Genomic DNA, 53,980 nt, shown 5'->3' with positions numbered 1-53,980 from the left:
CCGATCTTCGAATATTCGGCCGCGAACAGCTGGCCGGCGGTGGTGGCCGGGGGCGAATAGCCCTTGATTTCCCAGATGCTGCGATCGGTCGCGACCGGCCAAATGTTGAAGGTGAAGAAGAGGCCGTCGAGCAGTCCGATAAAGAAATTGGGGAAGATGTGCCAGAAATCGAAGGAGCCGCGGAATTGATAGCCGTCGGCGCCCGTGTCTGCCTTCGACCCGAAGGCCTGCACCGTGCCCGTCCCGAACTGGCTGGCGAGCGCCGCCGTGGGCGGCGGCGTAAAACTGTCCGGCGGCGGTGAGCCGAGGACGCCGTGCAGGCCATGGAGCTCAATTGCGGCGTGGCGATACTGGCGTCCGTCGATCTTGACCGCGCGCGCCAGAGTCTTTTCATGCAGATAGGGAAGGTGCCAGCCTTCGAGCTGCGCTTCCTGCAGCGTCTTCCAGTTCACATTCTCGTCAATCCGGTAGGAAAAGGCGGGAACGAAACCTCCGAAATCGAAGCGCCCGATATGCTCGGAGACGGGCGCGAGATGTTCCGCCAAAGTCTCTTCAGGCTCGGCGGCGAGATTGATGAAGATGAAGCCGTTCCAGACATCGCAATGGATCTTTGCAAGACCGTTTTCGGCGGCGTCGACGCTGGGGAAATTCTCGGCGTCGCTGACATGGACCAGCTTGCCCGTCGTGTCATAGACCCAGCCGTGGAAGCGGCAGGTGAGGAAGCCGCGGCAATGCCCTTTCGCGTCCCAGGCCAGCGGCACGCCGCGGTGCGAGCACATATTGTGGAAGGCGCGAACGACGCCATCCTTGCCGCGCACCACGAGGACGCCGGTGTCGGCGACCTGCAGTTGCACGACGAAATAGTCGCCGTTGCGGGGCGCCTGGAGCTCGTGCCCTATGTTCAGCCATTTGCGGCGGAAGACCGAGCTCTTCTCCTGCTCAAAATAGGCGTCGCTGGTATAGCGTTCGACCGGGATCGGGCCGGTTCCCTCGTCGGGATAGAGCGCGGTGAAGCGCCCTGCCGTGTCGGTCGCGCTCATGTCGCAGCTCCTGCCGTCTGACCGGGATAACCGAGCACCCAGCTGTCGTGGAGCGGGACGAACCGCTCGATGGGAAAGACATATTTGGGTTGGGGCTCGCCATACATCTCGATGGTGATCGCCACCTCGGTAAGCGCGAGGCAAAGATGGAGGAGCGTCTTTTGCTGCTCGTCGAGCGCGGTGAGCGGAAACTGGTCGAGGTAGCTCAGCGCGTCGCCGCACCGCGCCTGCATAATGTCGTAAAAGGCCTGGCTCTCTTCCATCGTGGCCGCCCAGCGCTTCTGGTTGCGCAGGAGTTCGGTCGGCTGCGCCCAGTCGATCCAGGGTTCAAGGTCGGCAAAATCGCCGGGCAACGATGAAGGCATTTCGGTCTCCCAACAAGCTGTCTGCAAGTGTCGCGGGGAAGCGTGCGGCGAGCTAGCCCGTGGCCGCAGCCGCTGCTCCGAAACGGCGGGATTCGCAGTGGCGCCGAGAGGAGGTGCGATCGGGGATTTCCATACTCGGCAGGTATGAAGTGCGAGAGAATCGGTATTTGACTCCGGTCCTCCGGGAGCGTCATCCTTGCGTATCGCTAGGGGTGTGGCGTCTTGCCGGACGGTTTGCGGCACACCCCTGTCATCCCTGCGGAGTATCGTAATGGCCCGACGGATCAAGATGATCATACCTGTACCGGTTCCCCCGGCAGCGCTGGACAGCTTCGCCGCCCAGTTCCCGGCACGCCTGTTACGGTCTGATTTGTCGATCGAATTCTGCTGCGCGGCCCGCGGCGGCAAGGCGCTGGACTCGCTCTACGAAGGCACGATGGCAGACGCCTTCTGCCTCGACGCCGGGCTGCGCGCCGAAGAAGAGGGATTCGACGCCGTCTGCGTCAATTCGATGAGCGACTCGGGCGTCGCGGCGCTCCGGTCGCGGCTCTCCATTCCCGTCCTCGGCACGGCCGCGCCCACCTATCATCTCGCGAGCCAGCTTGGACGCCGTTTTTCGATCATCAGCATGTGGGACCGCTGGAGCTGGCTCTATGACAAGATCCTCGGTGAGACCGGCCTCGGACACCGGCTCGCCTCGGTACGCTCGATCGGCGTCGCGCCAGACACCGCCGAGCTTCTGGCTGGCAAGGAAGACAGTGTCTTTCCGCAGCTTCTCGAAGCGGCGCGCGCCGCGATCGAGGTCGACGGCGCGGACGTGCTGATCCTTGGCTCGACGACCATGCATCAGTCGCACCTGTACCTGCAGGAGCGGCTCGACGTCCCCGTCCTCAATCCGGGCTTGATCGCGTTCAAGACTTGCGAGACCATCCTCGATCTGGGGCTGAGCCACAGCAAGCGGGCCTATCAGTCGCCGCGTGCCTTCAGCGATGCCGTGTTCCGGTTCGAGGAAGCCGCGCCTGCCCCGAGACAGAAGGAGTGCCTGTCATGATGACCCGGAGTCCGTGGCCGATGCCCAGTCAGGATGCGTGGAACGGTACGGCGCTCCCGCTTTCGAGCTGTTCCAAATTGCAGACGAACGATATCGGCGCCGTGCACGAACATATGAGCGCAATGTTTTGCCAGCATGATCTGCACATCGAGGGCGGCGTGCCGCCGATCGCCTTTCGCCACAACCAGGCGCCGCTGCGGTCGCTGACCTTCAACGCGACCGACTATGGCAATCCCTACGGCCGGGTGATCGTTGCGATCCCGCCGATGGAACAGCTCTATCTGGTGCAATTCTCGCTCGCCGGCCGGGCCGAGATCAGTCAGGGCGACGACAGCTTCATCCTCGAGCAGGGCGAAATGTGCGTGCTGGGATCCGATTCACGCATCCGTCAGGTGTTCGACGAGGGCTATAAGCATTTCACGGTCAAGATCCCCAAAAGCGACCTCGAAAATGTCCTTGTGCAGGAACTGGGGTTCCGGCCCGGCGAACTGCATTTTTCACCGCGGCCGGTTCGCCTCGAGGGTGCTGCGGCGTCCTTTGCCCATCTGGTGCGGACAATCTGCGACGACATCGATCTCGGCCTGCCGGGCTACAGTCATCCGCGCACCTGCGGGTCGATCGAGGACAGCCTCAAGACCTTGTTGCTGGCCGCGGTGCCGCACAATCACAGCGAACTGTTCAACGGGTCGGTGTCGGGGCCTGCACCTTATTATGTCCGGCGCGCAGAGGATTATGTCCGCGCCCATTCGGACGAGCCGATCGGCCTCTCCGAACTCATCGAGGTATCGGGCGTCAGCGCCCGTTCGCTCCATGCCGGCTTTCGCCGCTTTCGCGATTCGACCCCAATGGGGTATCTCAAAAACTACCGGCTGGCGCGGGCGCGCACCGCGCTTCAGGCAGGCGCGGCGAGCGGCGTCTCGGTGACCGAGGTCGCGCTCTCCTGCGGCTTTACCCATCTGAGCAAGTTCGCGCGCGATTATTTCGAGCGCTATGGCGAACGGCCATCGGAAACCTTGCGCGCCATGTGACCGGACTGGCCGCCCGGCGCGCCGGCGGACTGCGACGACCCCGCGCGGAGCATGGCCCTGCCGCTGCTTATGAAGTGAGAAGGACTGCGCCATCCTGTTCGGTCACGCGATAGGTGCGGATCGCAATCGAGCAGGGCGCGCCGGTCGGCTCACCCGTCCTTATGTCGAACGTACCCAGATGATAGGGGCAGACGATCTGCCCATTCTCGATCTCGCCGTCGGCCAGCGATGCATCGCCGTGCGAGCAGCCGTCGTCGGTCGCGAACACCTCGCCGTCGAGGCGATAGACCGCGAGTACACGTCCTTCACCAAGATCGACTTGAAGGACTTCGCCCTCGGCGAGGTCGGCAGAGGCGCACAAATGCTCCATCACGCGCCCGCCGGCTTCTTGAAGGAGAGCGCGGGGACAATGTCCCCCTGCGCCCGAATGTCCAATATCACCGTTTGAAATTTCCATCCTTGTTCCGTTCTTTTCACGGTGGCGTCGTACCAGCCCCCAAGCCACTGATCCTCTGGTCCTTCGTCACGGTGCATCGTGCAGAGTTCCCAGAGATACCATTGGCATGTCCCGGAGTGCAGGTCGTCGGCGAGGGTGACGAGGGGGGCGACCATGAAGTGAATCGACCAGAGGATCCGCCCTGCCGCGATGTCGGCGAGGCCGGCGGCGATCGCATCGCGTCCCACCAGCGCCGCAAAGCCCTCGGCCGACCAGGATGCATCCGCCGCGAACAGCGGCCCCAGGATCGCGGGATCGTTCCGGCGGTCCGCGCCAAGCGCATAGCGGGCCACAAGATCGCCAATCGCGGCGCGCGCCTCGAGCGCGTGCAGTCGTTGCTCCAGAGACATCGCCATGGCGCCCGCGCTGCTGTCAGGCCGCCGCGGCCGGGGCCAGGCCCAGGGCGGTGTCCTGCCCGCCGTGGACGGCGATGAAGCGCGTTTCCTCGAACGCATAGGGGACGCCCGGCGCGCCGCCGTAAAGTTCGATGTGCGGCGCGACTTCGGCAAGCGACAGCGCGAGCTGGTAGAGCGGGTGCAGCTCCTGCGGCAAGCCGCCCAGTGGATACGCGTCCACGCGCGCCAGGATCATCTCGATCCGCGGCAGCATCGCATCGTAAAACGCTCTCAGTTCCTCGCGGCTCGCGGTCCGGCGCCGGGTCTGGCGCTCGTCGGCGCCGGGCAGGGCCCAATCGAGGAAGGGAGAGAGATCGGCGAAGTCCGCCGGCAAGCTGGTGTTGGTCATGGCTGCGCCCTCTTCACGCGTTGACGAACTGATCGACCACCACGGTCGAGTGACGGATCAGGATTTCATCGTCCTGCAGATGCTGTTCGCGCTTCGCCCGCGACTGCATCGCGCGCTGCGTGTCTTCCATCGTCGCGGTGTCCTCGAGCCAGGCGTTGCGCTGCAGAACCATCGCATGTTCGGTCGCCCAGCGTTCGGCATTGGTCAGCGGCGCCTTCACATAATAGCGGCCTTCCCAGAGCGTCTTGTTGTAAGCTGTCGGCCAGAACTGGTGCGTGAACCAGATTCCTTCCGACACATGGATCAGCGTGTTCGGGAACAGGACGCTGAGCTCGAACGCGAAGTCGTCGCGCTTGTCGGGGTTGATAGTGGGGGGCAGCATCGACTCGCCGCGCTGGGATACCAGCGAGGCGCCGGCCAGCGCGTTGGCGATGCCGGCGACCGGCGTCGGCTTGGCGTTCAGTGTCAGGCACACCGCGCAGGTGCGGTGCGGGCCCATCAGCTTCACATTCTGGAGGCCCGTCGAGAAGACGTTCGGGAACGACCCCGCGTGGATGGTGTCGACATGATAAGCCTCGGCAAAGGCATCGTGCGCGACCTTCCAGTTGCAATCCAGATGGGTGTAATAGGTGAAGCCATATTCGAGTTCGTGGAACGGATAGCCCGCGAAATGCGTGGCATAGTCGCCAAGATACTCGGTGAGACTGTTCTCGGGCGTTTCGGCGACGTTGATGAACAGGAAGCCTTCCCAGATATCCAGGTGGACCGGCGTCAGGCCGTTCTGGTCTTTCGAGAAGCAGTTGTAGAAGCGCTGCTCGCTTGGGACCTGCTTCAGATTGCCTTCGGCATCATACACCCATCCGTGGAATCGGCAGGTGACAATGGCGGCCTTGCTGCGGCCGAAAGTCTCTTCCCCGGTCTCGTTGACGACGGTGTTGCCGCGGTGCGCGCAGGCGTTGTGAAATGCGCGGACCTTGTTGTCCTTGCCGCGGATCAGGATGACCGACGTATCGGCAGCGGCAACCCGCTTAACCTTATAGTCGCCGACCTTGGGGATCTCGCTCGCGCGGCCGACGCACAGCCACACCTTGCGAAAGATTTTCTCCTTTTCGAGGTCGTACCATTCGGGCGAAATATAAGGCTCGGTGGAGATCGGGCCGGAGCCGAGCTCCGGATATTGCTCCATCCAGCGATGCGCGCTCTCGGACATGTCGGCTCCCTTCACTGTTGATTTTCGCGCCGGGGACAGATGCCCGGCGATTCCTTAAACTGGCGTCATCTTGCGGTTGGCGCGCGGGAGCCGCTAGCCCACCCCTGAGGGTGTTAGCCTGCCCGCGCAGCAAAGCGGCCGCGCCCGAAGAAGCGGGATTCCGACGCCTGCATTTTCTGCACAGTCTTCCGCAGCGAGGGGATGAAGGCAGCGGGATTAGGCTAGCGAAAAGATCCGGCCCGGCGTCTCTTATGTGCAACGGTGGGGCGTTCGATGATCCCGCCGATGCAGAAGGAACGGACTTCGGCCGGCGTCATGTCCAACGAGGCAGGGTCGCCAGTCTGATCTGAAATCAAGGGGACAGGCATTATGCGTTGCATTGAGACCAACACGCGGCCCGGGGCCGGACGTCACTGGCGGCAGGGACTGCTGGCCGGCGTATCACTCGCCGGGCTGTTCATCGCGGCTCCTGCCGCCATCGCACAGGATGCGCAAGCGCCGGCTGCGGCCGAAGCCGCAGCGGCACCGGACGGCGGGATCGAGGACATCGTCGTCACCGCGCGCCGCCGCGAAGAATCGCTGCAGGATACGCCGATCGCCATCTCGGCGGTCTCGGGCGATGCGATCGCCGCGCGCGGCCTCGACAATGTTACGCAGATCGGCGACTTCACCCCGAATGTGAAATTCAACAGCTCGGTCCCGGTGTCGGCCAGCAATGCGACCGCCGCGATCTTCATCCGCGGCATCGGCCAGAACGACTATCAGTTGTCCGCCGATCCCGGCGTCGGCCTGTATCTCGACGGCGTCTATATCTCGCGCGGTGTGGGCAATGTCCTCGACGTGCTCAACGTCGAGCGCATCGAAGTACTCCGCGGGCCGCAGGGCACCCTGTTCGGACGCAACACCATCGGCGGCGCGGTCAGCGTCACGACGAAGAAGCCCGGCGACATACTCGCAGGCAGCATCGACCTGACCACGGGCAGCTTCGAGCGGGCGCAGGTCAAGGCGTCGATCGACATCCCGCTGGCCGAGGGCGTCTACACCAGCTTCTCGGGATTTTACCATCGCCGCGACGGCTATGTGAAGGGCGTGGTGCCCGGTGCACCGGATCTCGGCAACACCAACCAGCTCGCGGGACGGTTTGCACTCCGCCTCGAGCCCACGAGCGATGTTACCATCGATATCGCGGTCGACGGGACGCGGGCCCGCGAGGAATCGGCACCCAATGTCCTCATCGCGCAGGACGAGACCGCACCGGCCGCCGCGACCTGGAACGCGCTCTATTCGGGCGCGCCAGGCATCTGCACCGACATGACCAACCCGGCGCGCCTGTCCGACCAGCGCTGCTACAACAGCCAGTGGGCGCTCGCGCCTTACCGGCACGGCGGCACCTTCACCACGGTGTCCGACGTGTTCAACAATAGCAGCCGCAAGCCGTATCAATCGGCGTCGAACCTCAACATCTGGGGCGTCTCGGGCGTGTTGAGCTGGAACCTGACCGATGCCGTGACGTTCAAGTCGATCACCGCCTATCGCAAGGTGACGGGCTTCTGGACCCGCGATTCCGACCACAGCCCGGCGAGCATCGTCCAGACGAACAGCGACTGGAAACAGGACCAGTTCAGTCAGGAGCTGCAGCTCGGCGGCGAAGCCTTCGACAAGCGCCTCAACTGGCTGCTCGGCGCCTATTATTCGAACGAGAGCGGCAACCACCGCGATCTCGTCAACATCGTTGATGCGGTGTTCCTGAGCGGCGCGGTGCTCGACGGCAAAAGCTATGCCGTCTTCGGTCAGGCAACCTACGAGATCGTCCCCGACCTCAACCTGACCGCGGGCGTGCGCTGGACCGAAGACCAGAAGACCTTCAACAACGCCAACCAATATGTCGTCGAGGCGGGCTTCCTGACCGGCGCGCCCTTCAACCCCGACGGCTCGGGACTGCAGGACGGCGATCCGTTGATGGGCCCGCTCGGGCAAAGCTCGACGATCAAGGACCGCGCCTGGACCCCGATGGCCAGCCTGTCCTATCGCTGGAGTTCCGAAGTCCTGACCTATGCCTCCTATTCGAAGGGCTTCAAGGGCGGCGGCTTCACCCAGCGCGTCTTCCCGCCGTTCGCCAACATTCCCTCGTTCAAGCCCGAGACCAGCGAAACCTACGAGATTGGCGTGAAGACCGATTTGCTCGACCGCAAGGTCCGCCTCAATGCGGCGGCGTTCGTCAACAACTACGACAATCTGCAAATCACCGTGAACGATCCGACGCTGGGGTTCGCGCCGATCATCCAGAATGCGGCGAAGGCCCGCATCAAGGGGATCGAACTCGAACTCCAGGCGCGTCCCACCGACGCGCTGCGGATCGACGCCGGGCTCGGCTATCTCGATGCCAAATATCGCCAGGTCGATATCCGGGCGCTCAACGCGGGCGTCAGCACCGATACCCATCTGCAAAACGCGCCCAAATGGACGCTCAGCGCTGGTGCTTCCTACGCCTTCGAACTCGGCGGCTCGGGGAAGCTGACCCCGCGGGTCGACTGGTCCTATCGCTCGCGCGTCTACAATGACGCCGTCAACACGCCGCTGCTGGTGCAGGATGGCTATCACCTGCTCAATGCGTCGATCGGCTATACCGATGCCGGAGAGCGCTGGTCAGTGAACCTCGGCGTGAAGAACCTCACGAAGGAAGTCTATCTCGGCTCGGGCTATGCCGACAGCTTCGGCGGCATTTTCGAGGGTGTCTATGGGCGTCCGCGCGAATGGTATCTGAGCGCAGGCTACAAATTTTAGGAAGAGGGGGGCAGCGGGCGGTCCCTTTGTGGGGGCCGCCCGCTGCGAAGGGTTGTTTTGCCATGACTATGCACGCCGACCTGGCATTGCGTATCACCCGGCTCGAGGCGAACAGGGATATCGAGCGGTTGATCGCCGATCTCGGGGCAGCGTTCGACGGCGGGCCTTCGGCTGAGGCGCTCCGTCCGCTGTTTGCCGCCGACGCAACATTCGAGATCGACGGATATGACACGCTCCGCGGCGCGGATGCCATCGCCAGCGGCGTGGCGGGAAATGCCGACCGCGGCTTTCGCTGGACCCTCCATTTCCTCGTCTCGCCGCGGATAGACCTCGCGGCGGACGGTCGCACGGCATCGCTGTCCTTCATGCTCTGGGAAGCGGCGACGGCGGTGAGCGGCCGGGCCTACTGGATCGGCGGCAGCTATGCGGCGCAAGTGACCTTGGACGGGGAGCGGTGGTGCTTTCGGCACTTGCGGTTGAGCGCCGACCTCATCTCGCATTATCCCGAGGGCTGGCACGCCAAGCCCGCAGCCTTGGATCAGGCCTGACAAAAGGCCGTTTTGTTGAAACTGGAGTAGCCGAAAATGCAACAGGATGCCCCGACGCTGGACCATATTCAGCGCACCATTCCGCAGATCCGCGAAGAGCTCGGGATTGCGCCGGTATCGGTCCGCCCGATCCGCGATGCAGCGATCTATGCCCTCGAAAAGGAAAAAATCTTCAAGAAGGTGTGGCTGAAAGTCGCGACCGCCTGGGAACTTCCGCAGCCCGGCGATTACAAGGTGAAGGAGATGCCGGTCGCCGATACCTCGGTGCTGATCGTGCGCGGCAAGGACGGCCGCATCCGCGCCTTTCACAATGTCTGCACCCATCGCGGCAACAAGGTGGTGCCGAACAAGGGGTTCGAAACCTTCGGCCGCTCGCGTGCCGGCGTCGTCACCTGCCGCTTCCACGGCTGGGTGTTCGGAACCGACGGACCGCTGAAATCGGTGCCGATGCAGGAAGGCTTTGGCCAGCTCGACAAAAGCTGCCTCGGGCTCAAGGAAATCGCGTGCGACGAGTGGGAAGGCTTTGTCTTCATCAACTTCGACCCCGAGCCCGCCCAGTCGCTGGCCGAATATCTCGGCGACTTTGCGGCGCTGTTCGGCGGCTATCCCTATCATGAATCGACGACCGCATTTCGCTACTCGACGATCCTCAAATGCAATTGGAAGGTCGCGCATTACGCCTTTTCGGAAGGCTATCACGTGCCCACCATCCATGCCGGATCGCTGCCCGGGTTCCGCGGCATCGAACATACCGACTTCAAGCTGATGGGGCCGCATGCGTCCTCGACCATCTATGGCGCCGGCATGGACGCCGCGCCGACGACGCAGACCTTTGCGGGTGTGTTGCATGGCTCGGAGAGGCATCAGCCCCGTCCGGACCAGTTGCCTGCCAACATCAATCCGGCGCGCCGGGACGATTTCCAGTTCGAGATCCCCAATATCTTTCCGAACCTGCTCATCCATCTGGCATCGGGTTGCGGCTATCCCGGCATGTCCTACTTCACGCACCAGTTCTGGCCGATCGATCATGGAACGACCCTGTGGGAAGGGATCAATTATTTCCGTCCCGCGCAGAACGCGGCGGAGCGGGCGGCGCAGATGCACGTCAACGCCCTGCACCGGAACGCCTGGCTTGAGGACACCGCCACGATGGAAGACACATTCTCGGGTATCATGTCGGGCGTGATCGACGAGATGCAGCTGATGGACCAGGAATTTCTGATCCGCCACGCGGCGCTCAATCTTGATGACTATCTTGCCAGGGAAGACGCATGATGACCACCGATTTGCCGATGATGCCCGCCGGGTTTGAGGATCTGGCGCCGCTTGCCGCCCGCTGGGGCCGCGCGACCGAGAATGAGCGCAACAGCCTCCGCCTGGCCGCGACCGCCGACGAATTTTCTGCATTCGATACTGCCATGGCGCCGCGCCTCGATGCGCTGCTGACCTATTTGCGCGATTGTCCGGCCGCGCCCGAGGAGCCCGGTCAGCGCAATGCCTTGATGCTCGCTTGTGCCTTCGCCGAAGCGGCACCCCATCATGAGCTTTATGGCGGCAGCGCCGAGGTGCCGTTCAGCTTCGACGCGCGGCGCTTCGTTCCCGATCATGGCGACGATCCGCTGTAGGAGCGGTCGTTCCGGACGGGATCTCGTCGCGATCAGTCGGCGAGGAAAGTGAGGACGGCCGCCGTAAACGCCGCCGGTTGTTCGACATTCGAGAGATGCGCCGCGTCGAGCATGGCGAGCCGCGCGCCCGCGATGGTGCTGGCGAGTGCCTCGCTATGCGAAGGCGGCGTGGCTGGATCGCGCGTGCCGCCGACGACCAGGACCGGAGCGTCGATCAGCGGTGCGATGCGGCGCATGTCCATATCGCGGATCGCCGCACAGCAGCCGGCATATCCGGTCGGATCGGTGGCCTCGAGCATCTGACGGATCGGGGCGATATCCATGGGTGACCTGGCCGCGAATTCGGGGGTGAACCAGCGCTCGACCGACGGCTCCGCGAGAAAGGCCATCCCCTCTTTCAGCACCGCGGCAATGCGCACATCCCAATTGGCCGGCGGCCCCATGTACGACGAGGTGTTCGCAAGGACGAGGCGGCGCACCCGGCTTGCGGCGCGAATGCCGAGCCATTGTCCGGTCATGCCGCCGAGCGACAGCCCGCAAAAGTCCACGGCGTCGACCTCGACGCTGTCCAGCAGTTCGACGACATCGCGGCCGAGCCGGTCCATCGAATAGCCGCCCGCGGGGGCGCCGGACCGGCCGTGACCGCGCTGGTCGTAGCGAAGCACGCGAAACCGGCTTGTCCAGGCGTCCATCTGCGGCGCCCACATCGCCATGTCAGTGCCGAGCGAGTTGGAGAGGAGCAGGACCGGAGCGCCCGCCGGGCCGTCGAAGCGATAGGCGATCGGGCATCCATCGCCCGTGGTGATGAAGGAGGGCGCCATCACACCCGCTCCACCGCGACTGCAAGGCCTTGCCCGACGCCGATACACAGCGTTGCAAGGCCGAACCTGCCGTTGGATATCTGCAACTGGTGCACCAGCGTCATGAGGATGCGTGCACCGGACATTCCGAGCGGGTGACCGAGCGCGATCGCGCCGCCGTTCGCATTGACCCTCGGGTCGTCGTCGGCGATGCCGAGGCCGCGAAGCACAGCAAGGCCTTGCGAGGCGAAGGCTTCGTTGAGTTCGATCGCATCGAAACTGTCGGCGGTCAGACCAAGCCGTGTCATCAGCTTCTCACAGGCAGGGACGGGCCCGATGCCCATGATGCGCGGCGATACCCCGGCCGCCGCCATCCCCAGGATGCGGGCACGCGGGGTCAGGCCATGATCGCGGACCGCGGACTCGCTGGCGACGATCATCGCCGCTGCGCCATCGTTGACGCCCGATGCGTTCCCGGCGGTCACCGTTCCTTCGGGGTGAACGACGGGCTTCAAACCGGCCAACATCTCCAGGGTCGTATCCGGACGGGGGTGTTCATCGGTATCGACGACCGTGTCGCCGTCCTTGCGGCGGGCAATGAGGACCGGCGTAATCTCGTCCGCCAGATAGCCCGAGGCCTGTGCGGCGGCCGCCTTCATCTGGCTGCGCATCGCAAACGCATCCTGGTCGGCCCGGCTGATCCCGAAATCCCTCGCAACATTCTCGCCCGTCTCGGGCATGGAATCGACGCCGTAGCGGCTCTTCAACGCGGGATTGACGAAGCGCCAGCCGATCGTTGTGTCGAAGAGGGCATTGGCGCGCGAAAAAGCGCGCTCGGCCTTGGGCATGACGAAAGGAGCCCTGGACATGCTTTCGGCCCCACCAGCAATCATGAGATCGGCATCGCCTGCCCGGATCGCGCGCGCGGCAGTGCCGACGGCATCGAGGCCTGATGCGCACAGGCGGTTCACGGTAGAACCGCCGACGGTCTCGGGCAGCCCCGCGAGCAGCGCCGCCATGCGCGCGACGTTGCGATTGTCTTCACCGGCCTGGTTGGCACCGCCGAGAATGACATCGTCGATGACGGCGGGGTCGATGCCGCTGCCCGCGACGAGCGCCCGGATCGGGATCGCGGCCAGGTCGTCGGCGCGCACTTCCGCCAATGCGCCGCCGTAGCGGCCGATCGGCGTGCGGATCGCATCGCAAATCAAGGCGTCCATCATGCCGCCGGCGCGCCAACGGCCAGGGGCGCACCGGTGCGGGCCACAACCTCGTCGATGCCAATGCCCGGTGCGGTCTCGACCAGCGTGAGACCGCCGGCCTTGCGATCGACGGCGATCACGGCAAGGTCGGTGACGATGAGGTCGACGACCGCCTTTCCGGTCAGCGGCAGGGTGCAGCGTTCCAGGATCTTCGGGCTACCGTCCTTGGCGACATGGTCCATCACCACGACGATGCGCTTGACGCCCGCGACGAGGTCCATCGCGCCGCCCATGCCTTTCACCATTTTGCCGGGGATCGTCCAGTTGGCGAGGTCGCCATTGGCCGCGACTTCCATCGCCCCCAGGACCGCCATGTCGATATGACCGCCGCGGATCATTGCGAAACTGTCGGCGGAGGAGAAGAAGCTCGAGGTCGGAAGGGCGGTTATCGTCTGCTTGCCGGCGTTGATCAGGTCGGGATCGGCGTCGCCCTCATAGGGAAAGGGACCGATGCCGAGCATGCCGTTCTCGCTTTGTAGCGTCACATGGACGCCTTTGGGGACATGATTCGCCACCAGCGTCGGAATTCCAATGCCAAGATTGACATAATAGCCGTCCCGCAGCTCCTTCGCGGCGCGCGCCGCCATCTCGTCGCGAGTCCAGCTCATGCCGCAGTTTCCCGCGGCCGCGTCGTCAGCTTCTCGATCCGCTTTTCGTTGATCGTCGAGAGGATGATGCGATCGACATAGATGCCCGGCGTGTGGACGCAGTCGGGATCGAAGCTGCCTTCTGGTACGATTTCCTCGACTTCCGCGACGGTCGCCCGGCCGGCGGTCGCCATGTTGGGATTGAAGTTGCGCGCGGTCTTGCGGAACATGAGGTTTCCGGCGGGATCGGCGCGCCACGCCTTCACGATCGACAGGTCGGCCTTCAGAGCGGTCTCGCGGACATATTCCTCGCCATCGAACATTTCGGTGGGCTTTCCTTCCGCCACGACGGTTCCGACGCCGGTGCGGGTGTAAAAGGCGGGAATGCCGGCGCCGCCGGCGCGGATGCGCTCGGCGAGCGTCCCCTGCGGCGTGAGCTCGAGTTCGAGTTCGCCCGACAAATATTGGCTCTCGAACAATTTATTCTCCCCCACATATGAGGAGATCATTTTCCTGATCTGGCGGCTCTCGAGCAGCATCCACAGGCCGAAGCCATCGGCGCCTGCATTGTTCGAGATGATCGTCAGCCCGGTCACGCCGCTCGCGCGGATTTCGGGGATCAGGCTTTCGGGATTGCCCGACAGGCCGAATCCGCCGGACATGATCGTCATGCCATCGAACAGCAGCCCTTCGAGCGCCGACGCGGGAGTCGAATGGATTTTTTGCATGGGTTCCAGGAATCCTGATCAGGCGACGGCACGCGTACGTGCGGAAAACAGTTCGTCATCGATCTGGTCCGACTTCTGCAGCACGAAGTCGAAGGCGATATAGGCCGCGTCGCCCTGGCGGTTGGGAACAGGAAGCAGCCCCTCGCGGGTGCCGAAGGCGAAATCGTCGGCAGCAAAGGGATCGTCGCCGAAATTGATCTGCGTCGTGAGGGTGCGATATCCCGGTGCCTCGATGAAGAAATGCACATGCGCTGGCCGGCTGCCATGGCGTCCGAGCGCATTCATCAGCGTCTCGGCGGCGCCGCCGGGAGGCACACTGTAACCGCTCGGTAGCCGCGAATGAAAGGCGTAACGTCCATCGTCGCCGATCCGGATGCGCCGCCGGTTATTGAACGGACTCTGCGTGCCGGTGGGATCGAAATGCGAGTAAAAGCCCTTCGAATTGGCGTGCCAGACATGCAGCAGCGCGCCCTTGACCGGCTCCCCCTCCATCCCCCGGATGGCACCATTCATATATAGTGTCCCGGTGTCATCGGCGTCCTGCGACAGGTCGACGTCGCCTTCGACGATCGGCGCATCCGCCACATACAGGGGCCCCTCGATCGTCCGCGGCGTACCGCCGGTGCGGCCCGCTTCAGCATCCTTGGCGTCCATGTAGAGGTCCATGAAATGTTCGAGGCCGATCCCCGGCACGAGCAGGCCGAATTCGTCGGCACCTTGCTGCAGGAAGGTGACGGCTTTCCAGAATTCGCTCTCGCTGATGTCGTGCTTGACGATCAGCGTCATCACGGATTCAATCAGGTCGCGAAGAATATGCTGCAGCCGCGGATCGCCGCCTTCGGTGTCGAGGCCGCTTGCCCGGTCGAGCAAATCCTGGACGGACGCGCTCTGCACAAAATCGGTGTTCATGAAACTCTCCTGTATTTTGCTCTGATTTTCTTTTGTCTCAGCGGTCGTCGTCGTGAACAGATGACGGGTGGCGGCAAAGCGCTGTGACGCGCACGTCCATGAAGGGGTAAAGCGGCAGGCCGATCAATATGTCGTGCAGGGCGCCATTATCGGCGACATCGAAGATGCTGACATTGCTGTACTGGCCGACCACGCGCCAGATGTGGCGCCAGGTGCCCGCGCGTTGCAGTTCCTGAAACCGTTCCTTTTCTGCCGCCTTGAGCGTTTCAAAGCGCGCCGGGTCATAGTCCAGCGGAACATTGACATCCATTTCGACCTTGAACAGCATATTCGCTCCTTTCAGGCAGCCGGGATACTGATGGTTGTGCGCACGGCGTCGCGCCGAAGGAAATTGACGCGGTCGTCATCGAGGGCGATCCCGAGGCCCGGCGCATCGGGGACGCCGAGCGAGAAATCGGCATAATCGAGAGGCATCGCCAATATTTCCTCGGTGAGCAAAAGCGGCCCGAACAATTCGGTCCCGAACGAAAGCGACGGGAAGGTCGCGAAAACATGCGCCGACGCGATCGATCCCACGCCACCTTCGAGCATCGTGCCGCCGTAGAGCGCGACACCGGCTGCGTCGGCAATCGCCTGCACTTGCTTTGCGGCGAACAAACCCCCCGATTGTTCGATCTTTACCGCGAAGACATGGGCGGCCGCATGGGTCGCAAAATCATAGGCGCTCGCCGGCCCGGTCAACGCTTCGTCGGCCATGATCGGAATTCGCGCGCGCGCCACAAGGCGCGCCATGCCGGCGCGGTTGAAGCGCGATATCGGCTGTTCGACCAGATCGCAGCCGATGTCGGCCAACATTTCGATGCCGCGCGCCGCCGTCGTCTCGTCCCAAGCCATGTTGACGTCGACGCGCACCGACGCCCTGCTTCCGAGCGTGCGCTTGATAGCCGCAACATGCGCGATATCGTCCTCGAGGGTGCGTTTGCCGATTTTCAGCTTGAACGCATTGTGCCGACCGCGTTCGATCATGTCTTCGGCTTCGTCGATGTCGAGAGCGGTGTTGCCGCTGGCAAGCGTCCAAAGGACCGGGAGCCGGTCGCGAACACGCCCGCCGACGAGCTCGCTGACAGGCAGGCTCATGCGTTTGCCCTGCGCGTCGAGGAGGGCGGTTTCGATCGCGCATTTCGCGAAGTTATTGCCGACGATATGGCCTGCGAGCCGCGCCATGGTTGCCGCGGGTCGGGTGGCGTCGCACCCCTTGAGCAAGGGCCCCAGATAGGTTTCGATGTTTAGCTGTATGCTTTCGGGACTTTCGGGGCCGTAGGCGAGCCCGCCAATCGTTGTTGCTTCGCCGATTCCGATAATACCGTCCGAGCAATGAAGGCGAACCATGCACAAGGTCTGACTGTGCATCGTCGCCATGGCCAGCACGTGGGACCGGATTGTCGGAAGGTCGACAAGAAAGCTTTCGACATGTTCGATTTCGACCATCAGGCACCCCGTTTCTGAAGTGAATGATATCCAGTCTTCGCTCAAAACTGAAAGACCGTGTCAGTCCACTGCTATACCTTGAGAGTATGGAGCCACGGATGATGTTGCCAACGGCCTGCTGGGTGAGAATGGCATCCTGGGCATGACGGCGTCGGGCAAGACCCTGACTTGAGCGACGCATGCGTGTCTGGCGCGGCTGGCATGCGCCGATCTTCAAGAAATACCTGGATTACCTCGGACTGCGAGCCGAGCGGATTAGGAAGTTGCTCGCTAGCTGAAGCCCGGATCCTGATAGAGGCTTGGGACGACATTATAACACCGTCCGGTCGCTATGGTCGCTTGGATATCGGCCGCCTGCGCAACCGCCCAGAGCACTCCGCGGGGACCGAAGTATCCCTCTGAAGTCTGATTCCCGCGCCGTTTATCATGGATCCTTTTCATACTGCGGACAGGGATCGACAGTAGCCGGCAAAGATTGCCGCGACGCCTAGGTTCGTCATGGGAGCGTTCGTCAATATCGCGCCGAAAGTCGCCTGACCGTTACCGGTCAGATTTCGCAGTAGCGGATACTCGCGTGGCGCATGCGACAGTTCGGCTGCAAGTGGGCAAATCCAGAAAGGATGCTTCTGGCTTATGGCGGGAATGCTGGCCCTTTATATTGGGAGAGAAGATATGATCCACTGCCCAACGCGGACGTTACGCGAGACAACAATGTTTTGCGATCGTCGTTTTCGGTCAACAGAACATGCCGTTCGAGAGAACCAAGTTCAGAGAATTGCTGATGCAGAGCTGCGATGTTCCGGATCGGACAAGGTATCGCCGCCACGAATTTGGCAGCGCTCGATCGCAGAGTTCAGGGATGGGCGAAGCACGATGTAGTGGATCGGGAAGTTTATCCTCCTGAACGCTTCAAGGAACCAGGGGCCGACGATGCCGTCCACAATGACGAAGTAGCCACCACGTGCGTAGCCAGCCGCGACATTCGCCAGAACATCGATCACCACCCCATTCTGTTGATCTGCCTCAGGAAGATAGGGTGGGATCGCGCCGTGCTTGATAAAATGCCAGAAGTCGTCGGAGTGGAGATGCACTTTCGGCGATCCGTCCGACATGGCCATCGTGGAGGCCGTTGTTGTCTTTCCCGCGCCTGGCGTTCCCGTCAGGATGAGAATTTCTTGTCTATGGCCGATCATTGCCAAGCCTCTTTAACAATTCAGCAACTTACACATATTTCATTCGAGCGCACCAGTGTCAGTCGTTTCCCGCAATTCCCGTTAAGCTAGCGAGCGATGTCCGCTTATCACGATGTGTCGCAGAAAACAGACTGGCAGCAAACGGCCAAATCTTTCGAAAATTCGCTTTCTATGGATAAGCTCAGGAATGTGGTACCGTATCGGGAAAGGCGACCTGCTCATCCGCGAACAATGGCATCGACAGCTTGGCACCCCTGCCGGATATGGCGTTGCAAGGTTTCGCTACCCCGCCCCCAGAAAGGCTCGCCATGCAGTTTTCACGACTGTTCGCCGTATTGACAACCGCTCTGCTGTGCACATGCGTGCCCGCCGAGAGGGAAGTTGCTACTTCCAATACAACTGCCCTCGCGACTGCCGTGCAAACTCAGGACGCACGCGCGCTTTCTTTTGTCGAAGAGCGATGTAGCGGTTGTCATGCCTTACGCCCGGGCGTTGAGCCGCCCAATTCGCAGGCACCCAGCTTTGTGGCGGTCGCGAATGACATGGGGTTTAGCCAAGATACGCTGCACGAATTTTTTCGCGATGTACACGATACACCGGATGCGATGTCGATCATGTTGACCAGAGAAGAGGCTGAGATGGCTTCAGCTTACATTATGTCACTTCGCACTCCTCGCTGACGACGCAAAGGCTATTTGCCTCAACATGCGACAGGATATCTCGGCCGGTCTCTACGCCTGGGAGTTCAGAAGGACGGCAATCGCCATAACCAATGTCCGCAATCGGTCGCTTTATCACCAGCATGCCTGACTCGACTTCTTCGTCGATTGGCCTAGGACCGGATTACAAAGACTTTCCTGCGACCCAGAAAGTCGATGGGCTTCCTTTGGTCACGACCTCAGAGGATGGCAGGGTTCGTTCGGAAGAGGGGACCCTGCTGCACCGACTATGGGGCAATCGTCTTGAAGATCGACGACGCGTCCCGCGACAATGTCGGAAGTGCATAGCGATGCTTATGGCGCATTGCGCATTCAGCTAGGGCAAATCCTGCGCCAGATTAATGATGTCGCCGGGTTTCAGCCGGGGGACGGAGGGCCCGCGTGAGATATCGGCATTGCGCTCGGTTCCAACTTCACGTCCAGGACTTAACATGCGTTATCGGAGGGGCTGTCGACGTCGATTGCTGCCGGCCGTCAACGATCGTTTCCAAGAAAGCGCCGTTCGGCCAGGTAAATCCCCACGGTTTGCGTTAAAAAGGGCGTAGTATCGCTGAACGAATCGGACAGTCCGGGCCGCCTAACCAAGGCCGGCACCATGCAGGAATATATATCTCAGTCGAATATCGAACGGTTCAAGAAGCTTATCCGTACCACGACCGATCCCCAGCAATTGTCGACGCTCAAGGATCTTCTTCGACTGGAAGAGGCGAAGAGCGGAACTCATTCGACGAAGCAGGGCCATTAATAGTCATTCGGTCTTCCCGTGGCCGTGCGTATGTCCGGGGCGATCGGCGTAACCAACTTTTCGACGTCAAAAAGCTGCGGGCGTAGACCGATGTCAGGGACCGCATCGTATCGGCGTTCAAGCGCTAGGCCGATCTTGATGCCGCGGGCGTCACCGTGACCACCGATGGAGGGACAGCAAAGCTGAACGGGAAGTTCCTGCATAGAACGAGCGCGACATAGCCCTAGCGTGCGGCCTGGTCGGCGCCGGGAAGGGGGGCAAGGTCGAGGATCGGATTGGTACCCTAACGTTTGGAGCGGACCCGCACACCGGTGTCGCCGACTTCGGTTTCGTCGACGGGCCGACCATCCGCAGCCGAACAATCCGCCCAGAAAAGGATTCATCGCGGTGAATCCCGGCGAACGACGATCTTGGTTCAAACCGGCACGACAAAACTGGCAGATCAGCAGGGCGTCCGGAATCGGTGAATCCCCGTGTGACGGCCACCGCAGGAGAAAAGACCGGCACCGACAGGGTTAGTACGTATCTGGAATCCGGCGTCGCTCATGCGCATCTGCTCGGCAATGCCAAGCAAATTTAGATCGTGGGAAGCAACATGATTATTTCCAGGCGTCACCTTCTGGGAGGTGGCGGCGCACTGGCCCTGAGCATGCTCGGGTCGCAGTCGAACGCTCGCGCAGCGCTTCCGGTACAGGATGACGGCCCTGATCCGCGTCTCATACGCCACGCATTGGATGCGCTCAACAGACACCGAGGCGTGATACAACATCGCGACGTTATCGGCATCGTCGATTTCAGCCAGGCCTCGAGCGCACTTCGCTTCCACATCGTCGACATGGTGAATGGAGCGCATCGAAGCCATCTCGTAGCGCATGGGCGTGGATCGGATCCGGCTCATTGTGGTTGGGTGCTTCGCTTGTCCAATTTACCGGGGTCTGCCGCCTCGTCGAGTGGCTCGTATCTCGTCGGCGAGGATTATGCGGGCAAGCATGGCCGGTCGCGGCGTCTCTCCGGGCTCGATCCCGAAAACAGCAATGTCGAGGCACGACGGATCGTCATCCACGCCGCGCCCTATGTCTCGCAGGAGATCGCACGCAAGACAGGCAAGGTCGGGCGAAGCGAAGGCTGTTTCGCCTTCGCGCGGGCCGACATCGGTCAGGTGCTCGAGCGGCTAGGCCCCGGCAGAATGATATATGCCGCAAAAATGTAGCCGCCCGCATCTTACATCCCGGCGCAAGCCTCCGGCGATCTACGTACTGCCCTGCCTGTACCCGGCGGTTAAGGCTAATCCAATTGATCTGGAGGTGCAGGCGCATGACAATAACCGACATCGGACCGCTACCGCAGGCCTTTGACCTGGAGCAGGCGACGCGCGAGAACCGGAATTATCGTTCGGTCGCGTGGAGCGGGCGCCACCTTCAGGTAACGCTGATGTCGATCGCGGCTGGCCGCGACATCGGGTTGGAAATGCACCCCGACACCGACCAGTTCCTGCGCCTCGATGCCGGCCGCGGCCGGGTCCAGATCGGGCCTGCCAGGGACGAGTTGACCTTCGAGGCCGAGGTCGCAGATGGCTGGTGCATGCTCATACCGGCAGGATCGTGGCACAATGTCCGGAACATCGGCGAAGAACCGATGCAGATTTATGCGATCTATGCACCCGCACACCACAAGCCAGGGAAGATACACAGGACATCTTCCGAAGCGGCGGCCGATGAGAATGACGAACCGGCCGAATGGTCGGTGCAGCCAGCGGTCATCCATCGAGACGAACAGGCATAGCGTAGGTCCTTCGGAGAGGTTGCGGGCCGACGGCTCGCGGCCGTCCACGAGCTGGAGCCCTCGTCGGCATAGGTCGTCGCCCGAAGCGATCCGTTTCTCGCATAATCGCCCGGTGCGCTTCAAAACAGCTGTTGGTTCGCCGACCACAGCCAGACCAGACAAGTCGATCAGCGCGAACGGCGCAAAACCGGCGCTGGCCACCCGTTAGCTCCTTCGGTCTGGCAGAATCGCGGCGCGCCGCAGTTCGGCCGCGCGATCCCGCTTCGGGCTTCAGGCAAATATTCTTGTCCCTGCGCTGCCATCGAGAAGGGACCCGATATCGTCGAGGGCTCCGATCATGGCGGGATTCCCTGTGGCCTGCGCGAACTGCAGCGCCGCCTCGACCTTGGGGCGCATCGAGCCTTCAGCGAGCGCGAGGGAGCGAAGGTCCTTCGGCCTGATCTCGCGGATCGGTTCCTGCTCCGGCTCGCCCCAGCGGGCGTAAACCGCATCGACGTCCGTCAGAATGACGAAGCGGTCGGCCTCCAGGCGGGCGGCGAGCAGCGCCGCCGTCCAATCCTTGTCGACGACTGCTTCGACCCCGGTGAGGCGACTGTCCACACCGGTCACCGCAATCCCGCCTCCGCCGCAGCAAATGGTGACCACACGCCGGTCGACCAGACCGGCGATTTCCTCGAACTCGACGATGCTGGTTGGCCTCGGGGAGGGCACGACGCGCCGGAACCCGTGGCCATCGGGAGCGAACGTCCAGCCTGGCCGCGAGGCCTGCTTTGCCGCCTCGAGGGACGAATAGACGGGCCCGATCGGTTTCGTCGGCTGCCCGAAAGCCGGGTCGTCGGCATCGACGAGGGTCTGCGTCAGCAGGCAGGCGACGCGCCGCGGCGTGATCGCGTTCCGTAACTCCTGCGCGACGACATAGCCGATCATACCCTGCGATTCCGCGCTCAGCACGTCGAGCGGATAGGCGGGAACCGCGCCATAGGCCTCCGCTTCGAGGGCGAGGAGTCCGACCTGCGGGCCGTTGCCATGAACGATCGCAACCTCATTCCCGGCGCATGCGCGTGCGAGTCCGCCCGCAGCAGCCTGCATGTTGCGCCGCTGATTTTCCGCGGTGAGGCTTTCGCCGCGCTTCAGCAGAGCGTTGCCGCCGAGCGCAATGACAAGGCGCATGGCTAGGCCGCCCGACGCGCGCGCTTGATCTTGCCGAGCGGCTCCTGCTGGGTGATGCAATGGATATTGCCGCCGCCGAGCAATATCTCGCGCCCGGGCACGACGACGACCCGGCGGCCGGGAAAAAGATCCGCGAGTATTTGTTGCGCGGGCAGGTCCCGGGGATCGTCATATCCCGGCATCACGATCCGCTCGTTGGCGATGTAGAAATTGACATAGGAGGCGGCGAGCCGGTCGCCCGCCTGGCGCGGCAGGGTGCCCGGCACATGGTCGACATCCTCCGCTTCGTCCGCGGTGATCAGCACCGGTCGCGGCTGGTGCAGCTTGTGGACCTTGAGCGGCCGGCCCTTGGCATCGTGCATCGAAGCCAGCCGCTCGAACGCGTCGGCCGAGATCGCATATTGCGGATCGGCGGTGTCGTCGGTCCAGGTCAGGACCACTTCGCCGGGCGCGACAAAGCGGCAGAAATTGTCGATATGTCCGTCGGTCTCGTCGAGATAGACCCCCTTGGGCAGCCAGAGCACCGAATCGACATTGAGATAGTCGCGCAGCATCCGCTCGATACCCGCGCGGTCGAGGTTCGGGTTGCGGTTCGGGTTGAGCAGGCATTCCTCGGTCGCGAGGACCGTGCCCTCGCCATCGACGTCGATCGAGCCGCCTTCGAGGATGAAGTCGGGCGCGTAGCGATCATCGCGCTCATATTCGAGAACCTTCTCGCCGACGAGGTCATCCTGATCCCACGGGAAATAGAGCCCGTCCCCAAGACCGCCCCAGGCGTTGAACTTCCAGTCGATGCCGCGCACGACACCTTCGTCGCTGACGACGAACGTCGGCCCGCAGTCGCGGATCCAGCTGTCGTTGCTCGTCATCTCCACGACGCGCACGGCGGGGTCGAGCATCTCGCGGGCGATCACATATTGCCCTGGCGAGACGCACACCGTCACGGGTTCGCCCTCGGCGATTGCGGCCGCTACCGCGGCGAACGCGTGCTGCGCTGGCTTGGCGCCGCGCCGCCAATTGTCGGACCGCTCGGGCCACAGCATCCAGCAGCCGATATGCTGCTCCCACTCGGCGGGCATGCGGAAACCATCCGATCGCGGGGTGCTCGAGAGTTGCCTAGCCATTGTTCGGACCTCCGTCTGGGGTGCGCTTGCCGACGCGGATCAGGATCTCGCCGGCGAACAGCGTCAGAAGCGTGCCGCCCCCCACCGCGAGTACATATGCCGGATCGAAAGCGCCGGGCTTGTAGATGAAGAAGACGATCGCCTGGGCGATGAACACCATGCAGAGACCGCTCAGCGCCAGCGCCGTGCCCCGGCCACCGGGCACCCGGTAGGGACGCGGCGTATCGGCATCGATTTGGCGCAGCTTCAGGAAGGACAGGAACAGCAGGAAATAGGGGAGGAGGAACACGACCGAGGAGAAGGCGAAGATCGTCCAGAACAGATCCTCCGCGCTGCTCGCCAGCATCGCATAGAGAATCAGGACCACGGAGGCGATGACGCCGGTGAGGATCGCGGCGCTGACCGGCGTCCGGAACCGGCTGTGCGTCGCCGCGAAAATCGCCGGCAGGTCGCCGCGCTGCGCCGCCTCCGCAGCCGAGCGGTTGGCGCCGATCGTCCAGGTGACCATGTTGGCGACGAAGGTGTAGAGCGCCATGACGGTGAGGATTGCGACGGCCGCGCTGCCCGCCGGGCTGCTCCCGAACAGCCGGCTAAATGTGTCTGGCAGACCTTCGATCAATCCGATCTCCTTGACCGGGAGCGCGAGCAAGATGCCGACCGTCGCGAGGATGTAGAAGAAGGCGATGACCAGGCCGGAGGTGACGATCGCCCGCGGCACGTCGCGTGCCGGGTTCTTCATCTCCTCGCCGGCGCCCGACATCAGTTCGAACCCGAGGAAGTTGTAAACGATCACCGGCAGGAAGGCGAAGCTTGCACCCCAGCTTGGGCTCAGCGTCCTGATGCTGAACTCGTTCGCCGCGCCGTGCCGGGCGGCATAGGCGATGCCGCCGACGCCGATCGCGAGCATGATCGCTACCTTGAACGCGGCCCCGACATTCGGCACCCATTTGCCGACCTCGAGGGTGACAATGCTGATCCCGACCGTCAGCCAGGTGAGACCGAGCGTGATAACGAGCTTGGCGGGGAGGCTCATGTCCGGGGCGACGAGCTCGGCGAGTATCCCTGCGAACAGGATATAGACCGACGGCATCCAGAAGGCGACGTTCACCCACCATAGCCACGCCGTCCGCCCGGCCCAGCGCTCGCCATAGGCGCGGCGGACCCACGCATAGATCCCGCCCTCCTCGGGATAGGCGCTGCCGAGTTCCGCAGTGATCAGCCCATAGGGAATGAAGAACAGCACGAAGGTTAGCACCCACCAGAAGATCGATTGAACGCCGATGGCTGCCGAAGCGGCGAGCTGGTCGATGATCAGGATCGCGCAAACGGTAAACAGCGTCATATCGAGCCGCCGCAGCACCCTTCGGAAGCGCGGCTTGGCGACAACAGGCTCGGCGATCGTGGCCATGGCGGCCTCCTTGGCTCAGGGTTTGAGAAAGCTCTCGACCCGTCCGCGGTGGTAAGCAGCCAGGTCGGATGATGGCGGGCTGAGGCGGGGATAGACGAAGTGGACCAGCAGCCCCTTCTCGGTATGCAGCCGGTTCTCGGCCTGGTCGAAAATGATCGAGCGCGGTCCGTCCATGACCGAATCGGTCACCTCGACGCCGCGCGACGCGGGCAGGCAGTGCATGAACTTTGCATGGGCCGGCGCCAGGGCGAGAAGCGCCTCGTTGATCTGATATGCGGGCATGAAAGCGGCCGTGCGATCCGGGATTTCGGCTTCCTGCCCGATCCACCACCACAGGTCCGTGTAGAGGAAATCGGCGTCGCGCACTGCCGCCTCGACATCGTCAGTGACGATGAGCGAGCCTCCGCTCGCCTCGGCATTGGTGCGGGCAATTGCCTGCCACGCCTCGGGGGCCTGATAGCGTTTCGGTGCGGCATGGGTGAAATGCATCCCCATCTGGGTGCAGATCATCATAAGCGACGAGCACACATTGGTCGCGTCGCCGATGAAGGCGATCTTGAGATCGGTCAGCGATTTGCCCGAGGGAGCATGCTCGATCATCGTGAAAACGTCGCACAGCGCCTGCGTCGGATGATTATAATCGGTAAGGCCATTGATCACCGGGACCGTTGCATTAGCCGCCAGATCGAGAACGGTCTGGTGCTTCAGAGTGCGCGCCTCCATCACATCGACCATCCGGCTGATCACATGCGCTGTGTCGCCTATGCTTTCGCGCGCACCCAGATGGATTTCCCCGGGCTTGAGATAGAGGGCGTGCCCGCCAAGCTTGGTCATGGCGACCTCGAACGAGACGCGGGTCCGGGTTGACGGCTCCTCGAAGATCATCCCGAGCGACGCGCCGGCAAGTAGCTTCGGGCACGCGCCGTCCCGGTCGGCTTCCTTGAGAAGACCGATCAGATCGATAATGCGCAGCAATTCTTCGCGGGCGAAATCCTGCGTGTCGATGAAGTGTCGAGGCTGGTCTGTCATGATTTTCGCCCGGCAGCCGGGGGAAGGGAGCAGCGAAGCCTTATCGGCAAGGGCGCTTCCCTCCCGTCGATCGGTGTCTGAACTGATGTCGGCAGACGGAACAGCGGGGTCGCTTGCTCCCCGCCGGACCATCGCTTGCGAACCGATACTAGCGGGTCGCCCGGCGCGCGGCGAAGAAGCCCATGGCAAGCAGTGGAATCAGTGCGGCGGCAACGCGTGTGGTCGGCAAGGCCGAAATGCGCTGCAGCTTCTTGCGCATGGGTCGCGAAATCCCCACCCCTTTCGCGATTTTCGATATGTTCTGCTTCAGCATGATCGTCTCCTTTTCGTAGCCGATCCTAGCTCGCTAAGTGGTATGGCAAATACGTAGATGACACAGGGGCGATACAAAGGTGCACGCCTCGTACCCACTGCATCAGGCCATGAAACCATCCTATCGAGATGGTTCGAGCGCTTAGTCCGGCCGCTCGTCCGGCGTGTCTTCAGGGTGGCTCTCCGGGAGGACAGGCGCTTCGGAAGGCGAGTGAAGCGGCTGCGGCTCGTGCGTCGGTGCCGGACGCTCGGGCAGGCGCTTTTCCGGTCGCTCGGAAGGTCTGTTATCCGGGTATTCCGGATGTCGGATTGGCGACCCGGTTAAGAGGGGCAGCGTGGGTTGCACGAGGGACACTCCTTTCGAACCTCCTGATCGGCGCCAACTCTTCGACAACGGGTCGCGCGCGCCTAACTATCGGGAACATCTCGTAGAAGGATGGCGCAACGCAATAGATGACATCGCCTTCCCTTTACGGCACGAGAACCAATGCACCTTCGACCTTCCCCGAACGCAGCAGATCGAGCGCGGCATTTGCGTCACCAAGCGGCATTGCCGTCACGCGCGTTTCGATCGGACATCGCGCTGCGAGTGCGAAAAACTCGGTGCCGTCCGCGCGCGTGAGATTGGCCACCGACTGAATCGATCGCTCTTCCCAAAGATCGGCATAAGGAAAGGCTGGGATTTCCGACATATGAATACCGGCGCACACGACGCGTCCGCCTTTCCGGACCCTTTTTAGAGCTTCGGGGATGAGCGCTCCCACCGGCGCGAAGATGATTGCGGCATCGAGCGCTTCGGGCGGCGCGGTGGTCGAACTGCCGGCCCATTCGCACCCGAGGCTGAGCGCGAATTCCTGGCTCGCTGTGTCGCCCTCGCGCGTGAAGGCAAACAGCTTGCGCCCGTCCGCGAGGGCGACTTGCGCCAGTATATGCGCTGCCGCGCCAAATCCGTAGAGTCCGATAAGCCGGGCGTCGCCCGCCATGCGATAGGCGCGGTACCCGATGAGGCCCGCGCACAGCAGGGGCGCCGCATGCAAGTCGTCATAGTTGTCGGGCAGACGGAAACAGAAGCGCGCGTCGGCGATGCAATGCGAGGCGAAACCGCCGTCGCGCGTAAAACCGGTGAACACAGGTGTATCGCAAAGATTCTCGCGCGCCGACCGGCAGTATCGACAATGGCCGCAACTGCCGCCGAGCCACGCCACACCAACCCGTGTCCCGACGGGGAGATTGTCCACCCCTTCGCCAATCGCCTCGACCCGGCCGACCACCTCATGTCCCGGCACGATCGGAAGACCGCCGCAGATATCGCCATCGGCAATATGAAGATCGGTACGGCACACGCCGCACGCGGTTACTGCGATCCGGATTTCGCCCGGCCCCGGTTCCGGCATCGGCCGCTCTACGCCATGCAGCGGCTCGCCCGGCGCGTCGAGCTGCATGGCAAGCATGGCTTTGCGCATCCGGCTACGCCCTATTTCCAGGAGCAATTTCTTCGTCTGTCCGCTCGTCAGGGGATTGGACGGGCGCGGCGTTTGAAGCGGAACGTCTCATCCGGCGGGTTCGCGAAGATCGATCTCGAGCAGCGCGAGTGTCGCATCGCCCTCATAAGGGCTCGACTTGAATCCGAGCGTTCGCTCGACGTCGATCGCTTCGCGATTGGCGCGGCTTTCGATCGAACGCAAGCGCTTGACGCCTCGCTTTCTCGCGAGGTCAACGGCATGATTTAGCAGGCTCCAACCGACCCCGCGGCCCTTGTAGGTCGGGCGAATCGCGATCGCGACCTCGGCGACCTCAAATCTGTCATCCGCGGCGATCAGCAAGCTCGCGACGAGGTCGCTCGTTGCGCTATCAAATGCGAGAAGATGTTCGCGATGGCGGTGATCGACGCTGGTCATGGCCATGAGCTGCGCGCTCGACAGGTGCGGCTGCGCGCTCAGGAAACGAAACCGCATGTCTTCGGAAGCCAGCCCGTCGTAAAAGCGGGTCAGCAAATCCGCATCATCGGCCGCGACCGGTCTCAACTTCAACTCGGCGCCGCCCCGGGTGACGATGCTCGTACCGGGGCTTTCGGAAAGTGTCATATCCAGCGAATTCTCGGTCATCTTGTTGGTCCTCAACTTTTTCTGACTGGCCGCGCCGCGCAGTGTCAGCGTGCTGTTGATCCTGTTCCGGAGCAGGCCGATATCTTGCTTATCGTCATTGTCTCGCGGCCACCCTGGCAGGCCGGTGGACGGCGTGTTGGGGTAATGATGGTGTACATGCCCAAACTCCTTCGCCGCCGGAGTTTAGCGCACCGTAACCGCTGCGCAGTTCGTAATTCTACGGAAGGTCCATCTTGTGTCGCGATGTGCGCAGCCGGTGATTTGCCGCAAACCCCAGTATGACCCTGGAGCAGTGTGGACATCCTTGTTGGCGCGGGGAGTGGCAAAGTATCGATCGGTCGCGGCACGGGTGATTTGCGGCTGCAAATTTGTGTGCCGCGTCTCGCCAGCCTAGTGGGTCGGTTCGGGTTTCGCCGGTCCTGCGAGGCGCTGAAGGCCGGGGGAGCCCGCCAGCTTGATGTAGGAGCGCGCGGCGAGCGCCAGTCCAATGGCCTTGTCGCTTCCGGCAAGCGGAAAGCGGAAGACGCTCAGCTTGCCGTCTTCGCGGGTGACGGTGAAGCCGACGCTTTTCTGTCCCGCGATTAGCCGCGCAAATCGCTCGTTGTAGGACATGACGAGCAAGGGGCCGCCCTCTTCCGCCTTGCAGGCCAATGTCACCGTGTAGTCGCTGGTTCCCGCTTCGATCCGGGCCGGATATTCGCGACCCTCGATACAGGGCTCGCGGGCCTCAATATAAACCAAGCAATCAGGTCCGCACATCAGTCCGAAAGCCGTATTCTCCCCGTCGGTGGTCAGTGCCAGGGCCATGCGGTCATCCGCCATCAAGATCCAGTCTTCGAAATGACCAGTAAGATCCTGCGCCACAACCGGCGCAGGCAGGAAGAGAGCCATCGCCAAAATTGCGGCGATCGATTGTTGCGACGCTGGTGAGCTTGTCGGGTGCGCGCGCCTTGGTTGCATGGATCGCTTGCCTTCCGGGTTGGGGTGACGAGGGAAGCGTCGCGCGGCGTTCGCGACCGGACCGACATGATGACTTCCGGGGAGCCGCCCCGACATGAAGGAAGCGACAATCGGGTCGAGGTTCAATCGGCACCGGAAGCGACGTTCCCATCGCTTCCGGCCCTTTTGCCGTCGAGGTCGCAACCTTGGCCGGCCTGTTCCTGCTAAGGCCTCTACGCGGGAGCCTCAATACGCAGAGTAACGTAGGTAGGCGATCTGATCTTGCAGTTGTTGGTCCGGCGCTTCTCGACACCTGATCACGCCGGTCTTCGCGGATAGCTAGCGTCGTCATCGACGATCCTGCTCAAAAAAACTTCAGAAGCGTGGGCGCGTCACCCGGCCAGACGGGCTACCCTTTACCGTATGTTTGTGTCTTTGACGGCCGCAGATGCCTGTCACAATCAATGCTCGCCCGTTATGCTGTAGCGACTGGGACCACCGCAATCATTTCAGCAGCGTGCGGTGAACCTGCCATTCCCACGTCGCGCATGTCGGCGGTCCAGGCCGGCGGGGCTGGCTGGATTGCGAGGCGCGGTGCCGGATCGCCATCCCGACTAATGCGAATTCGTGCGTCGAGCGCGACCACGCCTGCGGGATCCGCCAGAAGCGGGTTGATGTCCAGTTCGACGATATCGGGGAGTTCCGCAGCCATGGCCGACAGGGCACCGAGAACGTCCGTGACGGCCTCTATATTCGCGGCGGGCTCACGGCGGTAGCCGACGAGGAGCTTCGAGATATGGGTCGCTTCGATCATTGCTCGGGCTTGGGCTTTGTTGATCGGCGGCAACGCGAGCGCTTTGTCGGCCACGACTTCAACCGCTGTCCCGCCGGAACCGAACAGCAGGAGCGGGCCGAAAAGCGGATCGGTTGCGATGCCGGCGATCAACTCGTGCGAATGTTTTCTTTCAACCATGGTCTCGACCGCGTAGCCGAATATCCGCGCGTCGGGATGCTCGAAACGGATGCGCGTTTCCATCGCACAGGCAGCTCCTGCGGCGGCCTTTCGACTTGAAAGTCCGAGTGCGACGCCGCCCGCGTCGGACTTGTGGCTTATGTCGGGCGACACGATCTTCACGGCGTAGGGAGGCGCTAGCCCGCCGATCGCATCGCATATCGTTTCGGGTGCGGTGGCGAAGCGCATTGGCACCACCGGTATCCGATAGGCAGCGAGCAGCGCCATTGCCTCGACCTCCGTCAGCAGCGTACGATTGTCGGCGCGCGCGCGGGCGATGATCGCTTTCGCGCTGCTTGTATCTGGCAGTGTTTGGCAGTTGCCCGGCGCGGCGTCGATCAAGGGTACACGAGCACGCGTTGCGGCGAGCAAATAGCCTAAGCTGCCGACCGCGTCCTCCGGCATCGAGTAAAGCGGAATACCCGCCTGTTTTAGCGTCGCACGCGCGCCCGACATATTCGCGTCCCCGAGCCAGCAGCCGATCACGGGCTTGGAAATGCCCGCCGCCCGCGCGGCTTGCACCGCTTCACCGACAACCTCGGCGAAAGCCGCGGCGGGCGCCATCGCGGTTGGACAGTTCATGACCAGCAATGCGTCGACACCGTCATCACGCAGCAGGGTGCTGATGGCATCTCTGTAGCGCTCCGGGGTGGCATCACCGACGATATCGACCGGATTGGCGTGCGACCAGCTTACGGGGAGTGCCGCGTCCAGCTCCGCCAGGGACACCTTCGAAAGGGTCGCGAGCTCGGCGTGGGCACCCGCGAGGGCATCGACGGCGAGGATGCCGGCGCCGCCGCCATTGGTGACAATTCCCAAACGGTCGCCCGTACAGCTGCGGTATGCGGTCAGAATTTCGGCAGCGTCGAACAACTGCGTGAGCGTGTCGACCGTGACGATGCCCGCACGATCGAAGGCGGCACGATAAACATCGTAAGCGCCCGCGAGCGCGCCGCTATGCGACAGCGCCGCGGCTGCTGCCGCAGGCGAGCGTCCGGCCTTGATTGCGATGATGGGCTTGTCGCAGGCCGCAGCGCGCGCTGCCGACATGAATTTGGCGGCGGCACTGAGACCTTCGACATACAGCAATATGGCGTCGGTGTTCGGGTCCCGCGCGAATAGACTTATCAGATCACCGACATCGACCTCAGCCATGTCCCCAACCGATACGATGGCGGAAAAACCGATCTCGCGTCTATCGGCCCAGTCCAGCATCGCGGTGACAAGCGCGCCGCTTTGCGAGATCAGCGCGAGGCGGCCTGGTCGGGCCTGCGTGCGCGCGAAGCTCGTGTCGAGCCGGGAATGGGGAGCAATCACGCCGAGGCAATTGGGCCCGATGATCCGCAGGCCCGACCGCTCCGCCGCGTCGAGCATCTTTTGCCGGAGGCCCGATTCTTGCGACACACCCGCGGAGAGGACGACCGCGCAGCGCGTGCCAAGCGATCCCAGCTGTCCGATAATCGCGGGCACGGTTTCCGCTGGCGTCATCAGCACGGCAAGATCGGGGGCGGCAGGAAGGTCGTCGACCGTCTCGGCCCAAATAACCGCTGCGGTTTCGATCGGATGCGGACTGACAGCGTAGATCGGGCCGTCGAAACCCGCAGCGACCAGATTGGCAAGAACGCGTGTTCCAAGCGAACCCGGCTGTTGCGATGCGCCGACAAGCGCGACCGACCGCGGCTTCAACAACGCGTCGAGATTGCGAATCGACATGTCCCTACCTTCTCAAATGCGGTTAGAATTCCCCGCGTGCGCGAGAATGACCCACCCTTCCTGAACGCGGCTATCGGTAGATTCCCGCATGGAAATGGCAGGGGTCGCGGCTGGCGGAGGGGCGATTCCCCGCGAGCCGTGGGGTCGAACAAGAAAAGCTCAGCATGTATCGCACATGCGAAAAAGGGTTTAGAACGGCAGCCATAGACGGTGCGTAATTTCGGCTTTGCAGCCACATCTGAGCGGTCGGAGGCCGCGAGGCCAATGTCGATTAAGCAGCAAAATTTTCCAGAGCGCCTCACAATTGCTCTGGCGATCGTCTTGGTCGCGGCCGGTCTTCGATACGCGCTTGGGCCCTGGCTTGGCGAAAATGCGGCCTTTTTGCTATTCGCACCGGCAATTCTGGCCGCTTCCATTTTCGCCGGTACGCTTGCCGCGTCGATCGCCATCCTGCCAGCGCTCCTGCTTGGGCTTTATTTTGCAGGGATGCGGGACGCCGATGCGGTAGATATGGCGGAAGCGTGTGTGTTTCTGCTGAGCGCTGGCTGGGTGGTAGCGCTGACGCGCATCGCGGATAGATGGCACAGTCGAATGCGCGATAGCGAAGAGAATGCCGTACGCGGCCGCGCCGAGGCCGATCTTCTTGCCGAAGAGTTCAGCCTGCTCATTGACGGAGCTCAGGGCCACGCCATCTACCTCCTCGATCCGGAAGGCCGGGTGACGGTATGGAACAAGGGCGCGGAGCGGCTCAAGGGCTGGACTGAAGCAGAGGTCATCGGATGCGATGCCTCGATCTTTTACCCCGTCGATGCCGTCGCGGCCGGCCGGCCTGCCGAGGATCTCGCATGCGCTGTCCAGGATGGGCGCTTTGAAACGGAGGGCTGGCGTCTGCGAAAGGATGGATCGGAGTTCCTTGCCGACGTCTCCATCACCGCGTTGCGCAGGGGTGACGGAAGCTTGCGGGGCTTTGCCAAGCTCGTATCCGACATCACCGATCGCAGGGCGGCCGAAGAAGCCCTTCGGTCGCAGGAAAGCCATCTTCGCTCGATTCTGTCGACGGTGCCCGACGCGATGGTCGTCATCGACGATCAGGGATTGATCCTCTCGTTCAGCGCCGCTGCCGAACGATTGTTCGGTTACAGCGAAGCCGAACTGCTCGGCGTCAACGTCAGCGAGTTGATGCCGTCACCTGATCGGGAGCGGCATGACGGCTATTTGCGGCGATATCTCGAAACGGGAGAAAAGCGCATCATCGGGATCGGGCGCGTCGTCTTTGCACAGCGCAAGGATGGTTCGACCTTCCCTATGGAGCTTAATATCGGCGAGGCAACAGGCGACGCCCATCCGCTTTTCACGGGCTTTATTCGCGACTTGACCGAGCGTCAGAAGACGGAAGAGCGGCTCGAGTCGCTGCAGTCCGAGCTCATCCATGTCTCGCGCGTGAGCGCAATGGGAACGATGGCGTCGACGCTGGCGCACGAACTCAATCAGCCGCTGACCGCCGTCGCCAATTATGTCGAGTCCGTTCGGGACCTGCTCGCCGAGCCCAATCTGGAGGATATGCCAATGATCCGGGACGCGCTCGACGATACAGCTGCGGAAGCGCTGCGAGCAGGCCATATCGTCCGGCGGCTGCGCGACTTCGTGGCCCGCGGCGAGGTCGAAAAGACGATCGAGAAACTGCCCTTGCTCATCAACGAGGCGGCAGTGCTTGGACTGATGGGCGCTCGAGAGAAGGGCATCGAACCGCGATTCGACCTCGATCCCTATGCTTCGCCCGTCCTTGTCGACAAGGTTCAGATTCAGCAGGTCCTCATCAATCTCATCCGCAATGCGGTGGAAGCGATGGCCGATAGCCCCGTTCGCGAGCTTACCGTGACGAGCAGGCCCGACCAGCCGGGATGCGTGCGCGTTATCGTTGCGGATACGGGGCCAGGGGTCGCACCAAAGGTCGTCGATCAGCTGTTCAGCGCCTTTGTGAGCACCAAGAGCGAAGGCATGGGTCTTGGTCTGTCCATTTGCCGGACGATCGTCGAGGCGAATGGCGGCCGTATCTGGATGGAGCCGCGCCAAGGAGGTGGCACAGAATTTCACTTCACGGTCGTAAGTGCGAAGGTCGGGGGTCAGGAAGATGGATAAGAAACTGGTGCATATCGTCGATGACGAGGATGCGATCCGTCGCTCGGCGAGCTTCATGCTCAAGACGTCAGGCTATGCGGTCCAAACTTGGCCGAGCGGCGTCGCCTTCCTTAAGGAGGTCCGGCACGCCCCGGAGGGATGCGTCCTGCTGGACGTCCGTATGCCCGAGATGGACGGCCTCGAAGTCCAGCAGGCGCTGCTCGATCAAGGCGTGACCATGCCGGTCATCGTGCTCACCGGCCACGCCGATGTCTCGATCGCGGTGCGCGCCATGAAAGCGGGCGCAGTAGACTTCCTCGAAAAACCCTTCGAAAAGGCTGTACTGACCGCCGCGATCGAAGGCGCGTTCGGTCGGATCGCGAAAGCCGATGGGGCCATCACCCGGGCTGCCGACGCCAATGTCGTGCTCGGCATCCTTACCCCGCGAGAGCGTGAGGTACTGGATGGTCTAGCGCAGGGACTCCCCAACAAGACGATAGCCTATGATCTCGGCATCTCGCCGCGCACCGTCGAAGTGCATCGCGCCAACCTCATGGCGAAACTCGACGTGCGCAGCCTCTCGGACGCTTTGCGGCTCGCCTTCGCGGCCGGACTGGGGGTCCCGGATCCCCGGAACATTACGTAGCGACCAGCAAGCCTCGACCGCTAGAAGGTCGATATGGCTTCCGACCCTGCCCCGCACGGCGACCGCCGATCGCAATCACGAGCCGCAATCCGGGATCTGACCGATCGCGAGCGCGAAATCGTCGCGGGACTCGTGCGCGGCCTGACCAACAAGCAGATCGGGCGCGAACTCGGCATCAGCCACAGAACCGTCGAAATACATCGTGCAAGAGCCATGCGAAAGCTGGGCGCGCCGACTCTCGCCGCCTTGCTGATATCCGTAATGCCGGACCGCGATAAACTCGAACCGCAGCGTCCCGTCCGATAGAGCGGGCGAAATGGCGCAGGCAACGGGCCGTGACGGCTTGCCGCCGCGCCGCGCAGTTTCAGAGGCCATGCTCGCGTTCGCAAGCGATGCAGCGGCTGGCAGCAGGAACCGCGTCGAGCCGCGCGGCCTCGATGGGCACGCCGCACTCGATGCAGAGGCCATAGAGCCCCCCGTCGAGCCGCGTTATCGCTTGCCGCGTCAGTTTCATTTCGTGGATCACCGCGCGTTCGCCCGCGTCGAGCGGTTCGTCGTCTGCACGTTCAATCGCCTGGTCGGGGAGGTCGTGGTCGAGCGGCTCGCGGCGCGGTGCCTCAAGCCGTTCGATCTGCGCTTCAAGCTCGGCCACACGCGCGGTGAGGCGTTCGCGAATTTCAGCGAACTCCTTCATCATTCGGCCTTTCTCGATGCGATCATCACGGCAACTTCGTCCAGCAGTTCTCGGCATTCCTTCTTCAAGGCCTCTATCCGATCGTCGTCCTTCGGCGCCGGGCCTTTCCCGATGCGCTCGAGCTCGGCCGCAACCATATGATGGCGGTCGGCAATGGCCCGAAAATCGCGGTCCTCCAGACTGAGCGCGTGGAGGATAATCCCCTCGCCGGGAAACTGGGCGTGCAGGTCTTGTCCGGCTTCGGCCATCACTGATCCTTTTTGCTCGCGCGCCGCCGGGCGGATCGCGCGATCTGCAGATGCATTGACGATGGGGCGCCTGCCGCCGCCTGTCGCTACGCAATTGCCCCTAATCCAGGGTCCCTCGCAAGCGAGCCGGGAGGCCTGATCCACGCGGATTGCTGCTACGTACTCTTCCCTAATCCTCGCGGCGGCTCGGTGAGTTATGGAGAACGCTGGTCAGGCTTCTGGCCTGCCGATCGGATCGGACGGATAACAAGGACCAAAGCTTTGGGCATGCGGCGTCGCGCTGGAATATTTCCGATAGTGGGAGCTCTCCTTCTCTCCACCTCGGCGATCGCGCAATCGGACGTGCCGCCCGGTTCGGTCATCGGCGCGGCGGAAACGCTCAAACCGGGCGAGTATCTTTGGGCGCCGGAGATTGCACCGCGCGGCCCGCTTCTACTCATCGTCAGTCTCGCTACCCAGCGCGCGACGTTATACCGAAATGGCATCCCGATCGCGATCACGACGGTATCGACGGGAAAGCCCGGCCATCGCACGCCGGTCGGCGTGTTCACAATCCTCCAGCGCGAGGCGAAGCATTTTTCGAGCATCTACGACAATGCGCCGATGCCCTATATGCAGCGTCTCACCTGGGGCGGCGTCGCGTTGCACGGCGGAAATCTTCCCGGCTACCCTGCCTCGCATGGCTGCATTCGCCTCCCACACGAATTTGCGCGGCTCCTTTATGGCGCAACGCGGCTTGGCATGACCGTAATCGTCACCAACGTGGCAGATGTTCCGCGGATCGCCCCGAGCGATCCGCTGGCCTGGGACAATCGCGACGTCGCTGTCGGAGCCGCCGACTGGCACCCCGAACGGGCCCCAGCGGGTTCGATATCGGTCGTCATCAGCTCCACCGACCAACGCGTTGTGGTGCTTCGCAATGGTATCATAATCGGCTCGGCGCCGGTTCGGATCGAAGGGCCAGTCACCGGGACAACCGTCTTCGTGCGGCGGAGCGGTGCGGCGGGGCAAGGTGACTGGCTTCGGGTGGAATTGCCCGAACGCGTCGCGACCGCGCACCCCGAGAGCTTTGAAGGCCGCATCAGCGTCGACCCTGCGTTTCGCGCCGCGCTTGAACCTTTGCTCGAGCCCGGTACGAGCGTCATCATTACCACCGACTCGCTCCGACCGGCGGGGACTCCCGCGCTGCCCTTTCGCCTCGAAGACGATCGCGTCAAACACTCCGGCAGGTAAAGACAATCGTCTCTTCCCTGCCTGGTGCAGCAGCGGATGCGGCCATTAAAAGCCGGGGCGAAGCGCCGCAATCGAGGTCGCAAGAAGAATGAGCGACAAGATGCCGGCGCCAATGCGCAGCCGCAGGCTATCCTCGGCGGCATGAAAAAACCGATGATCATATGACATACGGCAGTCCTTGCGTCGGTGCGGGCCCGGACGGGCAAAGTGGAGACTATGGTCTGCCGGCGGGAAATCCCGCCGGCGACGCGGCATCAGTCGCCGAGCTTGACCTTGCGGACGCGCTTTTCTGCCTTCCTGCTCTTCCCGATCTCGAGGGTCAGCAAGCCATGTTTGAACTTGGCCGTGACTTCATCCTCGTCGGCATCGACCGGGAGAGAAATCTGGCGCTCGAAGTGGCCATGGCGGCGTTCGTTGATCAGGCACCCTTCTTCGCGTCGTTCAGCGCTCTCATGCTTCTCGGCCGCGATCGTGAGGACGCCGTTAGCGATCTCCACCTTGACGTCCTTGTCGGTGAGACCGGGGAGTTCTGCGGACAGCCGGTAGCTGTCGCCGGCATCGCTCAACTCGATCGCGGGCTTCGGCATGACGAATCGCGGCACGAGACTGAGCAGGCTGCGACCGGGCTTGCCCATTTCGTCGATGAAACGATCGACTTCGGCGCGAAGCCAGTCGGCCGCTCCGAACTGGGCGGGTGCGGGCGGCGTGGCGGCCGCAGCGTTGGCGCGGGCGGGGGTCATGTCGTTCATGAATAGTCTCCTCTTGAGCATCTGCGATCGCAGCAAGCGTTCGGTCGACGGGGGAACCCGCAAAGTGCGGGCTTCGGTGATTTAGGGGAGCGGCGATCATGCGTTGAATCGGGAATGCTACGTAAGGGCGAGGGTCCCCGGGGGCGTTTCATACCCTTACGGGGAAATGCGGATAGGCCGGGACTGCCGGGCGGCCCAGAACAGCATCGACTTGGTTGAGGAGACCGCGAAGGGTCTGGGAGATTGCCAGGCTCTGGCTTGGAGGGGACTGTGCTTGCTCTCAAGGCGGCACAGGATTTCCGCAGAGCCTTCGCGGTCGTTTCAGCCAGGTTTGTCTTTGAATGCGATTCCGATTTCATCCGCGACCCGATGCGATCGCTGCAATCAGGGATGCAGTGCTGCGGGGAGGCGATTGCGACCCGGCTTCTCGCGGCACTGCTAGCAACGTCGGCGCCCTTGTACGGCGCCTTTCCCCCCACGTCGCAGGAGACGAACGATGAAGAAGTCCGACAGCCAGCTGCAGCATGACGTTATGGCGGAACTCGAATGGGAGCCTGCCGTCGAACATGCCGAGATCGGCGTCGCCGTAAACCAGGGTGTTGTCACCCTGTCCGGCTATGTGAAGAATTTTACCGAGAAGCTTGCGGCCGAAAAGGCGGCGCGGCGCGTTTCGGGCGTCAAGGCGATCGCCGAAGAGATCAAGGTCCGCCTCGCCTCCGACAGCAAAATGGCGGATCATGAGATCGCCAAGCGGATCGTCGACATGATCGCCTGGACGGTCGCGATTCCCGAAGACAAGATCAAGGTTAAGGTCGAGCATGGCTGGGTGACGCTCACGGGCACGGTCGACTGGTATTTCCAGAGCAATGAAGCCCGCAAGGCCGCCGGGCGCGTCTCTGGCGTAATCGGGGTCAGCAACCTGATCGAGGTCAAGCAGCTGCCCGCGCCTGCGGACGTCAAAGACCGCATCGTCTCGGCGTTCAAGCGTCAGGCAAATCTCGATGCCGCAGGCGTGACCGTGACCACCGATGGTGGCACGGTGAGTCTGCGCGGAAACGTCCACGCCTGGAACGAGCGCGGCATCGCCGAGCGCGCCGCTTGGTCGGCACCCGGCGTGACCAAGGTCGAGGACCATCTGACGGTCGCCTACTGAAATCGACCCCGGCCTTTCAGGCCTACTGCGGCCGCTCCGGTGACGGGGCGGCCGCTTCTTATCCGTATGTTTGCGCATACCGAGCAGTGCGCGCCGTAACTACGCTGGAACGAGATAAGGAGTTGGCTCATGAAGAATATTCTTTTGCTCGTTCACCACGACGCGGGCCAGGAAGCCCGGCTACAGGCCGCCCTCGATATTACGCGCGCGGTCGACGGACATCTGGCCTGCATCGACGTCACGCCGTATCCGGTCCTCGCCGGCAATGAAGTCATGGGATATAGCGACACCGTCGTCGTGTACGACGAGCGTGACAGCGAGGCGAAGAACAAGGCGGCCATCACCGACCGCCTGGCACGCGAAGATGTAAGCTGGACCTGGGCGGACGTCATGGGGGACATGACAACCTCGGTCCTCGAAGCGGCCGATCTGGCCGACCTGATCATCCTCAATCGCGCGCTCGCCGGACACCCGCTTCCGGATATGCGCGACATCACGAGTTCCATTGTCTCGCGCACAAGTGCCGCGGTGCTCGCGGTGCCGGAGACGCTGGATCGCTTTTCGCTGGATCGCGCTCTGGTGGCTTGGGATGGCGGACGGTCCTGCGCGGCGGCGCTCCGCGCGGCAGCGCCTTTGCTCGCGCTTGCCACCGATGTCGAAATATTCATGGCCCGCGAAGATGAGGTGCGAAACGGTCCCGATGAAGCGGCCACCTATCTGTCCCGGCACGGCATCCATGCCGCGGTGAAGATCGTCGATCGATCCCATCATCGTCCCGACGCACTCATCGCGAGACAATCCGAGGCTTGGCGTGCCGATTATGTCGTGATGGGCGCTTATGGCCAGGGACGGCTGAGGGAAGCCTTCGGCGGCGTTACCAAGCGCATGTTGCAAGAAAGCACCCTGCCGCTTCTCCTCGGGCATTGATGGCGTTTCTGCCGATCCCGGGGCGGCAGTTCAGTGCCGCACGGGGCGTGGCCTTGTCAGCGCCCCTTGCGCGATGGCTATTTTTCCAGGGGTCTGCCTGGGTAACCGATGAAGTTTAGCCAAGGCCTGAAGTCATGAGGAACAACCCTCGAGTCCTGATCGTCGAAGACGATCCCGCCGTCCGGCGGTCGCTGCTGCTGCTGCTCAAGGGGCGCAATTTCGACGCCATCGCCTTTCCTACAGTGGCGCAGGCATCCGCCGATGCAGTGGTAAACCCGCCCGCCTGCCTCGTTGCCGATTATCGACTGGAGGATGGCGACGGTATCGCGCTGCTCGAGCAGTTGCGGGATCGGGGCTGGACCGGGCCTGCCATTTTGATTTCGGGGTTCGGGTCGACGGAGGTGTCGAACCGCGCGGTCGAGGTCGGCTATTCGGCTGTATTCGACAAACCGCTGCGCGAACACGCTCTCGTCGATACCGTCAGGCGCCTTGCCGGCGAAACCACCTGACCGGAAGATGCGCCAATCGGCCTAGCGCGTCCCGGAGCGCTGCCGGAGCAACGCTCGGCAACGTTTGAACCCTTTTCTCTATCCGGCTTTGATCGCCTCATGGTCGAGCAGATTTATGAGCCTGGTGAGCAACTCGCGCTGGCTTGGAAGTATCGCATCACTGGCCTCGGCGAGCGTCAACCATCGCGCGGCATCGATCTCGGGAAAGTGCTGGCGACGGCCGCTGCGCGGCGGCCACTCGATCTCGAACCGGTTGCTGACGATCTCCGTTGGATCGACGGCTTGCTCAATCGCGAAGGCCGTCACCCTTTTGCCACCGGTCTGACGGATGCTGCCAAGCGGCTGAAGGGCACCGCTGAAGTGTATCCCAATCTCTTCCGACACCTCGCGGCGGGCGGCCTCTTCGGGCGATTCGCCTGCTTCGACGACACCTTTCGGTATCTGCCACGCCTCTTTCTCCCGGCCGCGCCAATAGGGCCCGCCGGGATGGACCAGGAGAACCAGCAGGCCCTCGGCAGATTGGCGATAGAAAAGCACGCCGGCGCTGTGCGGCATCTTCCCGGGCATGACCTTGTCGCTCCTGACATGAGAGTTGAGGAAGCTGCTCTCTTCCCCGACGGGGTCCCTGTTCATCCGTATCATTGCGCATAGTCACGACATGCGATTTTGCCGCAACCTTGGCGCTGACTGTATAGGAGCGCAACATGAAGACGGTACTTCTGCTGGTCCATGACGATGAGGGCCAGGACGCGAGACTTGACGCCGCCCTTGGTATTGCCCGCGCTCTCGATGGTCACCTCGCCTGTCTCGACGTGACATCGAGTCCGATCATTGCCGGCGAAATCTATGTCGGTTTCGGCGAGTCCGCGATCCTGTCTGACGAACGCGCCGGCGAGGCCCGGAACCAGACCGCGATGAGCGACCGGCTTTCTCGCGAGGATATCGACTGGAGCTGGGCTGATGCAACGGGCGACATCGCGAGCTGCGTTTCCGACGCGGCCGACCTTGCCGATCTCATCGTCCTCAACCGCGCGCTCGATGGTCACCGGGTGCCGGACATGCGCGCGATCGTGACGCACATCCTGGCTCGCACCCATGCGCCCCTCATCGCGGTCCCGCCCGCGCTCGAGCGCTTCGAGTTCGACCGCGTGCTCATCGCCTGGGATGGCCGCTCTTCGTCGGCAGCCGCCCTTCGTGCGAGCGTTCCCCTTCTTTCGCTCGCCAAGGAGATCGAAATCTTTACGGCGCGCGACGGAGATAATGGCGCCGATCCCGCGGACGCGGCCGCCTATCTGTCCCGCTATCGCATCCGGGCGGAAACCCGCGTCACCGCGCGTGGCGGTCGCCACCCCAGTGCGTGCATTGCTGCGGAGTGCGATCGCTGGAGCGCAGACTATGTCGTGATGGGAGCTTATGGTCGCGGACGGTGGCGCGAAACCTTTGGCGGGGTTACCAAGAAAATGCTCGCAGACTGTTCTGTCCCACTGCTGCTGATGCATTGATCGGGATCGAGGGTGCGAAACTCGCTCGTCCGGGCCGACTACGTAGACATGCTTAAGGCTGCGACTGCCCGATCCCGCTAGATATATCGGGCGATTTCCAGGCGCCCCAGCGCCGGTCGGGTAAGTTTTGCAGGAGCGCGGCCATGTACCGCAACATTCTCGTACCGGTTGATCTCGACAAGTGCGGACAATCGGTCGGCGCGTTGGCCGCGGCTGCCACGCCCGCGCGCGCATTCGATGCGTCACTAACTTTGCTGACCATATTGTCGGATTGGAGCGTCCTGGCACGGGCGGAGCGGTCGCCCGTCACGACGCGGCTCCTGTTCGAGAGCGCTCATGCGCGTCTTGCCGCTCTCGGACACGGGATTGAAAACGCCGGACCTGTCACGTGCCGCGTGGAATCCGGGCTCGCCTATCGCGCTATCCTCACTGCCGCCCGAGAGATTGGCGCCGATCTCATCATCCTGGCGCCGTCCCCCGCAATATGGACCGACGCAATCTTCGGGACAACGGCATTGCGCGTATCGCGCCGCGCGCAATGCTCGGTTCTCGTCGTGCGTGATTGAGATGGCGAGCGAACCGCAAATGGCGGCCCCGACACGCAATGACCCAGACAAACCTGACTTCGCAGGGTTGAGCGAGGCCGAAGCGCGCGCGAGGTTCGCGGCCGACGGGCCCAATGAATTGCCGAGCACGGGGCGAAGGACCGGACTCCGCATCCTGTTCGACGTCATCCGCGAGCCGATGCTCGCATTGCTCGTCGCGGGCGGAGCCGTCTATCTCGCGCTCGGCGACACGCGTGAGGCGCTGGTGCTGCTCGCACTCTCGACATTGTCGGTGGTCATCACCGTCATCCAGGAATCGCGGAGCGAAAAGGCGCTCGAGGCCCTTCGCGATCTCGCCAGTCCGCGCGCGCTCGTCATCCGCGGCGGCGAGCGGCTGCGCATAGCCGGGCGGGAGGTCGTCTGCGGCGATCTCGTCGTCCTCGCCGAAGGCGACCGAGTGCCAGCCGACGGTTGGGTCGTCGAAGCCCACGCTTTGCAACTCGATGAATCGCTTCTCACCGGCGAGTCGGTGCCGGTCCGCAAGTCCGAGATCGCTGCGCCCTTTCCAGTCGATCCCCCGCGCGCCGGCGGCGATATGCTTGCCTTTATATTCTCCGGCGCGCTGGTGGTCGGCGGCAGCGGTATGTGCCGCGTCGCCGCGACCGGTGGGCGGAGCGAGATCGGCCGGATCGGCCAGTCGCTGGCCAGCCTCGATATCGAGGCGCCGCGCCTTCACCGGCAGATGCGGCGTCTCGTGCTCTTTTTCGCGATCGGGGGCATCGCGGCTTGCCTTCTCGCGGTGCTGCTTCACGGGCTGCTGCGCGGAGAATGGCTCGAAGGCGCGTTGGCGGGGATCGCGCTCGGTATGTCGCTGCTCCCCGAGGAATTTCCTGTCGTCCTTGCGGTGTTCATGGCGATGGGCGCCATGCGCCTTTCGCGCGTACGCGTCCTGGCACGGCGCGCCGCTGCAATCGAAACGCTCGGATCAACGACGGTTCTGTGTACCGACAAGACAGGGACGTTGACCCAAAACCGGATGACACTTGCCACTTTGCGACTGCCCGATGGGCACGCGTTCGACGCACGATCGGAGGATGTTCTACCAAGCATGTTCTGGCCGCTGGTCGAACTCGGCGTGCTCGCGAGCGCACCCGAGGCTTTCGATCCGATGGAGATCGCCTTTCATGATTTCGCGGCGCAGGGCGTCGCCGCTGGGCATGTGATGCGGCGTGACGGTGCCTGGGAGCTGGAGCAGCGCTACCCGCTCGATCCGGCGTTGCTCGCGGTGTCCCACCTCTGGGAGATGGGCGATGGCGTGCGAGGCGAACGGCTCGTTGCCGCAAAGGGCGCGCCCGAGGCTATCGCCGAGCTTTGCCGCCTCGACGACGCGGCGCGCGCCGCGGTTCGCGCCGCCGCGAACCTGATGGGGGTACAGGGACTGCGCGTCCTCGGCGTCGCCGAGGCGCGCTGGTCCGGGTCGACTCCTCCGGCCAGCCAGCGCGAATTCGATTTCGTTTTCCATGGGCTGGTTGGACTTCACGACCCACTCCGCCCGTCCGTGCCCGAAGCCGTCCGCCAGTGCCGCAGCGCGGGTATCCGCGTTGTCATGATAACCGGCGATTATCCCGAGACGGCGCGGGCGATAGCGCGCGAAGCTGGCCTCGCCGAAGGCGAGGTGATGAGCGGCGCTATGCTTTCCGAGCTGGACGACGCGGGATTGGCCGAGGCGCTGCCTCGCGTCACGATCTTTGCGCGCATCATGCCCGAACAGAAGCTGCGCATCGTCCAGGCCTTCAAGGCGGCGGGCGAGATTGTCGGAATGACTGGCGATGGCGTCAACGATGCGCCGTCGCTCAAGGCCGCGCATATCGGGGTGGCGATGGGAGGGCGCGGCACCGACGTCGCGCGCGAAGCCTCTTCGATCGTTCTGCTCGACGATGATTTCGGATCTATTGTGACTGCAATCCGCGTCGGGCGCCGGATATTCGACAATCTGCGCAAGGCAATGGGTTTCATCGTCGCGGTGCACGTCCCGATCGCGGGGCTGGCGCTCGCCCCGCTGCTGCTCGGTTTCCCCATTCTTCTTGGGCCCATCCACATCGCCCTGATCGAGATGATCATCGATCCCGTATGTTCGCTGGTGTTCGAGGCGGAAACTGAGGAGGAGGGCGTGATGCAGCGGCCGCCGCGCGAGCCCGACAGTGCGTTGATGCCGCGCGCGCTGCTCATATGGTCGGTCGCGCAAGGTGGCGTCGCCTTCGCCGCGATCGCCGCGCTTCTTCTTTGGGCACGTGGCATTGGCATCGCAGAAGCCGGGTTGCGCAGCCTTGCTGTCTTCGCGTTGGTGACGTGCGTGCTGGCTCTCGTGCTGGTCAACCGGTCCTTTTCGGCCTCGCTTTTTCGCGCGGTCGTGCGGCCCAATATCGCCCTTGCGGCAGTCGTAGCGGTGGTCGCGGTGGTGCTCGGACTTGCACAATTCGCCCCGCCGGTACGCACTTTGCTGTCCTTCGGCTCTCTTGGTCCAGCTGAGAGCGCGTGGGTGGCCGCAACCGGCCTGCTTGTCCTCTTCCTGCTCGAGACGCTGAAACGCTTTCTGCGGATCGCTCCGGCCAACTGAATGCAAGGCTCCGGTTCAGCTAAGCCCGGCTGCTCGGATGTCGAGCCCTTCCGCAATCGAGACGGCCAAGATGCCCGAATTTTCCCAAACGCGAACTGGCCCTGAATCATGGCATCGTCTGTTTTCGGCATTCCTTGTAAAAGGCAGCCGGACCGGAGCCGGCCAGTCGATGCGGTTCAAGATTTCCTTTAGCCAAGATCGGCCAGAAGAAATGACGCCGCGACAGCCAGCATGATTATCGGGCCACCAGGCCGGCGATCCCCGAGACAAGGATTGCGGCGCGCGGTGCGCCCGATGCGGCAACGCCCATGATCAGGCTCGCGGTCGAGACGATGCCGTCGTTGGCGGCGAGAACGGCGCCACGTAGCCAGCCGATGCGCGAAACGAGATGGCTTTCGCGGTGGCTTCTCATGCCTTGTTCCCCTGCGGTTTGGCTTCGGTCGGTTTGATCGCGTCGCCGTCGACAAGATCTTCGACCATCAGGGCCAGCAGGCCGACTTGCGAGTGCACACCGGCCTTGGCGTAGATGCGCGCGAGTTGCGCCCGGATCGTCCCCGATGCCGCGCCGCGAAGGTGCGCAATTTCGGCCGCATCGAAACCCTTGAGCGCGAACAGGGCGACGTCGGCCTCGGCACCGGTCAGGTGCCAGTCGAGAAACCGCTGCCGGATAAGGTCCGACATCGCGCCGCGCGCCGTTGCGACGGCCGTCTCGTCGAGCCGGGCGCGAAGGATCAGCCAGCGCAGCTGGAGCGCGCCGAAGACGACGCCAGCGAGAAGCGCGACGGTCGCGCCGGTTTCGACGAGCAGGTGCATGCTCCAGCCATCGTCGGCGATGTCGCCGGCGACGTCAGCCATGAAGAAGATCGTTGCCAGAGCCTGGAGGACCACCAGAAAAGTGGTCGCGACCGCCCGACGTTCCAGCGCTCTGCGTCTTTGCTGCATGGCCACGGACTACGCGCGCCCGGGCAACATAGCCAACAGGATTTCCCGGCCGCTGCGGCGCGTCTCGAAGACCACCCCGGCGATATGCAGCGCGATGAGAATGTAGAGCAGGTTGACGGCCGTCTCATGCACCTCTTCCCACACGCTTTCCTCGCCTTCCGCACCTTCGGCCTCTTCATCGCCATCGCTCTGTTCCACGACAAGCTTCTGGGTAACCTCGCCCGACCACTCCGCTCGATCGAGGAAAGCCGTCGAAGGTGGTCCCGCCATCGCTATCCCGCTGGCGATGATGACGCCGAGCATGCTCCAGATTGCATAGACCATCAGCGCGCCGAGCGGATTGTGCGAGCGATGAACCTCCTTTTTGCCGGTCCGTATGTCGCGCACATGACCTAGCGCCTGGCGCAGGCTCGGGGGGAAGGCCGAGAAGCGGGCCTCCGCGGGGCCTATCAATCCCCACAGCAGGCGGAGCGCGAGGATGGCGGCGAGTGCATAGCCGACCCAGATATGTACGCCGGACCCTTCCTCGGTGACCAGCGCGTTGGCGATGATAGCCGTGACGATCGACCAGTGGGTGATTTTCACGACAGGATCCCAGCTACGGCGCGAGCGAACCGGTCTCGTGACAACTTCATCGGAATCGAGAGGGGGCGAAACAGGCATGAGGCTTTCCTTCGTTGGTCGAAGTGTCTGATCATGATTCGGGAGCCCAGGCTATCGACGAACCGCTTATGAGCGCGGTTGTAAGCAGCTGCTTATGTCTTGAATTTTCGCGGTGATAAATCTTGGCCGCTTCTCCCATTTCTTGCTCTGCTCGCCCTGAAGCCACCGACTACTGGCGACAACGGGCCAGGTGACGCGATGTCTTTCAAGATCTTTTGGCGCATCGGTACAATCGCGACGCACGCTGTATCGCTAGCGGGATCGCGCGACCCAGAAGAGTTCTTCCTCTGACGAGGATAAATTTCTTCATCTGGCGCCCGCTAGGTTCTGGCGGGCGCCTTTTTTTCGGTTGTGAGGCGCCGCGGGGAGGGCCTCTCGACGGGCTCGCCGTTTGGCGGATGTCCCAAAAAGATCGATGCCCGGATCAGCTACGGACCAACTTTCGTGCCCAGGCTGCGAGCGCCGTACGGTCCATCAGACCCGACTGACGCGCCACCTCGCGTCCGCCGACGAAGAGCAGCAGTGTTGGAATCGAGCGGATCGCATATCGCGCGGCGAGCGCCTGCTCGGCCTCGGTATCGACTTTGACCAGCCTGAAATCGGGCTCAAGGTCTTGGGCGGCGGCAGCGAATACAGGGGCCATCGCCTTGCAGGGGCCGCACCATTCCGCCCAGAAATCGACCAAGACGGGTAATGTTCCGGTGCGGATCAGGCGGTCAAAGCGGCTGGCGTCCAGCGCTTGCGGCTTGCCTTCAAAAAGTTGCGCGCCGCATTTGCCGCAGCGCGGCGCGTCGGCGAGACGCGCGCGCGGCACGCGGTTGGCGCCGTCGCAAGCCGGGCAGATAAGGATTTCCGGGTCGGTCATAGGCGGCTGTCCTGTCATGCGGCGACGGAACGTCCAAGCGCGAACTCAATCGTCCGTCCCTCCCGAACCGTTTCGGCTCATCATTTATAAAGTCGCATCCTCGTCGGCAGGAGAATGGAACTCGTGCCAGAGCCCGTTCAAGATGCCGAAGCCCACTGCGAGGCCGAGGCCGAGCACCCAGGTGAAATACCACATAGCCTATCCTCCGGTCAGTAGAAGTCGGGGTTGGTGCGAACGTCGTCGAGGGTGACACGGCCGAACAATATCTTGAGCACCCAGGCCGTGTACGCGAGCACGATCGGCAGAAAGATCAACGTCACGACGAGCATGATCCACAAGGTCAGATGGCTCGATGAGGCGTTCCAGACGGTCAGGCTCGAATGCGGGTCGATCGAGCTCGGCAGGATGAAGGGGAACATCGACAGGCCCACGGTCGAAATGATGCCCAGGACCGCGAGCGCCGATCCCGCGAACAACAGGCCCTGCTGGCGGCGGGCAATGGCGAGATAGGCAAGGATCGGACCGACGAAGCCCAACACCGGTGCAAGCAGCATCCAGGGGTGGCGTCCGTAATTGTCGAGCCACGCCCCGCCCGCGGGAACTGCGGTCGTCCAGAGCGGGTTGGACGGGCCTGCTGCGTCGACGGCACCCTCGATGCGGTAGCCGATGCCGGTCGTCGCGACCATCATCCCGCCGATCGCGAACAGGGCGACGACGAGCAGCGCGGCGATTTTGCCAATACGGCGTGCCCGCTCCATCACCGCACCATCTTCGATTTTCAGCGCGAGCCAGCCGGCGCCGTGCAATATGATCATCGCGACCGAGAGCAGGCCGGTGAGGAGCGTGAAGGGCGTGAAGAGACCGAGCAGCGACCCTTCGTAGAAAGCGCGCAAATCGCTATCGAGACGGAAGGGTGCGCCAATGAGGACGTTGCCGACCGCGACCCCGAACACCAGCGCAGGCACGAATCCGCCGACGAACAAGGCCCAGTCCCAGCGGCTGCGCCAGGCTGGGTCGTCATGCTTCGAGCGATATTTGAACGCCACGGGCCGCAGGATCAGTGCAGCCAGAACGAGGAATATCGCGAGATAGAAGCCCGAGAAGCTGATCGCATAGACATAGGGCCAGGCCGCAAAGATCGCGCCGCCACCAAGAATCAGCCAGACCTGATGCCCTTCCCATGTCGGCGCGATGCTGTTGATCGCGAGGCGTCGTTCCTCGTCGCTCTTCGCGACGAAGGGCAGCAGCGCCGCAACGCCGAGATCATAACCGTCGGTCAGCGCGAAGCCGATGAGCAATACACCCATCAGCAGCCACCAGATCAGGCGGAGCGTCTCATAATCGAAGGGAATCGCCATGATCGGATCCTTCTTATTCGGCGGGCAGCGGGGCATAGCCCGCGCCGGGATTGGCGGTCGTGCCGACGCTGCTGTCGGCGCTGCGTTTCGGCTCTGGTCCCTTGCGGATGCTGGCGAGCATCAGCCGCACTTCGATCACCGCGAGCCCGCCATAGAGCAAAGTGAACGCGACGATCGTCGTCCAGAGCTGCGCCACCGTCAGGCTCGATACGCCGAGGAAAGTGGGAAGCACGCCCTCGATCGCCCACGGCTGGCGGCCATATTCGGCGAGCACCCAGCCCATTTCGATGGCGATCCATGGAAGCGGAATGATCAGAACGGCGAGGCGCAGGAACCATTTCACGTCGAACCGCCGCACGGTCGCGAAATAGAAGGCGAGGGCGAAGAAGCCGATGAAGAAGAAGCCGAGCCCGGCCATCAGGCGGAACAGCCAGAAGGTGACGGGCACGTTCGGGACCGTGTCCCACGCCGCCTTCATCACCTGGTCGGGGCTCGCGGCCTGCGGATCGGCGACATAGCGCTTGAGCAACAGTGCATAGCCTAGGTCGGCGCGATGCTGCTCGAAAGTCGCGCGCGCTGGGGCATCGGTGCGGTCGGCTTTCAGCGCTTCGAGCGCGCCATAGGCGATCTGGCCGCTTTCGATACGTTCCTGCGCGTGGAGGACGAGCTCGTTGATCCCCTGGACTTGCCCGGTCAGGCTGCGCGTCGAAATGAGCCCGAGAACATAGGGTATCTTGATCTCATAATATGTCGTGCGGTCGGTGACCGAGGGGAAGCCGATCAGCGTCAGCCCGGCGGGCGCCTTTTCGGTGTGCCACATCGCCTCGATCGCGGCGAGCTTCATTTTCTGGTTGTCGGTGAGCGCATAGCCCGACTCATCGCCGAGCACGACGACCGACAGCGACGAGGCGAGGCCGAAGGCGGCCGCGACGGTCAGCGAGCGCTTGGCGAGCGCGGTGAAGCGACCGCGCAGCAGATACCAGGCCGAAATGCCGACAACGAAGACCGAGGCGGTGACATAGCCGGCGCTGACGGTGTGGACGAACTTCGCTTGTGCGACCGGATTGAAGAGTACCGAATAGAAGTCGGCGACCTCCATCCGCATGGTGTCGCTGTTGAAGCGCGAGCCGACCGGATTCTGCATCCAGCCGTTGGCGATCAGGATCCAGAGCGCTGACAGGTTCGACCCCAGGGCGACGAGGAAGGTCACCAGCAAATGTCCCCGCTTGGACAATTTGTCCCAGCCGAAGAACATCAATCCCACAAACGTCGCCTCGAGGAAAAAGGCCATCAGCCCCTCGATCGCCAGCGGCGCGCCAAAAACGTCGCCGACATAGTGCGAATAATAGGACCAGTTCATGCCGAACTCGAATTCCATCGTCAGCCCGGTGGCCACCCCGAGAACGAAGTTGATTCCGAACAGCTTGGCCCAGAACCGCGTTATGGTGCGCCAGATCTCGCGCTCGGTGATGACATAGATACTCTCCATGATCACGAGCATGAAGGAGAGGCCGAGAGTGAGCGGCACGAACAGAAAATGATACATGGCCGTCAGTGCAAATTGCAGACGGGAAAGTTCGACTACAGCCAGATCCATGGCGTCACTCCTGAACGGCGACTCGGACGGCGCGCCGCATCGCTTGCGGGCACGTCATTTAATGAATATAAGAATGTATGAATATAAGAAAAATGTCAACCGGTCAGAATGTCCCGTTCGATGGCATGCGCGCGAGCCGACTTGCCATTGCCGCTTGGCTCGGTGACGCCGCCGCGGCGGTCCTTTTCGCGTGGGCGCTCACCCAGCTGCTCGCGATGGTCGTCTCGGGCGAAGGCGCGCGCGGCGCTGGCGCGGCCGCCTGGATAGCGCTGCTTATCGCCGCAGCGGCGTTGCGCGCTCTGGGGCAGGGCGCCGGCGGGGTCGCTGGACTGCGCCGCGGCGCGGCAAACGCAAGCGCCTTGCGGGCCCGCATCGCGCCCGCGCTGATGATCGGCGCCGCCGCGCGTCAGCGGCTGATCGGCGAAAACGCCGAACTCGCTATCACCGGCATTGATCGCATCGAACCCTATGTCGCGCGCTTTCTGCCGCTCAGGCGCGCCGCGGTCCTCTCCCCCCTGCTGATCGCGCTTGCGGCGCTGCCGGCGAGCTGGGTTGCATCGGCGATCCTGCTCGCGACGCTGATCCCCTTTGCGATCGGCATGGCGCTGGCGGGCGGCGCGGCGCGCAGCGCCAGCGACGCGCAGCTCGGCGCGCTGTCGCGGCTCGGCGGCCTGTTCGTCGATCGCGTGCGGGCGCTGCCGCTGATCTTGGCCTATGGTGCCGAAGGGCGCGTGACGCGGCACATCGGCGCGGCGGCGCACGACCTCGCGGAGCGCACGCTTGGGGTGCTGCGTATCGCCTTTGCCTCTGGCGCGATCCTCGAGTTCTTCAGCGCCCTCGCGGTCGCGCTTGTCGCGGTCTATTGCGGCTTCTCCCTGCTCGGACTGCTGCCTTTCGAGGTCCCTGAACGCCTCGATTTCGGCCGCGCCTTCTTCGTCCTCGCCCTGGCGCCCGAATTCTATGTCGGGATGCGCCGGCTGGCCGCCGCCTATCACGACAAGCAGCAGGGCGAAGCGGCGCTGGCGGCGCTGGCGGTCGAGGAGGCGCATCTCGGGATAGCTGTTCCTGACCGGTGGATATGGGACGGTTTGTCGGGACTGGCGCTGACGAACTGGACAATTCGCCATGCCGATGGCGCCGCAATCGGTCCCCTGTCGGCCGAGTGGCATACGCCGGGGCTTCATCTGATCACCGGGCCGAGCGGTTCGGGAAAAACCAGTCTGCTTCGTGCCTTGATCGGACAGGTTCCCGTCGAAACGGCCGGTCTGCGGGTCGGCGGCCAGGCTGCCGCTCCGGCGGCGCTGGCGCCGCATTGCGGCTGGGCGGGCCAACGGCCGCTGCTGCTTCCCGGAACGCTGCGCGCGAACCTCTTGCTCGATCGATGGGCAAGCGAAGAAAGCGAAGCACTGGCGCTGCTCGATACGCTCGGACTGACGCCGCTGCTGGCGGCGCGCGGCGGGGGTATCGACTGGACGCTCGATGATCGCGGCAGTGGTCTGTCGGGCGGCGAGCGGCGCCGCATCGGACTGGCGCGCGCGATTTTAGCGCCGCGCCCTATCCTCCTCCTCGACGAGCCGACCGCCGACCTCGATGCAGCCACGGCACAGGCAATCGTCGCGCTGCTTCGGCGCACCGCCGAAACGCGGCTGCTGGTCGTTGCGACGCATGATCCGCTGCTGGCCGCCATCGCCGATACTGAGGTGCTGCTCGCATGATCGCCGATCTGATCGCCAAAGCCCGACGGGGGCAATGCCGGGCCGTCGCGCTCGGCATGGTCTCGGCCGCGATCGCCGCGCTCGCTGCCGTAGCCCTGCTTGCAGTGTCGGGCTGGTTCCTGTCGGGCGCGGCGCTTGCGGGACTTGGCGGGGTGATGGCGGTCCAGGCATTCAACTATCTGATCCCCAGCGCGGCGATCCGCGGGCTCGCCATCTTGCGAACCCTAGCCCGCTATGGCGAACGGCTGTTCAGCCACCAGGCGATGCTGTTCGCGCTGGCCGACGTTCGTACCCGGCTTTTCGCCCGGTTGGTCGATGCGCCGCCCCCGGCCGCGCTGCTCCACGGCCGCGGCGACGTTGCCGCGCGGCTTGGAGAGGATGTGCAGGCACTCGAAGAGGCGCTGCTGCGCAGCACATTGCTGCCTTCGGGGGCCGCGACCCTCATCGGCGCGGGCGGTCTCGCCGCGCTGGCCGGGGCGGGGCCCGCGGTCGTGCTGCTCGTCGCCGCGTCGTCCAGTGTTCTTGTCGGGCGCGCGATCGGCGCGCGACGGGTCGCACCGGCGCTCGCGGCCGAAAGCGCCGCGCTCGGATTGTTGAAGACGCGTTACGTCGAACTGGCGTCGGGGGCGGACGATCTTCTGGTTTACGGCCTCGCCGCCGATGTCCGCGCGGCGCTGTCCGATGCCGAGGCGCCGCTTCATCGGGCGCGCCTTGCGCTCGCCCATGCCGACGCGTGGCTTGGTCTTGCGCACTGGACGCTGACCGGAGCATCGGTCGCGGCGGTCGTGTCTCTCGCCTCAGCGAGCGCGCCGCTGGTCGCGCTCGCGGCGCTCGCCGCGGCGGGCGCAATGGAAATTGTCGGTGCGCTCGTGCGCCTCGATCTCCAGCGCTGGAAGAGTCAGGGCGCGCGCGAACGGCTCGATACGATGTTCCCCGAGCCGTTAGTAAGGCCCGCAGCGATCGCGCCCGCCGCCGCGATCGTCGAGATTGAGCTCGTCGGCCAGCACCATCGCATCGAGCCGGGGGATCGCGTCGCGCTGGTCGGCATGTCGGGGAGCGGCAAGACGCGGATCCTCGAAACGCTTGCGGGCCTTCGCGACGATGCGCCGCAGCTGACCCGCATCGGGGGTATCCCCGCCGCCGACATCCCGCTTGCAGCCCGCCGTGCGTTGTTCGCGTTAGCGGCGCAGGATGCCGCGATGATCGCGGGGACCGTCGCCGACAATCTCGCGCTGGCGCGGCCCGGCATCGACCGCGCCGCGATGGAGGCGGCGCTCGCGGTTGTCTGCGCTGACGAATTTGTCGCCGCGTTGCCTGGCGGGCTCGATTGCTGGCTTGGCGATGATGGCGCGCGCCTGTCGGGCGGCGAGCGCAAGCGGCTCTCGCTCGCACGCGCGCTGCTTGCAGGTCGGCCCTTCCTTCTGCTGGATGAACCGACCGAAGGGCTAGACGCGGTAACAGAGGCGCGGCTGGTTGCGCATCTCGATGGCTGGCTCGCGGCGACGACAACCGGGCTGATCCTTGTCAGTCACCGGCCCGCCATGATCGGGCTCGTGACGCGGCGCCTGCCGCTCTAGCGCAGAATGCGTGCGAAATGAGCCGCGCTGGCGCCGCCATCGCCGGACGGCGGCGCGTCGGATCGATCGTCGAAGCGGTCGGCGAGGGTGCGGATCGGTGCCAGCGCTTCGCGCTTCAGGCGATAGAAAATCTGCTTCGCTTCGCGCCGCGTTTCGACAATCCCTGCCTTGCGCAGCACAGCGAGTTGTTGACTGAGCAGCGGCTGGGCGACCCCGGTCGCGTTCTCTATCTGGCCGACCGCGAGTTCGCCGGCGCCGACTGCGAAGGCCAGCTTGAGCCGCACCGGGTGCCCGAGGACGCGCAGCAGTTCGACCAGTTCGTCGTCGCTTTCAGGCCCGCCGGTCATTCCGCGGCGTCCGTCGCTGCCTTGTCCGGCGCGATCGTATAGAACCATCCGGTGGCCGC

The 53,980-nt window shown here is 63.4% G+C and carries 59 protein-coding genes and 2 pseudogenes (2 of these 61 running past the window's edge); 22 read left to right on the top strand and 39 right to left on the bottom strand.

Annotation, left to right across the window (positions count from 1 at the left end; all coding sequences use genetic code 11):
- Together AC3A43_RS18580 and AC3A43_RS18575 are read right to left on the bottom strand one after the other, a co-directional pair.
- Nucleotides 1-1,040: the 5' portion of an SRPBCC family protein gene (locus AC3A43_RS18580; RefSeq protein ID WP_487794046.1), read on the bottom strand. The gene continues 157 nt to the left of window position 1, outside the view; only the first 1,040 of its 1,197 coding nucleotides appear in the window; its start codon is at nt 1,038-1,040; its stop codon lies off the left edge, out of view.
- Entirely contained in the window at nt 1,037-1,405 is a 369-nt protein-coding gene (locus AC3A43_RS18575) for a hypothetical protein (protein ID WP_487794045.1), read from the bottom strand. Before AC3A43_RS18575 ends, AC3A43_RS18580 begins: the two co-directional genes overlap by 4 nt.
- A 271-nt stretch (nt 1,406-1,676) precedes the next feature.
- On the opposite strand from AC3A43_RS18575, the gene AC3A43_RS18570 reads away from it, so the two are divergent.
- Both AC3A43_RS18570 and AC3A43_RS18565 read left to right on the top strand, forming a co-directional pair.
- Nucleotides 1,677-2,456, top strand: a complete 780-nt coding sequence (locus tag AC3A43_RS18570; RefSeq protein WP_487794044.1) for an aspartate/glutamate racemase family protein — start codon at nt 1,677-1,679, stop codon at nt 2,454-2,456.
- Nucleotides 2,453-3,484: an AraC family transcriptional regulator gene (locus AC3A43_RS18565; RefSeq protein WP_487794043.1), complete on the top strand. Its 1,032-nt coding sequence runs from the start codon at nt 2,453-2,455 to the stop codon at nt 3,482-3,484. The genes AC3A43_RS18570 and AC3A43_RS18565 overlap by 4 nt, the downstream gene beginning before the upstream one ends.
- A gap of 67 nt (nt 3,485-3,551) precedes the next feature.
- Here AC3A43_RS18565 and AC3A43_RS18560 read toward each other — a convergent pair whose 3' ends face one another.
- Genes AC3A43_RS18560 through AC3A43_RS18545 form a run of 4 tightly spaced genes read right to left on the bottom strand, consistent with a single transcriptional unit; the run spans nt 3,552 to nt 5,934 of the window.
- Nucleotides 3,552-3,854 (bottom strand): non-heme iron oxygenase ferredoxin subunit, encoded by a 303-nt coding sequence (locus AC3A43_RS18560; RefSeq protein WP_487794297.1) that lies wholly within the window; start codon nt 3,852-3,854, stop codon nt 3,552-3,554.
- Entirely contained in the window at nt 3,854-4,336 is a 483-nt protein-coding gene (locus AC3A43_RS18555) for a nuclear transport factor 2 family protein (RefSeq protein ID WP_487794042.1), read from the bottom strand. The genes AC3A43_RS18560 and AC3A43_RS18555 overlap by 1 nt, the downstream gene beginning before the upstream one ends.
- A gap of 16 nt (nt 4,337-4,352) precedes the next feature.
- On the bottom strand, nt 4,353-4,724 hold the full coding sequence (locus AC3A43_RS18550) for a hypothetical protein (protein WP_487794041.1): 372 nt from the start codon (nt 4,722-4,724) through the stop codon (nt 4,353-4,355).
- A 13-nt stretch (nt 4,725-4,737) separates the two neighbouring features.
- A complete protein-coding gene (locus AC3A43_RS18545; protein ID WP_487794040.1) occupies nt 4,738-5,934 on the bottom strand; it encodes an aromatic ring-hydroxylating oxygenase subunit alpha in 1,197 nt (398 codons plus the stop codon).
- 369 nt (nt 5,935-6,303) lie between these two features.
- On the opposite strand from AC3A43_RS18545, the gene AC3A43_RS18540 reads away from it, so the two are divergent.
- The 4 genes from AC3A43_RS18540 to AC3A43_RS18525 all read left to right on the top strand — a co-directional run bounded on the left by AC3A43_RS18540 (nt 6,304) and on the right by AC3A43_RS18525 (nt 10,891).
- Nucleotides 6,304-8,718: a TonB-dependent receptor gene (locus AC3A43_RS18540; RefSeq protein WP_487794039.1), complete on the top strand. Its 2,415-nt coding sequence runs from the start codon at nt 6,304-6,306 to the stop codon at nt 8,716-8,718.
- A gap of 68 nt (nt 8,719-8,786) precedes the next feature.
- A complete protein-coding gene (locus tag AC3A43_RS18535; protein ID WP_487794038.1) occupies nt 8,787-9,266 on the top strand; it encodes a nuclear transport factor 2 family protein in 480 nt (159 codons plus the stop codon).
- Between the two features lie 36 nt (nt 9,267-9,302).
- Nucleotides 9,303-10,541, top strand: a complete 1,239-nt coding sequence (locus tag AC3A43_RS18530; protein ID WP_487794037.1) for an aromatic ring-hydroxylating oxygenase subunit alpha — start codon at nt 9,303-9,305, stop codon at nt 10,539-10,541.
- Nucleotides 10,538-10,891: a hypothetical protein gene (locus AC3A43_RS18525; protein ID WP_487794036.1), complete on the top strand. Its 354-nt coding sequence runs from the start codon at nt 10,538-10,540 to the stop codon at nt 10,889-10,891. The genes AC3A43_RS18530 and AC3A43_RS18525 overlap by 4 nt, the downstream gene beginning before the upstream one ends.
- 32 nt (nt 10,892-10,923) lie before the next feature.
- Here the strand turns inward: AC3A43_RS18525 and pcaD are convergent, their stop codons facing one another.
- From pcaD to AC3A43_RS18490, 7 genes are read right to left on the bottom strand one after another with little or no spacing between them, the layout of a single operon-like run.
- Nucleotides 10,924-11,712, bottom strand: a complete 789-nt coding sequence (gene pcaD / locus AC3A43_RS18520; protein WP_487794035.1) for a 3-oxoadipate enol-lactonase — start codon at nt 11,710-11,712, stop codon at nt 10,924-10,926.
- On the bottom strand, nt 11,712-12,914 hold the full coding sequence (gene pcaF, locus AC3A43_RS18515) for a 3-oxoadipyl-CoA thiolase (protein WP_487794034.1): 1,203 nt from the start codon (nt 12,912-12,914) through the stop codon (nt 11,712-11,714). The genes pcaD and pcaF overlap by 1 nt, the downstream gene beginning before the upstream one ends.
- Nucleotides 12,911-13,561 (bottom strand): 3-oxoacid CoA-transferase subunit B, encoded by a 651-nt coding sequence (locus AC3A43_RS18510; protein ID WP_487794033.1) that lies wholly within the window; start codon nt 13,559-13,561, stop codon nt 12,911-12,913. Before AC3A43_RS18510 ends, pcaF begins: the two co-directional genes overlap by 4 nt.
- The gene (locus AC3A43_RS18505) at nt 13,558-14,268 is read right to left on the bottom strand and encodes a CoA transferase subunit A (RefSeq protein ID WP_487794032.1); all 711 of its coding nucleotides are present in this window, start codon (nt 14,266-14,268) and stop codon (nt 13,558-13,560) included. The genes AC3A43_RS18510 and AC3A43_RS18505 overlap by 4 nt, the downstream gene beginning before the upstream one ends.
- An 18-nt stretch (nt 14,269-14,286) precedes the next feature.
- Complete coding sequence (locus tag AC3A43_RS18500; RefSeq protein WP_487794031.1) at nt 14,287-15,177, bottom strand: dioxygenase family protein; 891 nt, start codon at nt 15,175-15,177, stop codon at nt 14,287-14,289.
- Nucleotides 15,178-15,214: 37 nt separating this feature from the next.
- Nucleotides 15,215-15,505 carry a muconolactone Delta-isomerase gene (gene catC / locus AC3A43_RS18495; RefSeq protein ID WP_325466650.1) on the bottom strand — a complete coding sequence of 97 codons (291 nt, stop codon included), beginning with the start codon at nt 15,503-15,505 and terminating at the stop codon, nt 15,215-15,217.
- A gap of 11 nt (nt 15,506-15,516) precedes the next feature.
- Nucleotides 15,517-16,665 carry a muconate/chloromuconate family cycloisomerase gene (locus AC3A43_RS18490; RefSeq protein WP_487794030.1) on the bottom strand — a complete coding sequence of 383 codons (1,149 nt, stop codon included), beginning with the start codon at nt 16,663-16,665 and terminating at the stop codon, nt 15,517-15,519.
- A 267-nt stretch (nt 16,666-16,932) separates the two neighbouring features.
- On the opposite strand from AC3A43_RS18490, the pseudogene AC3A43_RS18485 reads away from it, so the two are divergent.
- Nucleotides 16,933-17,156: pseudogene (locus tag AC3A43_RS18485) on the top strand (integrase core domain-containing protein); the annotation flags it as partial.
- Nucleotides 17,157-17,432: 276 nt separating this feature from the next.
- On the opposite strand, the gene AC3A43_RS18480 reads toward AC3A43_RS18485, so the two are convergent.
- Nucleotides 17,433-17,858, bottom strand: coding sequence for an AAA family ATPase (locus AC3A43_RS18480; RefSeq protein WP_487794029.1), 426 nt, complete (start codon nt 17,856-17,858; stop codon nt 17,433-17,435).
- 245 nt (nt 17,859-18,103) lie between these two features.
- On the opposite strand from AC3A43_RS18480, the gene AC3A43_RS18475 reads away from it, so the two are divergent.
- Nucleotides 18,104-18,538 carry a hypothetical protein gene (locus tag AC3A43_RS18475; RefSeq protein ID WP_487794028.1) on the top strand — a complete coding sequence of 145 codons (435 nt, stop codon included), beginning with the start codon at nt 18,104-18,106 and terminating at the stop codon, nt 18,536-18,538.
- 1,226 nt (nt 18,539-19,764) lie between these two features.
- Here the strand turns inward: AC3A43_RS18475 and AC3A43_RS18470 are convergent.
- Nucleotides 19,765-20,196 (bottom strand): hypothetical protein, encoded by a 432-nt coding sequence (locus AC3A43_RS18470; protein WP_487794304.1) that lies wholly within the window; start codon nt 20,194-20,196, stop codon nt 19,765-19,767.
- Between AC3A43_RS18470 and AC3A43_RS18465 the strand changes: the two genes are divergently transcribed.
- Together AC3A43_RS18465 and AC3A43_RS18460 are read left to right on the top strand one after the other, a co-directional pair.
- Complete coding sequence (locus AC3A43_RS18465) at nt 20,080-20,532, top strand: murein L,D-transpeptidase catalytic domain-containing protein (protein WP_487794027.1); 453 nt, start codon at nt 20,080-20,082, stop codon at nt 20,530-20,532. The genes AC3A43_RS18470 and AC3A43_RS18465 overlap by 117 nt on opposite strands.
- 104 nt (nt 20,533-20,636) lie before the next feature.
- On the top strand, nt 20,637-21,104 hold the full coding sequence (locus AC3A43_RS18460; protein WP_487794026.1) for a cupin domain-containing protein: 468 nt from the start codon (nt 20,637-20,639) through the stop codon (nt 21,102-21,104).
- A 270-nt stretch (nt 21,105-21,374) separates the two neighbouring features.
- Here the strand turns inward: AC3A43_RS18460 and arcC are convergent, their stop codons facing one another.
- The 9 genes from arcC to AC3A43_RS18415 all read right to left on the bottom strand — a co-directional run bounded on the left by arcC (nt 21,375) and on the right by AC3A43_RS18415 (nt 31,916).
- Nucleotides 21,375-22,274 carry a carbamate kinase gene (gene arcC, locus AC3A43_RS18455; protein WP_487794025.1) on the bottom strand — a complete coding sequence of 300 codons (900 nt, stop codon included), beginning with the start codon at nt 22,272-22,274 and terminating at the stop codon, nt 21,375-21,377.
- A 2-nt stretch (nt 22,275-22,276) separates the two neighbouring features.
- Entirely contained in the window at nt 22,277-23,398 is a 1,122-nt protein-coding gene (gene aguA / locus AC3A43_RS18450) for an agmatine deiminase (protein ID WP_487794024.1), read from the bottom strand.
- Entirely contained in the window at nt 23,391-24,806 is a 1,416-nt protein-coding gene (locus AC3A43_RS18445) for an APC family permease (RefSeq protein ID WP_487794023.1), read from the bottom strand. Before AC3A43_RS18445 ends, aguA begins: the two co-directional genes overlap by 8 nt.
- A 15-nt stretch (nt 24,807-24,821) precedes the next feature.
- The gene (gene ptcA, locus AC3A43_RS18440; protein ID WP_487794022.1) at nt 24,822-25,835 is read right to left on the bottom strand and encodes a putrescine carbamoyltransferase; all 1,014 of its coding nucleotides are present in this window, start codon (nt 25,833-25,835) and stop codon (nt 24,822-24,824) included.
- Nucleotides 25,836-25,983: 148 nt separating this feature from the next.
- Nucleotides 25,984-26,148 (bottom strand): hypothetical protein, encoded by a 165-nt coding sequence (locus tag AC3A43_RS18435; RefSeq protein WP_487794021.1) that lies wholly within the window; start codon nt 26,146-26,148, stop codon nt 25,984-25,986.
- 469 nt (nt 26,149-26,617) lie between these two features.
- Nucleotides 26,618-27,610, bottom strand: a complete 993-nt coding sequence (locus tag AC3A43_RS18430; protein ID WP_487794020.1) for a zinc-dependent alcohol dehydrogenase family protein — start codon at nt 27,608-27,610, stop codon at nt 26,618-26,620.
- Nucleotides 27,611-27,697: 87 nt separating this feature from the next.
- Entirely contained in the window at nt 27,698-28,252 is a 555-nt protein-coding gene (locus AC3A43_RS18425) for an N-acetyltransferase family protein (RefSeq protein WP_487794019.1), read from the bottom strand.
- A gap of 390 nt (nt 28,253-28,642) precedes the next feature.
- Nucleotides 28,643-29,338 carry a hypothetical protein gene (locus tag AC3A43_RS18420; protein ID WP_487794018.1) on the bottom strand — a complete coding sequence of 232 codons (696 nt, stop codon included), beginning with the start codon at nt 29,336-29,338 and terminating at the stop codon, nt 28,643-28,645.
- A gap of 328 nt (nt 29,339-29,666) precedes the next feature.
- Nucleotides 29,667-31,916 carry an acetate--CoA ligase family protein gene (locus AC3A43_RS18415; protein WP_487794017.1) on the bottom strand — a complete coding sequence of 750 codons (2,250 nt, stop codon included), beginning with the start codon at nt 31,914-31,916 and terminating at the stop codon, nt 29,667-29,669.
- A gap of 591 nt (nt 31,917-32,507) precedes the next feature.
- Here AC3A43_RS18415 and AC3A43_RS18410 point away from each other — a divergent pair.
- Nucleotides 32,508-34,055 carry a PAS domain-containing sensor histidine kinase gene (locus AC3A43_RS18410; RefSeq protein WP_487794296.1) on the top strand — a complete coding sequence of 516 codons (1,548 nt, stop codon included), beginning with the start codon at nt 32,508-32,510 and terminating at the stop codon, nt 34,053-34,055.
- Nucleotides 34,048-34,680, top strand: a complete 633-nt coding sequence (locus tag AC3A43_RS18405) for a response regulator transcription factor (protein ID WP_487794016.1) — start codon at nt 34,048-34,050, stop codon at nt 34,678-34,680. The genes AC3A43_RS18410 and AC3A43_RS18405 overlap by 8 nt, the downstream gene beginning before the upstream one ends.
- Before the next feature lie 75 nt (nt 34,681-34,755).
- On the opposite strand, the gene AC3A43_RS18400 is transcribed toward AC3A43_RS18405, so the two are convergent.
- Complete coding sequence (locus tag AC3A43_RS18400; RefSeq protein ID WP_487794303.1) at nt 34,756-34,881, bottom strand: hypothetical protein; 126 nt, start codon at nt 34,879-34,881, stop codon at nt 34,756-34,758.
- Between AC3A43_RS18400 and AC3A43_RS18395 the strand changes: the two genes are divergently transcribed.
- Nucleotides 34,822-34,986, top strand: coding sequence for a LuxR C-terminal-related transcriptional regulator (locus AC3A43_RS18395; protein ID WP_487794295.1), 165 nt, complete (start codon nt 34,822-34,824; stop codon nt 34,984-34,986). The genes AC3A43_RS18400 and AC3A43_RS18395 overlap by 60 nt on opposite strands.
- A 58-nt stretch (nt 34,987-35,044) precedes the next feature.
- Here AC3A43_RS18395 and AC3A43_RS18390 read toward each other — a convergent pair whose 3' ends face one another.
- On the bottom strand, nt 35,045-35,377 hold the full coding sequence (locus tag AC3A43_RS18390) for a TraR/DksA family transcriptional regulator (protein WP_487794015.1): 333 nt from the start codon (nt 35,375-35,377) through the stop codon (nt 35,045-35,047).
- On the bottom strand, nt 35,374-35,622 hold the full coding sequence (locus tag AC3A43_RS18385; protein WP_487794014.1) for an HP1242/YdcH family protein: 249 nt from the start codon (nt 35,620-35,622) through the stop codon (nt 35,374-35,376). Before AC3A43_RS18385 ends, AC3A43_RS18390 begins: the two co-directional genes overlap by 4 nt.
- A gap of 297 nt (nt 35,623-35,919) precedes the next feature.
- Between AC3A43_RS18385 and AC3A43_RS18380 the strand changes: the two genes are divergently transcribed.
- Complete coding sequence (locus AC3A43_RS18380) at nt 35,920-36,855, top strand: L,D-transpeptidase (protein ID WP_487794013.1); 936 nt, start codon at nt 35,920-35,922, stop codon at nt 36,853-36,855.
- Between the two features lie 45 nt (nt 36,856-36,900).
- On the opposite strand, the gene AC3A43_RS18375 is transcribed toward AC3A43_RS18380, so the two are convergent.
- Together AC3A43_RS18375 and AC3A43_RS18370 are read right to left on the bottom strand one after the other, a co-directional pair.
- Complete coding sequence (locus AC3A43_RS18375; protein ID WP_487794012.1) at nt 36,901-37,023, bottom strand: hypothetical protein; 123 nt, start codon at nt 37,021-37,023, stop codon at nt 36,901-36,903.
- Between the two features lie 86 nt (nt 37,024-37,109).
- Entirely contained in the window at nt 37,110-37,604 is a 495-nt protein-coding gene (locus tag AC3A43_RS18370) for an Hsp20/alpha crystallin family protein (protein WP_487794011.1), read from the bottom strand.
- A gap of 496 nt (nt 37,605-38,100) precedes the next feature.
- On the opposite strand from AC3A43_RS18370, the gene AC3A43_RS18365 reads away from it, so the two are divergent.
- The 3 genes from AC3A43_RS18365 (at nt 38,101) to AC3A43_RS18355 (ending at nt 40,193) form a co-directional block, all read left to right on the top strand.
- Nucleotides 38,101-38,757, top strand: a complete 657-nt coding sequence (locus AC3A43_RS18365; protein ID WP_487794010.1) for a BON domain-containing protein — start codon at nt 38,101-38,103, stop codon at nt 38,755-38,757.
- 129 nt (nt 38,758-38,886) lie between these two features.
- Nucleotides 38,887-39,684 carry a universal stress protein gene (locus AC3A43_RS18360; protein WP_487794009.1) on the top strand — a complete coding sequence of 266 codons (798 nt, stop codon included), beginning with the start codon at nt 38,887-38,889 and terminating at the stop codon, nt 39,682-39,684.
- Nucleotides 39,685-39,818: 134 nt separating this feature from the next.
- Nucleotides 39,819-40,193, top strand: coding sequence for a response regulator transcription factor (locus AC3A43_RS18355; protein WP_487794008.1), 375 nt, complete (start codon nt 39,819-39,821; stop codon nt 40,191-40,193).
- A 78-nt stretch (nt 40,194-40,271) separates the two neighbouring features.
- Here AC3A43_RS18355 and AC3A43_RS18350 read toward each other — a convergent pair whose 3' ends face one another.
- Nucleotides 40,272-40,826 carry an NUDIX hydrolase gene (locus tag AC3A43_RS18350; RefSeq protein WP_487794007.1) on the bottom strand — a complete coding sequence of 185 codons (555 nt, stop codon included), beginning with the start codon at nt 40,824-40,826 and terminating at the stop codon, nt 40,272-40,274.
- Nucleotides 40,827-40,897: 71 nt separating this feature from the next.
- On the opposite strand from AC3A43_RS18350, the gene AC3A43_RS18345 reads away from it, so the two are divergent.
- The 3 genes from AC3A43_RS18345 to AC3A43_RS18335 all read left to right on the top strand — a co-directional run bounded on the left by AC3A43_RS18345 (nt 40,898) and on the right by AC3A43_RS18335 (nt 44,857).
- Nucleotides 40,898-41,695, top strand: a complete 798-nt coding sequence (locus tag AC3A43_RS18345; protein ID WP_487794006.1) for a universal stress protein — start codon at nt 40,898-40,900, stop codon at nt 41,693-41,695.
- A 143-nt stretch (nt 41,696-41,838) separates the two neighbouring features.
- Nucleotides 41,839-42,261, top strand: coding sequence for a universal stress protein (locus AC3A43_RS18340; RefSeq protein ID WP_487794005.1), 423 nt, complete (start codon nt 41,839-41,841; stop codon nt 42,259-42,261).
- A 19-nt stretch (nt 42,262-42,280) separates the two neighbouring features.
- The gene (locus AC3A43_RS18335) at nt 42,281-44,857 is read left to right on the top strand and encodes a cation-translocating P-type ATPase (RefSeq protein ID WP_487794004.1); all 2,577 of its coding nucleotides are present in this window, start codon (nt 42,281-42,283) and stop codon (nt 44,855-44,857) included.
- Between the two features lie 241 nt (nt 44,858-45,098).
- On the opposite strand, the pseudogene AC3A43_RS18330 reads toward AC3A43_RS18335, so the two are convergent.
- The 7 genes and pseudogenes from AC3A43_RS18330 to AC3A43_RS18300 form a co-directional block, all read right to left on the bottom strand.
- Nucleotides 45,099-45,269 (bottom strand): annotated as a pseudogene (locus AC3A43_RS18330) (VIT1/CCC1 transporter family protein); the annotation flags it as partial.
- Nucleotides 45,266-45,712, bottom strand: a complete 447-nt coding sequence (locus tag AC3A43_RS18325) for a helix-turn-helix transcriptional regulator (RefSeq protein WP_487794003.1) — start codon at nt 45,710-45,712, stop codon at nt 45,266-45,268. The gene AC3A43_RS18325 and the pseudogene AC3A43_RS18330, both read right to left, overlap by 4 nt.
- A 96-nt stretch (nt 45,713-45,808) precedes the next feature.
- Nucleotides 45,809-46,462 carry a cytochrome b/b6 domain-containing protein gene (locus AC3A43_RS18320; RefSeq protein ID WP_487794002.1) on the bottom strand — a complete coding sequence of 218 codons (654 nt, stop codon included), beginning with the start codon at nt 46,460-46,462 and terminating at the stop codon, nt 45,809-45,811.
- Nucleotides 46,463-46,886: 424 nt separating this feature from the next.
- Nucleotides 46,887-47,327, bottom strand: coding sequence for a thioredoxin TrxC (trxC, locus tag AC3A43_RS18315; protein ID WP_487794001.1), 441 nt, complete (start codon nt 47,325-47,327; stop codon nt 46,887-46,889).
- A gap of 84 nt (nt 47,328-47,411) precedes the next feature.
- Nucleotides 47,412-47,522, bottom strand: coding sequence for a cytochrome bd-I oxidase subunit CydX (cydX, locus tag AC3A43_RS18310; RefSeq protein ID WP_487794000.1), 111 nt, complete (start codon nt 47,520-47,522; stop codon nt 47,412-47,414).
- A gap of 14 nt (nt 47,523-47,536) precedes the next feature.
- Nucleotides 47,537-48,685 (bottom strand): cytochrome d ubiquinol oxidase subunit II, encoded by a 1,149-nt coding sequence (gene cydB / locus AC3A43_RS18305; RefSeq protein WP_487793999.1) that lies wholly within the window; start codon nt 48,683-48,685, stop codon nt 47,537-47,539.
- Nucleotides 48,686-48,698: 13 nt separating this feature from the next.
- On the bottom strand, nt 48,699-50,282 hold the full coding sequence (locus tag AC3A43_RS18300) for a cytochrome ubiquinol oxidase subunit I (protein WP_487793998.1): 1,584 nt from the start codon (nt 50,280-50,282) through the stop codon (nt 48,699-48,701).
- Nucleotides 50,283-50,374: 92 nt separating this feature from the next.
- Between AC3A43_RS18300 and AC3A43_RS18295 the strand changes: the two genes are divergently transcribed.
- Nucleotides 50,375-51,997, top strand: a complete 1,623-nt coding sequence (locus AC3A43_RS18295) for an ATP-binding cassette domain-containing protein (protein WP_487793997.1) — start codon at nt 50,375-50,377, stop codon at nt 51,995-51,997.
- Nucleotides 51,994-53,574: an amino acid ABC transporter ATP-binding/permease protein gene (locus AC3A43_RS18290; protein WP_487793996.1), complete on the top strand. Its 1,581-nt coding sequence runs from the start codon at nt 51,994-51,996 to the stop codon at nt 53,572-53,574. The genes AC3A43_RS18295 and AC3A43_RS18290 overlap by 4 nt, the downstream gene beginning before the upstream one ends.
- Here AC3A43_RS18290 and AC3A43_RS18285 read toward each other — a convergent pair.
- Complete coding sequence (locus AC3A43_RS18285; protein WP_487793995.1) at nt 53,571-53,921, bottom strand: metalloregulator ArsR/SmtB family transcription factor; 351 nt, start codon at nt 53,919-53,921, stop codon at nt 53,571-53,573. The genes AC3A43_RS18290 and AC3A43_RS18285 overlap by 4 nt on opposite strands.
- On the bottom strand, nt 53,918-53,980 hold the end of the coding sequence (locus tag AC3A43_RS18280) for a peroxiredoxin (RefSeq protein WP_487793994.1). It continues 603 nt past the right edge of the window; the window shows 63 of its 666 coding nt (coding positions 604-666); its start codon lies beyond the right edge, outside the window — the gene reads right to left on this strand; its stop codon occupies nt 53,918-53,920. The genes AC3A43_RS18285 and AC3A43_RS18280 overlap by 4 nt, the downstream gene beginning before the upstream one ends.

The organism is Sphingopyxis sp. Soil_C_28 (assembly GCF_057657055.1).
Note: the sequence above shows the minus strand (reverse complement) of the source record. Positions and strands in the feature narration are given on the sequence as shown.

Bases quoted from the DNA above. Each gene is read 5' to 3' on its own strand.
- AC3A43_RS18575 (WP_487794045.1), bottom strand. From the start codon at position 1,405: ATGCCTTCATCGTTGCCCGGCGATTTTGCCGACCTTGAACCCTGGATC.
- AC3A43_RS18570 (WP_487794044.1), top strand. From the start codon at position 1,677: ATGGCCCGACGGATCAAGATGATCATACCTGTACCGGTTCCCCCGGCA.
- AC3A43_RS18565 (WP_487794043.1), top strand. From the start codon at position 2,453: ATGATGACCCGGAGTCCGTGGCCGATGCCCAGTCAGGATGCGTGGAAC.
- AC3A43_RS18560 (WP_487794297.1), bottom strand. From the start codon at position 3,854: ATGGAGCATTTGTGCGCCTCTGCCGACCTCGCCGAGGGCGAAGTCCTT.
- AC3A43_RS18555 (WP_487794042.1), bottom strand. From the start codon at position 4,336: ATGGCGATGTCTCTGGAGCAACGACTGCACGCGCTCGAGGCGCGCGCC.
- AC3A43_RS18550 (WP_487794041.1), bottom strand. From the start codon at position 4,724: ATGACCAACACCAGCTTGCCGGCGGACTTCGCCGATCTCTCTCCCTTC.
- AC3A43_RS18545 (WP_487794040.1), bottom strand. From the start codon at position 5,934: ATGTCCGAGAGCGCGCATCGCTGGATGGAGCAATATCCGGAGCTCGGC.
- AC3A43_RS18540 (WP_487794039.1), top strand. From the start codon at position 6,304: ATGCGTTGCATTGAGACCAACACGCGGCCCGGGGCCGGACGTCACTGG.
- AC3A43_RS18535 (WP_487794038.1), top strand. From the start codon at position 8,787: ATGCACGCCGACCTGGCATTGCGTATCACCCGGCTCGAGGCGAACAGG.
- AC3A43_RS18530 (WP_487794037.1), top strand. From the start codon at position 9,303: ATGCAACAGGATGCCCCGACGCTGGACCATATTCAGCGCACCATTCCG.
- AC3A43_RS18525 (WP_487794036.1), top strand. From the start codon at position 10,538: ATGATGACCACCGATTTGCCGATGATGCCCGCCGGGTTTGAGGATCTG.
- pcaD (WP_487794035.1), bottom strand. From the start codon at position 11,712: ATGGCGCCCTCCTTCATCACCACGGGCGATGGATGCCCGATCGCCTAT.
- pcaF (WP_487794034.1), bottom strand. From the start codon at position 12,914: ATGATGGACGCCTTGATTTGCGATGCGATCCGCACGCCGATCGGCCGC.
- AC3A43_RS18510 (WP_487794033.1), bottom strand. From the start codon at position 13,561: ATGAGCTGGACTCGCGACGAGATGGCGGCGCGCGCCGCGAAGGAGCTG.
- AC3A43_RS18505 (WP_487794032.1), bottom strand. From the start codon at position 14,268: ATGCAAAAAATCCATTCGACTCCCGCGTCGGCGCTCGAAGGGCTGCTG.
- AC3A43_RS18500 (WP_487794031.1), bottom strand. From the start codon at position 15,177: ATGAACACCGATTTTGTGCAGAGCGCGTCCGTCCAGGATTTGCTCGAC.
- catC (WP_325466650.1), bottom strand. From the start codon at position 15,505: ATGCTGTTCAAGGTCGAAATGGATGTCAATGTTCCGCTGGACTATGAC.
- AC3A43_RS18490 (WP_487794030.1), bottom strand. From the start codon at position 16,665: ATGGTCGAAATCGAACATGTCGAAAGCTTTCTTGTCGACCTTCCGACA.
- AC3A43_RS18480 (WP_487794029.1), bottom strand. From the start codon at position 17,858: ATGATCGGCCATAGACAAGAAATTCTCATCCTGACGGGAACGCCAGGC.
- AC3A43_RS18470 (WP_487794304.1), bottom strand. From the start codon at position 20,196: ATGCGCTACGAGATGGCTTCGATGCGCTCCATTCACCATGTCGACGAT.
- AC3A43_RS18460 (WP_487794026.1), top strand. From the start codon at position 20,637: ATGACAATAACCGACATCGGACCGCTACCGCAGGCCTTTGACCTGGAG.
- arcC (WP_487794025.1), bottom strand. From the start codon at position 22,274: ATGCGCCTTGTCATTGCGCTCGGCGGCAACGCTCTGCTGAAGCGCGGC.
- aguA (WP_487794024.1), bottom strand. From the start codon at position 23,398: ATGGCTAGGCAACTCTCGAGCACCCCGCGATCGGATGGTTTCCGCATG.
- AC3A43_RS18445 (WP_487794023.1), bottom strand. From the start codon at position 24,806: ATGGCCACGATCGCCGAGCCTGTTGTCGCCAAGCCGCGCTTCCGAAGG.
- ptcA (WP_487794022.1), bottom strand. From the start codon at position 25,835: ATGACAGACCAGCCTCGACACTTCATCGACACGCAGGATTTCGCCCGC.
- AC3A43_RS18435 (WP_487794021.1), bottom strand. From the start codon at position 26,148: ATGCTGAAGCAGAACATATCGAAAATCGCGAAAGGGGTGGGGATTTCG.
- AC3A43_RS18430 (WP_487794020.1), bottom strand. From the start codon at position 27,610: ATGCGCAAAGCCATGCTTGCCATGCAGCTCGACGCGCCGGGCGAGCCG.
- AC3A43_RS18425 (WP_487794019.1), bottom strand. From the start codon at position 28,252: ATGACCGAGAATTCGCTGGATATGACACTTTCCGAAAGCCCCGGTACG.
- AC3A43_RS18415 (WP_487794017.1), bottom strand. From the start codon at position 31,916: ATGTCGATTCGCAATCTCGACGCGTTGTTGAAGCCGCGGTCGGTCGCG.
- AC3A43_RS18410 (WP_487794296.1), top strand. From the start codon at position 32,508: ATGCGCGATAGCGAAGAGAATGCCGTACGCGGCCGCGCCGAGGCCGAT.
- AC3A43_RS18405 (WP_487794016.1), top strand. From the start codon at position 34,048: ATGGATAAGAAACTGGTGCATATCGTCGATGACGAGGATGCGATCCGT.
- AC3A43_RS18400 (WP_487794303.1), bottom strand. From the start codon at position 34,881: ATGTATTTCGACGGTTCTGTGGCTGATGCCGAGTTCGCGCCCGATCTG.
- AC3A43_RS18390 (WP_487794015.1), bottom strand. From the start codon at position 35,377: ATGATGAAGGAGTTCGCTGAAATTCGCGAACGCCTCACCGCGCGTGTG.
- AC3A43_RS18385 (WP_487794014.1), bottom strand. From the start codon at position 35,622: ATGGCCGAAGCCGGACAAGACCTGCACGCCCAGTTTCCCGGCGAGGGG.
- AC3A43_RS18375 (WP_487794012.1), bottom strand. From the start codon at position 37,023: ATGTCATATGATCATCGGTTTTTTCATGCCGCCGAGGATAGCCTGCGG.
- AC3A43_RS18370 (WP_487794011.1), bottom strand. From the start codon at position 37,604: ATGAACGACATGACCCCCGCCCGCGCCAACGCTGCGGCCGCCACGCCG.
- AC3A43_RS18365 (WP_487794010.1), top strand. From the start codon at position 38,101: ATGAAGAAGTCCGACAGCCAGCTGCAGCATGACGTTATGGCGGAACTC.
- AC3A43_RS18360 (WP_487794009.1), top strand. From the start codon at position 38,887: ATGAAGAATATTCTTTTGCTCGTTCACCACGACGCGGGCCAGGAAGCC.
- AC3A43_RS18355 (WP_487794008.1), top strand. From the start codon at position 39,819: ATGAGGAACAACCCTCGAGTCCTGATCGTCGAAGACGATCCCGCCGTC.
- AC3A43_RS18350 (WP_487794007.1), bottom strand. From the start codon at position 40,826: ATGAACAGGGACCCCGTCGGGGAAGAGAGCAGCTTCCTCAACTCTCAT.
- AC3A43_RS18345 (WP_487794006.1), top strand. From the start codon at position 40,898: ATGAAGACGGTACTTCTGCTGGTCCATGACGATGAGGGCCAGGACGCG.
- AC3A43_RS18340 (WP_487794005.1), top strand. From the start codon at position 41,839: ATGTACCGCAACATTCTCGTACCGGTTGATCTCGACAAGTGCGGACAA.
- AC3A43_RS18335 (WP_487794004.1), top strand. From the start codon at position 42,281: ATGGCGGCCCCGACACGCAATGACCCAGACAAACCTGACTTCGCAGGG.
- AC3A43_RS18325 (WP_487794003.1), bottom strand. From the start codon at position 45,712: ATGGCTGACGTCGCCGGCGACATCGCCGACGATGGCTGGAGCATGCAC.
- AC3A43_RS18320 (WP_487794002.1), bottom strand. From the start codon at position 46,462: ATGCCTGTTTCGCCCCCTCTCGATTCCGATGAAGTTGTCACGAGACCG.
- trxC (WP_487794001.1), bottom strand. From the start codon at position 47,327: ATGACCGACCCGGAAATCCTTATCTGCCCGGCTTGCGACGGCGCCAAC.
- cydX (WP_487794000.1), bottom strand. From the start codon at position 47,522: ATGTGGTATTTCACCTGGGTGCTCGGCCTCGGCCTCGCAGTGGGCTTC.
- cydB (WP_487793999.1), bottom strand. From the start codon at position 48,685: ATGGCGATTCCCTTCGATTATGAGACGCTCCGCCTGATCTGGTGGCTG.
- AC3A43_RS18300 (WP_487793998.1), bottom strand. From the start codon at position 50,282: ATGGATCTGGCTGTAGTCGAACTTTCCCGTCTGCAATTTGCACTGACG.
- AC3A43_RS18295 (WP_487793997.1), top strand. From the start codon at position 50,375: ATGTCAACCGGTCAGAATGTCCCGTTCGATGGCATGCGCGCGAGCCGA.
- AC3A43_RS18290 (WP_487793996.1), top strand. From the start codon at position 51,994: ATGATCGCCGATCTGATCGCCAAAGCCCGACGGGGGCAATGCCGGGCC.
- AC3A43_RS18285 (WP_487793995.1), bottom strand. From the start codon at position 53,921: ATGACCGGCGGGCCTGAAAGCGACGACGAACTGGTCGAACTGCTGCGC.